Source organism: Nitrincola salilacus, from assembly GCF_046271865.1.
Lineage (GTDB): Bacteria > Pseudomonadota > Gammaproteobacteria > Pseudomonadales > Balneatricaceae > Nitrincola > Nitrincola salilacus.
In genome coordinates this window covers 4,717,078-4,772,170 of record NZ_CP176580.1, presented here as the reverse complement: position 1 = coordinate 4,772,170, position 55,093 = coordinate 4,717,078, and the positions used below count along the sequence as shown (strand labels likewise).

General features: G+C 53.1%; 61 protein-coding genes (2 of these 61 running past the window's edge). 40 read left to right on the top strand and 21 right to left on the bottom strand.

Annotation, left to right across the window (positions count from 1 at the left end; translation table 11 throughout):
* The 11 genes from ACK3CJ_RS21985 to ACK3CJ_RS21935 all read left to right on the top strand — a co-directional run.
* Positions 1-801 carry the 3' portion of a ParA family protein gene (locus ACK3CJ_RS21985; protein ID WP_409524329.1) on the top strand. It extends 12 nt beyond the left edge of the window, so the window shows 801 of its 813 coding nt (coding positions 13-813); its start codon lies off the left edge, out of view; it ends in the stop codon at positions 799-801.
* Positions 801-1,736 carry a ParB/RepB/Spo0J family partition protein gene (locus tag ACK3CJ_RS21980; protein ID WP_409524328.1) on the top strand — a complete coding sequence of 312 codons (936 nt, stop codon included), beginning with the start codon at positions 801-803 and terminating at the stop codon, positions 1,734-1,736. Before ACK3CJ_RS21985 ends, ACK3CJ_RS21980 begins: the two co-directional genes overlap by 1 nt.
* 222 nt (positions 1,737-1,958) lie before the next feature.
* Complete coding sequence (locus ACK3CJ_RS21975) at positions 1,959-2,366, top strand: ATP synthase subunit I (protein WP_409524327.1); 408 nt, start codon at positions 1,959-1,961, stop codon at positions 2,364-2,366.
* 16 nt (positions 2,367-2,382) lie between these two features.
* Positions 2,383-3,207, top strand: a complete 825-nt coding sequence (atpB, locus tag ACK3CJ_RS21970; protein ID WP_409524326.1) for a F0F1 ATP synthase subunit A — start codon at positions 2,383-2,385, stop codon at positions 3,205-3,207.
* A gap of 74 nt (positions 3,208-3,281) precedes the next feature.
* On the top strand, positions 3,282-3,506 hold the full coding sequence (gene atpE, locus ACK3CJ_RS21965; RefSeq protein WP_151704782.1) for a F0F1 ATP synthase subunit C: 225 nt from the start codon (positions 3,282-3,284) through the stop codon (positions 3,504-3,506).
* A 75-nt stretch (positions 3,507-3,581) separates the two neighbouring features.
* On the top strand, positions 3,582-4,052 hold the full coding sequence (locus ACK3CJ_RS21960) for a F0F1 ATP synthase subunit B (protein ID WP_409524325.1): 471 nt from the start codon (positions 3,582-3,584) through the stop codon (positions 4,050-4,052).
* A 12-nt stretch (positions 4,053-4,064) separates the two neighbouring features.
* Complete coding sequence (locus ACK3CJ_RS21955) at positions 4,065-4,601, top strand: F0F1 ATP synthase subunit delta (protein WP_409524324.1); 537 nt, start codon at positions 4,065-4,067, stop codon at positions 4,599-4,601.
* A 16-nt stretch (positions 4,602-4,617) separates the two neighbouring features.
* Positions 4,618-6,162: a F0F1 ATP synthase subunit alpha gene (atpA, locus tag ACK3CJ_RS21950; protein WP_151704779.1), complete on the top strand. Its 1,545-nt coding sequence runs from the start codon at positions 4,618-4,620 to the stop codon at positions 6,160-6,162.
* 74 nt (positions 6,163-6,236) lie between these two features.
* Positions 6,237-7,100, top strand: a complete 864-nt coding sequence (atpG, locus tag ACK3CJ_RS21945; protein ID WP_409524323.1) for a F0F1 ATP synthase subunit gamma — start codon at positions 6,237-6,239, stop codon at positions 7,098-7,100.
* A 37-nt stretch (positions 7,101-7,137) separates the two neighbouring features.
* Positions 7,138-8,517 (top strand): F0F1 ATP synthase subunit beta, encoded by a 1,380-nt coding sequence (gene atpD, locus ACK3CJ_RS21940; RefSeq protein WP_409524322.1) that lies wholly within the window; start codon positions 7,138-7,140, stop codon positions 8,515-8,517.
* 32 nt (positions 8,518-8,549) lie between these two features.
* Positions 8,550-8,975, top strand: a complete 426-nt coding sequence (locus tag ACK3CJ_RS21935) for a F0F1 ATP synthase subunit epsilon (RefSeq protein ID WP_151704776.1) — start codon at positions 8,550-8,552, stop codon at positions 8,973-8,975.
* Between the two features lie 76 nt (positions 8,976-9,051).
* On the opposite strand, the gene ACK3CJ_RS21930 is transcribed toward ACK3CJ_RS21935, so the two are convergent.
* Positions 9,052-10,008, bottom strand: coding sequence for an alpha/beta hydrolase (locus ACK3CJ_RS21930; RefSeq protein ID WP_409524321.1), 957 nt, complete (start codon positions 10,006-10,008; stop codon positions 9,052-9,054).
* 31 nt (positions 10,009-10,039) lie between these two features.
* Positions 10,040-10,780, bottom strand: a complete 741-nt coding sequence (locus ACK3CJ_RS21925) for a TrmB family transcriptional regulator (protein ID WP_409524320.1) — start codon at positions 10,778-10,780, stop codon at positions 10,040-10,042.
* 150 nt (positions 10,781-10,930) lie between these two features.
* Here ACK3CJ_RS21925 and glmU point away from each other — a divergent pair, with 150 nt between their 5' ends.
* From glmU to ACK3CJ_RS21890, 7 genes are all read left to right on the top strand, one after another.
* Positions 10,931-12,253 (top strand): bifunctional UDP-N-acetylglucosamine diphosphorylase/glucosamine-1-phosphate N-acetyltransferase GlmU, encoded by a 1,323-nt coding sequence (gene glmU / locus ACK3CJ_RS21920; RefSeq protein WP_409526639.1) that lies wholly within the window; start codon positions 10,931-10,933, stop codon positions 12,251-12,253.
* An 11-nt stretch (positions 12,254-12,264) separates the two neighbouring features.
* Positions 12,265-14,091 carry a glutamine--fructose-6-phosphate transaminase (isomerizing) gene (gene glmS / locus ACK3CJ_RS21915; RefSeq protein ID WP_409524319.1) on the top strand — a complete coding sequence of 609 codons (1,827 nt, stop codon included), beginning with the start codon at positions 12,265-12,267 and terminating at the stop codon, positions 14,089-14,091.
* Between the two features lie 81 nt (positions 14,092-14,172).
* Positions 14,173-14,433 carry a type II toxin-antitoxin system Phd/YefM family antitoxin gene (locus ACK3CJ_RS21910; RefSeq protein WP_409524318.1) on the top strand — a complete coding sequence of 87 codons (261 nt, stop codon included), beginning with the start codon at positions 14,173-14,175 and terminating at the stop codon, positions 14,431-14,433.
* On the top strand, positions 14,433-14,744 hold the full coding sequence (locus ACK3CJ_RS21905; protein ID WP_409524317.1) for a type II toxin-antitoxin system RelE/ParE family toxin: 312 nt from the start codon (positions 14,433-14,435) through the stop codon (positions 14,742-14,744). Before ACK3CJ_RS21910 ends, ACK3CJ_RS21905 begins: the two co-directional genes overlap by 1 nt.
* 233 nt (positions 14,745-14,977) lie before the next feature.
* Positions 14,978-15,928: a dihydrodipicolinate synthase family protein gene (locus tag ACK3CJ_RS21900; protein WP_409524316.1), complete on the top strand. Its 951-nt coding sequence runs from the start codon at positions 14,978-14,980 to the stop codon at positions 15,926-15,928.
* A 222-nt stretch (positions 15,929-16,150) separates the two neighbouring features.
* Positions 16,151-17,152, top strand: a complete 1,002-nt coding sequence (locus tag ACK3CJ_RS21895) for a proline racemase family protein (protein WP_409524315.1) — start codon at positions 16,151-16,153, stop codon at positions 17,150-17,152.
* Positions 17,153-17,226: 74 nt separating this feature from the next.
* Positions 17,227-18,222, top strand: a complete 996-nt coding sequence (locus ACK3CJ_RS21890; RefSeq protein ID WP_409524314.1) for an Ldh family oxidoreductase — start codon at positions 17,227-17,229, stop codon at positions 18,220-18,222.
* A gap of 105 nt (positions 18,223-18,327) precedes the next feature.
* On the opposite strand, the gene ACK3CJ_RS21885 is transcribed toward ACK3CJ_RS21890, so the two are convergent.
* The 6 genes from ACK3CJ_RS21885 to ACK3CJ_RS21860 form a co-directional block, all read right to left on the bottom strand.
* The gene (locus ACK3CJ_RS21885; RefSeq protein WP_409524313.1) at positions 18,328-19,284 is read right to left on the bottom strand and encodes a GlxA family transcriptional regulator; all 957 of its coding nucleotides are present in this window, start codon (positions 19,282-19,284) and stop codon (positions 18,328-18,330) included.
* Complete coding sequence (locus ACK3CJ_RS21880; RefSeq protein ID WP_409524312.1) at positions 19,281-20,627, bottom strand: NAD(P)/FAD-dependent oxidoreductase; 1,347 nt, start codon at positions 20,625-20,627, stop codon at positions 19,281-19,283. The genes ACK3CJ_RS21885 and ACK3CJ_RS21880 overlap by 4 nt, the downstream gene beginning before the upstream one ends.
* A 126-nt stretch (positions 20,628-20,753) precedes the next feature.
* On the bottom strand, positions 20,754-22,271 hold the full coding sequence (locus ACK3CJ_RS21875; protein WP_409524311.1) for an aldehyde dehydrogenase: 1,518 nt from the start codon (positions 22,269-22,271) through the stop codon (positions 20,754-20,756).
* A 3-nt stretch (positions 22,272-22,274) separates the two neighbouring features.
* Positions 22,275-23,252, bottom strand: coding sequence for a dihydrodipicolinate synthase family protein (locus tag ACK3CJ_RS21870; protein ID WP_409524310.1), 978 nt, complete (start codon positions 23,250-23,252; stop codon positions 22,275-22,277).
* A 240-nt stretch (positions 23,253-23,492) separates the two neighbouring features.
* Positions 23,493-24,482: a LysR family transcriptional regulator gene (locus tag ACK3CJ_RS21865; RefSeq protein ID WP_409524309.1), complete on the bottom strand. Its 990-nt coding sequence runs from the start codon at positions 24,480-24,482 to the stop codon at positions 23,493-23,495.
* Positions 24,483-24,765: 283 nt separating this feature from the next.
* Complete coding sequence (locus ACK3CJ_RS21860) at positions 24,766-24,930, bottom strand: hypothetical protein (RefSeq protein ID WP_409526644.1); 165 nt, start codon at positions 24,928-24,930, stop codon at positions 24,766-24,768.
* Here ACK3CJ_RS21860 and dctP point away from each other — a divergent pair.
* The 9 genes from dctP (at position 24,917) to ACK3CJ_RS21815 (ending at position 33,992) form a co-directional block, all read left to right on the top strand.
* Positions 24,917-25,843, top strand: a complete 927-nt coding sequence (gene dctP / locus ACK3CJ_RS21855) for a TRAP transporter substrate-binding protein DctP (protein WP_409526638.1) — start codon at positions 24,917-24,919, stop codon at positions 25,841-25,843. The genes ACK3CJ_RS21860 and dctP overlap by 14 nt on opposite strands.
* A gap of 73 nt (positions 25,844-25,916) precedes the next feature.
* Entirely contained in the window at positions 25,917-26,432 is a 516-nt protein-coding gene (locus tag ACK3CJ_RS21850; protein ID WP_409524308.1) for a TRAP transporter small permease, read from the top strand.
* Positions 26,433-26,475: 43 nt separating this feature from the next.
* Positions 26,476-27,774, top strand: coding sequence for a TRAP transporter large permease (locus tag ACK3CJ_RS21845; protein WP_409524307.1), 1,299 nt, complete (start codon positions 26,476-26,478; stop codon positions 27,772-27,774).
* A gap of 395 nt (positions 27,775-28,169) precedes the next feature.
* Complete coding sequence (locus ACK3CJ_RS21840; protein ID WP_409526637.1) at positions 28,170-28,793, top strand: ABC transporter permease; 624 nt, start codon at positions 28,170-28,172, stop codon at positions 28,791-28,793.
* A gap of 29 nt (positions 28,794-28,822) precedes the next feature.
* Positions 28,823-29,986 (top strand): ABC transporter ATP-binding protein, encoded by a 1,164-nt coding sequence (locus ACK3CJ_RS21835; protein ID WP_409524306.1) that lies wholly within the window; start codon positions 28,823-28,825, stop codon positions 29,984-29,986.
* Between the two features lie 12 nt (positions 29,987-29,998).
* Positions 29,999-30,730 (top strand): ABC transporter permease, encoded by a 732-nt coding sequence (locus tag ACK3CJ_RS21830; RefSeq protein WP_409524305.1) that lies wholly within the window; start codon positions 29,999-30,001, stop codon positions 30,728-30,730.
* A 112-nt stretch (positions 30,731-30,842) separates the two neighbouring features.
* Positions 30,843-31,754: a glycine betaine ABC transporter substrate-binding protein gene (locus ACK3CJ_RS21825; RefSeq protein WP_409524304.1), complete on the top strand. Its 912-nt coding sequence runs from the start codon at positions 30,843-30,845 to the stop codon at positions 31,752-31,754.
* Positions 31,755-31,817: 63 nt separating this feature from the next.
* A complete protein-coding gene (locus ACK3CJ_RS21820) occupies positions 31,818-32,651 on the top strand; it encodes a nitrilase-related carbon-nitrogen hydrolase (RefSeq protein WP_409524303.1) in 834 nt (277 codons plus the stop codon).
* A 9-nt stretch (positions 32,652-32,660) separates the two neighbouring features.
* A complete protein-coding gene (locus ACK3CJ_RS21815) occupies positions 32,661-33,992 on the top strand; it encodes an MmgE/PrpD family protein (RefSeq protein ID WP_409524302.1) in 1,332 nt (443 codons plus the stop codon).
* Positions 33,993-34,057: 65 nt separating this feature from the next.
* Here ACK3CJ_RS21815 and ACK3CJ_RS21810 read toward each other — a convergent pair whose 3' ends face one another.
* Complete coding sequence (locus ACK3CJ_RS21810; RefSeq protein WP_409524301.1) at positions 34,058-34,951, bottom strand: amidohydrolase family protein; 894 nt, start codon at positions 34,949-34,951, stop codon at positions 34,058-34,060.
* Between the two features lie 98 nt (positions 34,952-35,049).
* Positions 35,050-35,940 carry an alpha/beta hydrolase gene (locus ACK3CJ_RS21805; RefSeq protein ID WP_409524300.1) on the bottom strand — a complete coding sequence of 297 codons (891 nt, stop codon included), beginning with the start codon at positions 35,938-35,940 and terminating at the stop codon, positions 35,050-35,052.
* 124 nt (positions 35,941-36,064) lie between these two features.
* Here ACK3CJ_RS21805 and ACK3CJ_RS21800 point away from each other — a divergent pair, with 124 nt between their 5' ends.
* The 7 genes from ACK3CJ_RS21800 (at position 36,065) to arsB (ending at position 42,183) form a co-directional block, all read left to right on the top strand.
* The gene (locus ACK3CJ_RS21800; protein ID WP_409524299.1) at positions 36,065-37,030 is read left to right on the top strand and encodes a GlxA family transcriptional regulator; all 966 of its coding nucleotides are present in this window, start codon (positions 36,065-36,067) and stop codon (positions 37,028-37,030) included.
* A 259-nt stretch (positions 37,031-37,289) separates the two neighbouring features.
* Positions 37,290-38,093, top strand: a complete 804-nt coding sequence (locus ACK3CJ_RS21795) for a transporter substrate-binding domain-containing protein (protein WP_409524298.1) — start codon at positions 37,290-37,292, stop codon at positions 38,091-38,093.
* Between the two features lie 8 nt (positions 38,094-38,101).
* Complete coding sequence (locus ACK3CJ_RS21790) at positions 38,102-38,767, top strand: amino acid ABC transporter permease (protein WP_409524297.1); 666 nt, start codon at positions 38,102-38,104, stop codon at positions 38,765-38,767.
* Positions 38,764-39,414, top strand: a complete 651-nt coding sequence (locus ACK3CJ_RS21785; RefSeq protein WP_409524296.1) for an amino acid ABC transporter permease — start codon at positions 38,764-38,766, stop codon at positions 39,412-39,414. The genes ACK3CJ_RS21790 and ACK3CJ_RS21785 overlap by 4 nt, the downstream gene beginning before the upstream one ends.
* Positions 39,401-40,129 carry an amino acid ABC transporter ATP-binding protein gene (locus tag ACK3CJ_RS21780; protein WP_409524295.1) on the top strand — a complete coding sequence of 243 codons (729 nt, stop codon included), beginning with the start codon at positions 39,401-39,403 and terminating at the stop codon, positions 40,127-40,129. The genes ACK3CJ_RS21785 and ACK3CJ_RS21780 overlap by 14 nt, the downstream gene beginning before the upstream one ends.
* A 46-nt stretch (positions 40,130-40,175) precedes the next feature.
* On the top strand, positions 40,176-41,015 hold the full coding sequence (locus ACK3CJ_RS21775) for a MurR/RpiR family transcriptional regulator (protein ID WP_409524294.1): 840 nt from the start codon (positions 40,176-40,178) through the stop codon (positions 41,013-41,015).
* Positions 41,016-41,145: 130 nt separating this feature from the next.
* Complete coding sequence (arsB, locus tag ACK3CJ_RS21770) at positions 41,146-42,183, top strand: ACR3 family arsenite efflux transporter (protein ID WP_409524293.1); 1,038 nt, start codon at positions 41,146-41,148, stop codon at positions 42,181-42,183.
* A 53-nt stretch (positions 42,184-42,236) separates the two neighbouring features.
* On the opposite strand, the gene chrA is transcribed toward arsB, so the two are convergent.
* Complete coding sequence (gene chrA, locus ACK3CJ_RS21765; RefSeq protein ID WP_409524292.1) at positions 42,237-43,592, bottom strand: chromate efflux transporter; 1,356 nt, start codon at positions 43,590-43,592, stop codon at positions 42,237-42,239.
* A 206-nt stretch (positions 43,593-43,798) separates the two neighbouring features.
* Between chrA and ACK3CJ_RS21760 the strand changes: the two genes are divergently transcribed.
* Together ACK3CJ_RS21760 and ACK3CJ_RS21755 are read left to right on the top strand one after the other, a co-directional pair.
* Entirely contained in the window at positions 43,799-44,014 is a 216-nt protein-coding gene (locus ACK3CJ_RS21760; protein WP_409524291.1) for a glycine zipper 2TM domain-containing protein, read from the top strand.
* Between the two features lie 11 nt (positions 44,015-44,025).
* Entirely contained in the window at positions 44,026-44,178 is a 153-nt protein-coding gene (locus ACK3CJ_RS21755; RefSeq protein WP_409524290.1) for a hypothetical protein, read from the top strand.
* Between the two features lie 67 nt (positions 44,179-44,245).
* Here ACK3CJ_RS21755 and ACK3CJ_RS21750 read toward each other — a convergent pair whose 3' ends face one another.
* The 3 genes from ACK3CJ_RS21750 to hexR form a co-directional block, all read right to left on the bottom strand.
* Positions 44,246-44,974, bottom strand: a complete 729-nt coding sequence (locus ACK3CJ_RS21750) for a pseudouridine synthase (protein WP_409524289.1) — start codon at positions 44,972-44,974, stop codon at positions 44,246-44,248.
* Between the two features lie 112 nt (positions 44,975-45,086).
* Entirely contained in the window at positions 45,087-45,296 is a 210-nt protein-coding gene (locus ACK3CJ_RS21745) for a PA3496 family putative envelope integrity protein (RefSeq protein ID WP_409524288.1), read from the bottom strand.
* 217 nt (positions 45,297-45,513) lie between these two features.
* Positions 45,514-46,404, bottom strand: coding sequence for a transcriptional regulator HexR (hexR, locus tag ACK3CJ_RS21740; RefSeq protein ID WP_409524287.1), 891 nt, complete (start codon positions 46,402-46,404; stop codon positions 45,514-45,516).
* Positions 46,405-46,579: 175 nt separating this feature from the next.
* Here hexR and ACK3CJ_RS21735 point away from each other — a divergent pair, with 175 nt between their 5' ends.
* The 3 genes from ACK3CJ_RS21735 to ACK3CJ_RS21725 are packed head-to-tail and all read left to right on the top strand — an operon-like array spanning position 46,580 to position 47,912.
* Entirely contained in the window at positions 46,580-47,185 is a 606-nt protein-coding gene (locus ACK3CJ_RS21735; RefSeq protein WP_409524286.1) for a YjaG family protein, read from the top strand.
* 2 nt (positions 47,186-47,187) lie between these two features.
* Positions 47,188-47,442: a hypothetical protein gene (locus ACK3CJ_RS21730; RefSeq protein WP_409524285.1), complete on the top strand. Its 255-nt coding sequence runs from the start codon at positions 47,188-47,190 to the stop codon at positions 47,440-47,442.
* A 38-nt stretch (positions 47,443-47,480) separates the two neighbouring features.
* A complete protein-coding gene (locus tag ACK3CJ_RS21725) occupies positions 47,481-47,912 on the top strand; it encodes a hypothetical protein (RefSeq protein ID WP_409524284.1) in 432 nt (143 codons plus the stop codon).
* On the opposite strand, the gene phoR is transcribed toward ACK3CJ_RS21725, so the two are convergent.
* The 4 genes from phoR to ACK3CJ_RS21705 form a co-directional block, all read right to left on the bottom strand.
* On the bottom strand, positions 47,904-49,229 hold the full coding sequence (phoR, locus tag ACK3CJ_RS21720; protein WP_409524283.1) for a phosphate regulon sensor histidine kinase PhoR: 1,326 nt from the start codon (positions 49,227-49,229) through the stop codon (positions 47,904-47,906). The genes ACK3CJ_RS21725 and phoR overlap by 9 nt on opposite strands.
* A gap of 61 nt (positions 49,230-49,290) precedes the next feature.
* On the bottom strand, positions 49,291-49,986 hold the full coding sequence (phoB, locus tag ACK3CJ_RS21715; RefSeq protein WP_409524282.1) for a phosphate regulon transcriptional regulator PhoB: 696 nt from the start codon (positions 49,984-49,986) through the stop codon (positions 49,291-49,293).
* Between the two features lie 130 nt (positions 49,987-50,116).
* Positions 50,117-50,995 (bottom strand): 4-hydroxybenzoate octaprenyltransferase, encoded by an 879-nt coding sequence (ubiA, locus tag ACK3CJ_RS21710; protein WP_409524281.1) that lies wholly within the window; start codon positions 50,993-50,995, stop codon positions 50,117-50,119.
* 20 nt (positions 50,996-51,015) lie between these two features.
* Complete coding sequence (locus tag ACK3CJ_RS21705; RefSeq protein ID WP_409524280.1) at positions 51,016-51,561, bottom strand: chorismate--pyruvate lyase family protein; 546 nt, start codon at positions 51,559-51,561, stop codon at positions 51,016-51,018.
* A gap of 256 nt (positions 51,562-51,817) precedes the next feature.
* Between ACK3CJ_RS21705 and ACK3CJ_RS21700 the strand changes: the two genes are divergently transcribed.
* Positions 51,818-52,804, top strand: a complete 987-nt coding sequence (locus ACK3CJ_RS21700; protein ID WP_409524279.1) for a GGDEF domain-containing protein — start codon at positions 51,818-51,820, stop codon at positions 52,802-52,804.
* 106 nt (positions 52,805-52,910) lie between these two features.
* Here ACK3CJ_RS21700 and phoU read toward each other — a convergent pair whose 3' ends face one another.
* From phoU to pstA, 3 genes are all read right to left on the bottom strand, one after another.
* Positions 52,911-53,669 (bottom strand): phosphate signaling complex protein PhoU, encoded by a 759-nt coding sequence (gene phoU, locus ACK3CJ_RS21695; RefSeq protein WP_409524278.1) that lies wholly within the window; start codon positions 53,667-53,669, stop codon positions 52,911-52,913.
* Between the two features lie 28 nt (positions 53,670-53,697).
* On the bottom strand, positions 53,698-54,468 hold the full coding sequence (pstB, locus tag ACK3CJ_RS21690; protein WP_409526636.1) for a phosphate ABC transporter ATP-binding protein PstB: 771 nt from the start codon (positions 54,466-54,468) through the stop codon (positions 53,698-53,700).
* A gap of 114 nt (positions 54,469-54,582) precedes the next feature.
* On the bottom strand, positions 54,583-55,093 hold the final stretch of the coding sequence (pstA, locus tag ACK3CJ_RS21685; protein ID WP_409524277.1) for a phosphate ABC transporter permease PstA. The gene runs 1,157 nt beyond the window's last position; only the last 511 of its 1,668 coding nucleotides appear in the window; its start codon lies off the right edge, out of view — the gene reads right to left on this strand; its stop codon occupies positions 54,583-54,585.

Sequence of the window (55,093 nt, the reverse complement as noted above, 5' to 3'; positions counted from 1 at the left end):
CTCACGATCACCAACCAGAAGGGTGGTGTTGGCAAGACCACAACCTGTGTCAATCTTTCGGCCTCACTCGCTGCCACACGTAAGCGGGTGTTGATGATCGATCTTGATCCTCAGGGTAATGCCACTATGGGAAGCGGCATAGACAAGCACCAGATCGAAAGCTCCTCCTATGAAGTGCTGATGGGCGAAAAAACCGCCGAGGAAAGCATTATCAAGACCGAGTGTGGCTATGATCTGATCGGTGCCAACGGTGATCTGACGGCTGCCGAAGTGGAGTTGCTGCAACTGCCCCGACGTGAGTTTCGCCTGAAAATGGCGCTGCTGCCGATACAGGATCGCTATGATTTCATTCTGATCGACAACCCGCCTTCGCTGAACCTGCTGACGGTGAATGCCCTGTCGGCATCGGCGGGCGTGATCATACCCATGCAGTGCGAATATTATGCATTGGAGGGGATCAGCTCCCTGGTCGGTACCATCGAAAAGATCAATAAGCGCCTGAATCCGATGCTGAGGATTGAGGGAATATTGCGCACCATGTTTGATCCGCGCATGAGTCTGACCAAGGATGTGTCTACCCATCTGGTTGAATATTTCGGTGACAAGGTCTATCGCACCGTGATTCCTCGAAATGTTCGTCTGGCAGAAGCGCCCAGTCATGGTTTGCCGGCGCTGCAGTACGATAAAAGCTCCCGTGGATCTCTGGCTTACCTTGCATTGGCAGGTGAACTGATCAGACGCACCGAGCAGGAGCAGCGCGACAGGAAGAATGATCAGAAAACGGAACAGGAATCAGTGTGATGGTAGTAAAAAAACGTGGTCTCGGCCGAGGCCTGGATGCCTTGTTATCTGGTATGAACGAAGATACCGAGAGCAGTGTTCCTGTTGTTGCGCCTGATATTGTTGCACCTGAAATTGCAGAACCTGTATCCGAAAAAACTCACACTGACGGGCAGCTCAGTTATCTGGATCTTGATCAGATTGTCAGTGGCCGTTTTCAGCCACGTCGAGATATCGAACCTCAGGCACTGGAAGAGCTGGCCGAATCGATCCGCTCTCAGGGGGTGATGCAGCCGATAGTCGTGCGCCTGATCGAATCCGGTCAGTTTGAGATCATCGCCGGTGAAAGGCGCTGGCGTGCGTCCCGCATGGCGGGGCTACAGCAGATTCCTGCAATCATTCGTGATGTGCCCGATGAAGCGGCGATTGCGATGGCGCTGATAGAGAATATTCAGCGCGAAAACCTCAATCCGATTGAGGAAGCTTTTGCACTGCATCGTCTGCAGAACGAATTTCATCTGACTCAGCAACAGGTCGCTGATGCTGTGGGCAAATCACGCTCCACCATCACCAACCTGCTGCGCCTGATGAATCTGACTGATGAGGTCAAGCGGATGCTGGAGTATGGTGATATCGAGATGGGCCATGCGCGTGCCTTGCTGGCGCTGAGCGACGAGTTGCAGATCCAGGCGGCGTCAGAAGTGGTTGCCGCCGGGCTCTCGGTGCGTCAGACCGAGCAACTGGTCAAAAAGCTGCAGGAGGGAGAACCACTACCCAGGCCGCGTCCGGAAAAACATGAAGCACTGGCAGCAATCTCAACAAGATTGACCCAGAAATTTTCCATGCCAGTGAATGTGACCGGAAATCCTCAAGGCAAAGGAAAAATCAGTATCGCTTTCAGCTCACCCGAACAGCTTGAAAATCTGCTCAATCTACTGGAACAGACATCTAACTGATTGTTTTGTCGGTGTTGCAGTGCACTATAATGGGTCATACATTAGTATTAGGCCCATCTTGTCCGGTCATACAATAGTGCTAAATATAGACGGATTGTGTTGAGTAACGGGGGTTAAGCCCCTATAATCCCACGCTGTTTAGCGTTGTGAGATTGGGAAGCAGGCCGGAATTTGGAGAATCACGAAGAATCAAGGCAGGTTGTTCATGGAACTGTGCATGGTGTGCGATCCACATCGGCAGATAAACAGAACAAGCGACTGGCCCTGCAGTTCTTTCGCATACTCCTCATCCAGACAGCGATCGTATCACTGCTGTCGATTCTGGGATTGTTGAACAGTCTGGTAACAGCCTACTCCATCCTTCTCGGAGGTATGCTGTACCTGTTACCCAATACCTATTTCACGGCCAGAGCGTTGCTCGGAAAGCAGCTGCATGAGCCGAAACAGATATTGGCACGCATCTATGTAAGTGAACTAGGGAAAATGTTGCTGGCGGTTGCATTGTTCAGTGTAACCTTTATGCTGGTTCGTCCATTGAGCCCATTTTCCCTATTTGGCACATACATTCTGTTGCAGATCAGTGGTTGGTATCTGCAGTTCGGGCTGAATAACCGATTTCAAAAACTTTGACTGAGAGACGCTGAGAATGGCAAGCGAGAATCAAACATCCTCAGAATATATATCCCATCACCTCAGTAACCTGACGTTTGGCAATCATCCTGTTAATGGATGGTCGTTTGCCGGCGGTGAGAAGGCTGCTGAGATGGGATTCTGGGCGATCAATGTTGATACCATGTTCTTTTCTATCCTCACGGGTGTGTTTTTTCTGTGGCTGTTCAAAAAAGTCGCAGATAACGTCGTGGTGGGTGTTCCAAACAATCTGCAGAACTTCATTGAAGTCGTTGTGGAGTTTGTTCAGGACAACGTGAAGAGCATTTTCCATCACAACAATCCTACGATAGCGCCTTTGGCGCTGACAGTGTTTGTCTGGATATTCCTGATGAACCTGTTGAAACTGATTCCGGTGGATTTCATTCCTCGCATCGCGACGGAACTGGGTATTCCCTACTGGAAAATCGTACCCACTACAGATATCAATGCGACCCTGGGCATGAGTTTCAGCGTGTTTGCACTGATCATCTACTACAGTATCAAGGTCAAAGGCATCAAAGGTTTTGCTGCTGAACTGTCCCTGCAGCCGCTGGGCAAATTCTTTATTCCTTTCAACCTTTTCCTTGAGATTGTAAACCTGCTGGCAAAGCCGGTATCGCTTGGTCTGCGTCTGTTCGGAAACATGTATGCCGGTGAGATCATCTTTATCCTCATCGCACTGCTGCCGTTCTGGATTCAGTGGGTACTGTCTGTGCCCTGGGCGATCTTCCACATTCTGGTCATCGTACTGCAGGCGTTCATCTTCATGGTGCTGACAATTGTCTACATGGCAATGGCGCACGATGAGCATGATCACTGACGAAACCCGTGTGGTCGAGTGAAATAGTTTTCTTTAAAATTAACTTTAACCTTTAGAAATGTTGGAGAAAAAAAATGGCTGAACTGCTGTTTGTTGCTGTGGCGCTGTTGCTGGGTCTGTCTGCACTGGCTGGTGCTCTGGGCGTAAGTTTGCTGGGTGGTAAGTTCCTCGAAGGTGCTGCTCGTCAGCCTGAGCTGGTTCCTCTGCTGCGTAGCCAGTTCTTCATCGTGGTCGGTCTGGTTGACGCGATTCCGATGATCGGCGTAGGTATGGCTCTGTACATGCTGTTCGCAGGTTGATGGCGAGTTCTGGTAAACACTGGAACTGACCCGAGAGGGTTACAACCATATTAATCAACCGCGAGAGGTAATGGCGTGAATTTAAATCTCACCATCATTGGTCAGGCCATCGCATTCGCCATTTTTGTTGTTTTCTGCATGAAGTATGTATGGCCACCGATTACCGGTGCCATGGCAGAACGCAAGAAGAAGATTGCCGAAGGTTTGGATGCAGCCGATCGTGCTCAGCGTGATCTGAGGCTGGCTCAGGAAAAAGCCGCCGACGATATGCGTGAAAGTAAAGAGCAGGCTGCTGCCATCATTGAACAGGCCAACAAGCGGGCAAACCAGATAGTAGAAGAGGCAAAAGACCAGGCGCGTCAGGAAGCTGACCGCATCAAGGCTTCTGCCCATTCTGAAATTGATCAGGAAGTTAACCGGGCTAAGGAAGAACTCCGTGCTCAGGTGGCTGTGCTGGCATTTGCCGGTGCTGAGAAAATTCTGGAAGCCTCTGTTGACCAAAAAGCACATGCCAAGCTGGTTGATAAACTGGCAGCTGAGCTTTAAGCGAGGTTTATGATGGCTGAACTCAACACAGTAGCTCGACCTTACACTAAAGCAGCGTTCGAATTTGCGCTGGGCAAAGACGCCCTCGAGCAATGGTCAGATATGCTGGCTGCTGCTTCCTTGGTCGTAAAAGACAGTGAAATGGTACGAGTACTTGGTAGCCTGTCTTTGACCTGGAAGCAAAAAGCAGAGTTGTTGATATCCGTCTGCGAGAAACAGATGGATGATGCCCGCAGTAATTTTATTTACCTGCTGGCGGAAAAACAGCGATTGCCTCTGTTGCCTGAAATTGCACTGCAGTTTGCACAGCTGAAAGCGAATCATGAGAAGTCTGTCGATATCACCATCACGACAGCTTTCGCACTTGAAGACGCACAGCAGGAGCAACTGGTTCAGGCATTACGTTCCAGACTCGGGCGGGAAGTGAAAATGACATCAACAGTGGATCAGTCCATTATTGGTGGCGTTGTCATCCGCTCAAACGACCTTGTGATCGACGGTTCCGTTCGTGCTCGACTGGCGAAACTGGCCGAAGCGATGAATTCCTGAGTAATGGGGAATAACAATGCAGCAACTGAATCCATCTGAGATCAGCGAGATTCTCAAGAAGCGCATCGAAAAACTTGATGTGTCTTCTGAAGCCCGTAATGAGGGCACAATCGTAAGCGTATCCGATGGTATCATCCTGATTCACGGTCTTGCCGATGTTATGTACGGCGAAATGATCGAGCTTCCTGGTGGTATCTACGGAATGGCATTGAACCTTGAGCGCGACTCTGTCGGCGCTGTGGTTCTGGGTGACTACAAGGACCTGGTAGAGGGCATGACTGCTCGTTGTACCGGTCGTATTCTTGAAGTTCCTGTGGGTCCTGAACTCCTCGGGCGTGTTGTTGACGCTCTGGGTAATCCGATTGACGGTAAAGGCCCAATCACTACATCCATCACTGAGCCGCTTGAAAAAGTGGCACCTGGTGTAATTGAACGTAAATCGGTTGATCAGCCTGTGCAGACAGGTCTGAAAGCGATTGATGCGATGGTTCCAATCGGACGTGGCCAGCGTGAGCTGATCATCGGTGACCGTCAGGTTGGTAAATCAGCTATCGCTATCGATGCGATCATCAACCAGAAAGGTACTGGCATCAAGTGTATCTATGTTGCGATCGGACAGAAACAGTCCACCATCGCCAACGTCGTACGCAAGCTGGAAGAACATGGCGCGATGGATCACACCATCGTTGTGGCAGCCGGCGCGTCCGATCCTGCTCCCATGCTGTTCCTGGCACCTTATGCTGGCTGCACCATGGGTGAATACTTCCGCGACCGCGGTGAAGACGCTCTGATCATCTATGATGATTTGACCAAGCAGGCCTGGGCTTATCGCCAGATCTCCCTGCTGTTGCGTCGTCCACCAGGACGTGAAGCCTACCCAGGCGACGTATTCTATCTGCACTCCCGTCTGCTTGAGCGTGCGGCGCGTGTTAACGCTGAATATGTTGAAAAATTCACCAATGGTGAAGTGAAAGGTAAAACCGGTTCTCTGACAGCTCTGCCTATCATTGAAACCCAGGGTGGCGACGTATCTGCGTTCGTACCTACCAACGTGATTTCGATTACCGATGGTCAGATCTTCCTTGAATCAGATCTGTTCAACTCCGGTATCCGTCCTGCGATCAACGCAGGTCTGTCGGTTTCTCGTGTCGGTGGTGCAGCTCAGACCAAGATCGTCAAGAAACTGGGTGGTGGTGTACGTCTGGCACTGGCACAGTATCGTGAACTTGCTGCTTTCGCACAGTTTGCTTCTGATCTTGATGAAGCGACCCGTTCCCAGCTGGAGCATGGACAGCGTGTAACTGAGCTGATGAAACAGCACCAGTACTCACCGATGTCTGTCGCAGAAATGGGTCTGAGTCTTTACGCTGCCAACGAAGGCTACCTGAAAGATGTAGAGCTGAACAAAATTGGTGCCTTCGAGGCTGCTCTGATCTCTTACTTCAACAGCGAGTGTGCTGATCTGATGAAGAAGATCAACGATTCCGGCGACTATAACGACGAAATCGCAGCACAGCTCAAGGCTGGCATCGAGAAGTTCAAATCTACCCAGACTTGGTAATTACTCGTCAGAGTACAGGGTCTGCGGACATTGTCCGGCAGACCATGCACTGAGTTAGGAATAGAGGCGAAACTATGGCAGTCGGAAAAGAGATTAAGACAAAGATTGCGAGTATCGGCAGCACGCGCAAGATCACCAGTGCCATGGAAATGGTTGCTGCGTCGAAAATGCGTAAAGCTCAGGATCGCATGAGGTCCTCACGTCCATATGCCAACGGCATCCGTGGAGTTATTCAGCATCTGGCCAAGGCCAACCCTGAATACAACCACCTTTACATGCAGGAACGGGAAGTCAAACGCGTCGGTTTCATTATCGTCGCTACTGACCGTGGCCTGTGTGGCGGTCTGAACGTTAACCTGTTCAAGGCGGCTGTTGGAAGAATGAAGGAATTCCACGACCAGAATGTCGAGATAGACATCTGTGCGCTGGGTTCCAAGGCGATCAGTTTCTTCAAGAGCTTTGGCGGCAATGTTGTTGCTGCACGCGGTGGTCTGGGCGATCAGCCTGAACTCGCCGACCTGATAGGCTCTGTCAAGACGATGCTGACTGCCTTCGAAGAGGGCCGTGTGGACAAGGTATTTGTCGTTTCGAATGAATTCGTCAATACCATGACACAGCAACCTAATGTAGAGCAGCTGTTGCCATTGCGCGCAGTCGAAAGCGATGACACTCCCACTCATAACTGGGACTACATCTATGAACCGGATGCCAGACAGGTGCTTGAAGCCCTGCTGATCCGTTACATAGAGTCGATAGTCTACCAGGCTGTGATTGAGAATCTTGCCTGTGAACAGGCAGCAAGAATGCTGGCGATGAAAAACGCGTCTGATAACGCTGCTGACCTCATCGATGAGCTTCAGATGGTTTATAACAAGGCTCGTCAGGCGGCAATCACTCAGGAAATTTCTGAAATTGTCAGTGGTGCTGCTGCTGTTTAATGCAGTGAACAGGTTTAAATGTTAAGAGGATCCGAACATGAGTAGCGGACGTATTGTTCAGATTATCGGCGCGGTTGTTGACGTGGAATTCCCACGTGACGCCATTCCGAAAATTTACGACGCTTTGCACGTCGCAAAAACAGGCCTGACACTGGAAGTTCAGCAGCAGCTGGGCGATGGTGTTGTAAGGGCTATTGCTATGGGTCAGACCGAAGGCGTCAGCCGTGGTCTGGAAGTATCCAACACCGGTTCACCTATCTCTGTACCTGTCGGTACGGCGACTCTGGGTCGAATCATGGATGTACTGGGTAACCCAATTGATGAAGCGGGCCCAATTGGTGAAGAAGAGCGTATGCCTATTCACCGTGCGGCGCCAAGCTTTGCTGATCAGTCAGCTTCCAACGAACTGCTCGAAACCGGCATCAAGGTCATCGACCTGGTTTGTCCGTTTGCCAAGGGTGGTAAGGTTGGTCTTTTCGGTGGTGCGGGTGTTGGTAAAACCGTCAACATGATGGAACTGATCCGTAACATCGCTATCGAGCACTCTGGTTTCTCGGTTTTCGCTGGTGTAGGTGAGCGTACTCGTGAGGGTAACGACTTCTACCACGAAATGAAGGACTCCAACGTACTGGATAAAGTGTCCCTGGTTTACGGACAGATGAACGAACCGCCGGGTAACCGTCTGCGCGTTGCTCTGACCGGTCTGACCATGGCTGAGAAATTCCGTGATGAAGGTCGTGACGTACTGCTGTTCGTCGACAACATCTACCGCTACACCCTGGCGGGTACTGAAGTATCTGCTCTGCTGGGTCGTATGCCTTCTGCAGTAGGTTATCAGCCTACACTGGCAGAAGAGATGGGTGTTCTGCAGGAGCGTATCACCTCCACTAAAGTGGGCTCCATCACGTCTATCCAGGCCGTATACGTACCAGCGGATGACTTGACTGATCCATCACCTGCAACCACCTTCTCGCATCTTGATGCGACAGTCGTACTGTCTCGTCAGATCGCGGAGCTGGGTATCTATCCTGCGGTTGACCCTCTGGATTCGACTTCACGTCAGCTGGATCCTCTGGTTATCGGTCAGGAACACTATGATGTTGCGCGTAATGTTCAGGGTGTACTGCAGCGCTACAAAGAGCTGAAGGACATCATTGCGATTCTGGGTATGGACGAGCTGTCTGAAGAAGACAAGCAGACTGTATCCCGTGCGCGTAAGATTCAGCGTTTCCTGTCGCAGCCGTTCTTCGTTGCGGAAGTCTTCACCGGTTCACCGGGCAAGTACGTTCCGCTGAAGGATACGATCAGCAGCTTTAAAGGCATCTTGGAAGGTGAGTATGATCATCTGCCGGAGCAGGCCTTCTATATGGTTGGTGGTATCGAGGAAGCGATTGAAAAAGCCAAGGGCATGAAATAAGTTCTGGCTAAACCTTCCAAGAGGTAATCAGCATGGCTGTAACTGTACAATGTGAAATCGTCAGCGCCGAAGAGCAGATCTTCAGCGGTCTGGTCGAGTTCATTTCAGTGACAGGTAGCATGGGTGACCTGGGCATACTGCCCGGTCACACTCCGCTGTTGACGGAACTGAAACCCGGCCCTGTCGAGCTGCGCAAGGCAGGTGGTGAGGATGACGTATTTTACGTCTCCGGTGGATTTATCGAAATCCAGCCAAACAAGGTCATCGTACTGGCAGACACCGCTCTGCGTGCGAAGGATCTTGATGAAGCTGCAGCTGTAGAAGCTCAGAAACACGCGTCGCACGCACTCTCAGACAAGAGTGCAGAATTTGAATATTCACGTGCTGCCGGACAACTGGCTGAAGCCGCTGCGCAACTTCGTACCTTGCAGCAGATCAGGAAAAAACTCGGCAAGTAACCCCTTCGGGATGTTACTTTCCAGCAGAAAACAGCCTTCGGGCTGTTTTTTTTGGATGTTTTTTCTGCTGCCTCTATCAGAAGCACTTCAGATTAAGGAACCCTGTCATCGCCTGATAGCTTTCGGCACAGGCATCGGGTACCAGATCTTCCATATTCAGAAAGGCATGCAGCAGGCTATCGAAGTTAAGATGCTCGTTGTAGACCCCCAGCGCCTCGAGTCGCTGCAGGTAGACTGAGGCTTCATCCTTTAACGGACAGTATCCGGCTGTGATGATAAAAGTGGGCGGCAGTTGTGCGGTCATGGGCATATGCAGAGGTGAAGCGGCGACACGGTCCTCGTTATGCTGAAAATACTGCTCGTAGTACCAGAGGATACGGTCTTTCTCGAGCAGATAGCCTTCACTGAGTTGCTCAACCGATGGATGCTGCAGCGTGTAATCCAGATTGGGGTAGATCAGCAACTGACGGCTGATCGGGTGCGGCTGTTCGGATTGTAGCGTAGCACAGACGGACGCAGCCAATGCACCACCGCCGGAGTCGCCAGCGATATTGAGCTGATCTGTGATGAGACGCTGTTTCTCTTCCAGTACCGGCCAGATATGTCTGACAACACTGATGGCATCATTCAGAGCACAGGGATAGGGGCACTCTGGTGCCAGACGGTATTCGACCGACACAACCAACTGTCCACTGGCTGCAGCCAGCTTGCGGCAGACAGGGTCATAGACACTGACGCTGCCGGCGAGATGTCCACCACCATGCAGGTACAGACAGACAGGCTTGGCCTGTGTCGGGTCAGGGTCGAAGATACGCACCGGTACGGTGTATTCACCACCCGACACCATCGCATCCCCGATCCAGGGCAGAGATGGCTTGCTCGTGACCAGAGAAGCAGTCAGATAGGCCAGCCCTTCACGCACCGCAATCGGTGTCAGACTGGTGCCTGAAGCTCTCTGCTGTGCCAGGGCGCGATTGAAGGTTGCCAGCCATTCGGCAAGCCCGGGATCCAAGGGTGTTGTGTTGCTATTCATAAAACATATCCCTTCATAAAACACATTCCTTTTAAATATAGCCCCACAGCGTATCAAAAATAATTTTCTGGGCCATCGCCACCTCCTGAGAGTCGATCACGACAGCGGTCGGATAGTTGTCCGATGCCAGGGAGATGATGGCGCAGCGGGGTGGATAGATGGCGATATAGGCGGCATCGACCGGCCCTTCTGTCTTGATCCATTTACGCTCAGATAATTCGGCACTCTCACCACCATCCCCGATGGCGATCACTCGCACATGGATACCGCGCTGGACACGTTGCGCTGTGAAGGTCGGGAAGGGACGATACAATAGAGGGCGGATCGGTTTGGAGGAGAAAACCCGATACTGCTTGTCATCCTGTTGTGATACCTGAGATAGAATATCCCGCAGTACCTGCTCGATCCCGGCATCGCCTTCATAAAACTGGACATTAGCGGCACTGAAATCGGGTTTGAGATGATGTAGCTCGGGAATGATCCGGGTTTTTAACTGACTAATGGTCTGGTCGAGCTGGACCTTGCGCTCTTCAGCCAGTTGCAACAGCACCTCTGGCTCTCGGGCAGAGAAATAGCGGCGCTTGCCTTTTGGCAGATAAGCCACGATGCCCTGCTGCTGCATCTGCTTCAGCAGATCATAGGTTGTGCCGCGATTGACACCGGATCGCTCAGCAATGGTGCGTATTGGACTCGGCCCGAGAGACAGCAGGCTGCGATAGATACTGACGGCGCGGGTATCAAGGCCGAGTTGTGCAAAGATCTGGTCATCCATTTGTCAATTTTTCTCTGACAAAACATATTGATTGATTCTGACAATCCTGTAAATTCAGGTCAACACTTGGACAAACTATTTATTTCAGGGATTTTTTGCTTGGATACGAACATTGAAGTTGTGATTCTGGCGGCCGGTCAGGGTACGCGGATGAAATCCTCACTGCCGAAGGTGATGCACCCGTTGGCAGGCAAACCAATGCTGCAGCATGTAATCGACAGTGCATCATTACTACCGGATGCTGGGATTCAGGTTGTCATAGGGCATGGCGCCGATCAGATCAGACAGTCTATGGTGGATCAACCGCTGCGCTTTACACTGCAGGAACAGCAACTGGGTACCGGACATGCCGTGTTGCAGACCCTGCCACACAGTGCCGATGATGCGATCATGCTGATTCTCTATGGCGACGTGCCGCTGATTCAGCACAAGACTCTGGCGCAGATGGTCGAGCTTGCCAGCCATCAACAGCTGGCCCTGTTGACGGTTAATCTGGCTGATCCGACTGGTTATGGTCGCATTATTCGCAATAGTGCCGGGGAAGTGGTGGCTATTGTCGAGCAGAAGGACGCCAATGCAGAGCAGCTCAAAGTCACGGAAGTGAATACCGGTATTATGGCGCTGCAGGTGTCGAAGCTGCGTGAGTGGTTACCGCAGCTGTCATCTGCCAATGCGCAGGGAGAATATTATCTGACCGATATCATCGCCATGGCCGCCAATGCCGGAGTACCGATTGCCACACTGCAACCGAATGCCGAGCAGGAGGTGCAGGGCGTCAACAATCGGCAGCAACTGGCTTTGCTGGAACGCTGGTATCAACTGCAGCAGGCGCAGCAACTGATGGCCGATGGCGTCACCCTGCCCGACCCGCAACGGATCGATATCCGTGGCCGCCTGCAGACTGGGCGTGATCTGTTCATCGATGTGAACTGTGTGTTTGAAGGTGAGGTGGAGCTGGGCGATGGCGTGGTGATCGGGCCTAACTGTGTGATCCGCAACAGCCGTGTCGGTGCAAATACCCGAATTGAAGCTAACTCCATGCTGGATGGTGTGATCGTCGCTGACAACGCCAGTATCGGCCCCTTTGCGCGCCTGCGACCCGGTACTGAGCTGGCGACAGGTGCACGTATCGGCAACTTTGTTGAAACCAAAAAGGCGCAGATCGGTGCCGGCAGCAAGGTTAATCATCTGAGTTACATTGGTGATGCCGAGGTGGGCGAACAGGTTAACATTGGTGCCGGAACGATTACCTGCAACTACGATGGCGTGAATAAATTCAAGACAGAGATCGGCAACGGAGCCTTTATCGGCTCCAACACCTCACTGGTTGCCCCGGTCAGTGTCGGCGAGGGTGCCACGATTGGTGCCGGCTCTACGATCACCAAAACGGTTGGCGAGCAGCAGTTGGCAGTCGCGCGCGGTAAACAGATCAATCTGGATGGCTGGAAGCGTCCGACCAAAACCCGGTCCTGAGGAGAAGTATTATGTGTGGAATAGTAGGAGCAGTTTCAGTCAGACCGGTATCGGGTATTTTGCTGGAAGGTCTGCATCGTCTGGAATATCGTGGCTATGACTCAGCTGGTATGGCGGTGATGGTAGATCAGCAGATAGGTCGTTTGCGCCGTGCCGGTAAGGTTCAGGCGCTGCAGGATGCACATGATAGCCAGCCTCTCACCGGTACCCTGGGAATCGCACATACGCGCTGGGCGACACACGGCAAGCCGACCGAAGACAACGCTCATCCGCATATGTCTGGCGACAAACTGGCGCTGGTACATAACGGTATTGTCGAGAATTTCGAATCGATCAAGGAGGAACTGATCGCGGCAGGTTACCGCTTCAGTTCCGATACCGATACCGAAGTGGTGGCGCACCTGATCGATCAGGCTGTACAACAGGGCCAGAACCTGCTGCAAGCGTTCAAGAGCTCTGTTGCCCGGCTTAAAGGTGCTTTTTCGCTTGGAGTGATCCATGCCGATTACCCGGATCAACTGCTGGCGGCGCGTAAGGGCAGCCCTCTGGTGATCGGCGTGGGGATCGGTGAGCACTTTATCGCCTCGGATCAACTGGCGCTGCTGCCGGTAACCGATCGCTTCATCTTTATGGAAGAGGATGATATCGCCTGCATCACTACTGCCAGTGTCACCATTTACAATGCTGCGGATGAACAGGTTGAGCGTCCATCCCATGTTTTTGAACATGGCATCAGCTCGGCGGAGAAAGGCAACTTCAAGCATTTCATGCTCAAGGAGATCTACGAGCAGCCAGCCGTCATGCAGCAGGTGCTGGAAGGACGCATCAGCGGCGATCATCTGCTGGAGCAGGCGTTCGGGATCGAAGCCGGAGCAGTCTTTGATCAGGTACGCCAGGTGCAGATCGTCGCCTGCGGAACCAGTTTCCATGCAGGTTTAGTGGCGCGCTACTGGATCGAAGAGCTGGTTGGTATCCCCTGTTCGGTCGAAGTGGCCAGCGAGTTCCGCTACCGTCAGGTGGTGATACCCGAAGGCACGCTGCTGATCACCCTGTCGCAGTCGGGCGAAACGGCCGATACTCTGGCCGCGCTGCGTGACGTCAAATCACGTGTGCTGGCAAGCCTTGCCATCTGCAACGTGCCTGGCAGCTCACTGGTGCGCGAGTCTGATCTGTGCCTGATGACCAACGCCGGACCAGAGATAGGCGTCGCTTCAACCAAAGCGTTCACCTCACAGCTGGTGGCACTGATCTTGACGACTATTGCACTGGGCCGTCGCTATGGAGTGACAACAGAACAAGAAGCAGAGATGATCACTCAGTTGAAGCAGCTGCCGGATCTGCTGCGTGATCTGCTGGCACTCGACAAGCCGGTGGCGCTGATGGCTGAAGCCTTCAACGAGAAGCACCATGCGCTGTTCCTGGGCCGCGGGCCGCTCTGCCCGATCGCCATGGAGGGTGCGCTGAAGCTCAAGGAGATCTCTTATATCCATGCCGAAGCCTATCCTGCCGGTGAACTCAAGCACGGCCCACTGGCACTGGTCGACAAGGATATGCCGGTGGTCACCATCGCCCCGCGTAACGAGATGCTGGATAAGCTCAAGGCCAACCTGCAGGAGGTGCGTGCCCGTGGCGGAGAGCTGTTTGTATTCTCTGGCTGCGAGCAGAGCATTCGCCCGGAAGATGGCGTGCATGTGATCAGTCTGCCGGAAGTACCGCGCTTGTTGGAACCAATCGCCTACACCCTGCCTTTGCAGTTACTGTCTTATCATGTTGCAGTGCTGAAAGGTACGGATGTGGATCAGCCCAGGAATCTGGCGAAGTCGGTGACGGTGGAGTAGCGGGGAACCCATTTAGCTTGACATGTTGCGCCCTTCATCGTTTACTTTGAACGAATCGAACGATTTTTTCAGGAGTATGATATGGATAATCTATCTGCCAATGAAGCCAAAACACATTTTGGCAGTATGCTGATGAGGGCGCAAAAAGCACCGGTGCAAATCAACAAAAATGGTAAGCCTGTGGCTGTAGTCATGTCGGCAGAAGATTATCAGAGTATTGAGTCCATGAAGCTGGAACTGCTGAAAATAAGATCCGACAGGGCCAGGCTGGATGTAGCTGCGGCAAGACTCATCGATGGCGAGGCGTTTTTCGATGAGTTGGATGCTGGTGATCACGATTAATGTCGTCTACATATCGAATTACTGCCGATGCGAAATCGGATCTGATAGATATTCGCCGTTTTACGGTGCAGCAATGGGGTCTGGAAAAGTCCCGTCAGTATCTGTCAGGGGTGCGAACCACTTTACAGCTACTTGCTGAAACGCCAAGCATGGGCCAGCGAAGACCTGAACTCGGTGCTGATGTGTCAAGCTTTCCTCATGTCAGCCATGTTATCTACTTCTTAGTACATAATGACCAAGTGATAGTGTTTGCTGTATTGCACAAGCGCATGGTGCCCTCTGAGCACCTGGCCTGTCGTAATATGATTTAGCGCATAGAGCTTTTATAAATAGAGCTCTTATACCTCTTCACTTCTTGAGCGGCAGCGCGTAACTGCTGCCGCCATCTCTGAAAAATCAATGTTGCCCCTTTTTACTGTATCTGGAGTTCAATCCAGACAGATCACTTTACAAGCGATTCTATAAATTGTATAAAATATACAAAATACAATTGCGATCAAGTAAACACGATCACGACTCCGGCCCAACACTCAAAGGTATTGCTATGAAAGACACGATTTTTAACGGATGCATCCCCGCCCTGATGACGCCTTGTACGCCAACGCGCAAACCCGACTTTGATGCATTGGTAGCCAAAGGCCGTGAGCTGATTGATATAGGCATGAGTGCAGTTGTGTACTGCGGCTCTATGGGAGACTGGCCGTTACTGACCGAAGGGGAACGACAGGAAGGCGTCGCTCGGCTGGTGGAGGCCGGTGTTCCGACGATTGTGGGCACAGGGGCCGTGAACAGCCGTGAGGCTGTCTCTCACGCTGCCCATGCCGCAGCGGTAGGCGCACAGGGTTTGATGGTGATTCCGCGTGTATTGTCGCGGGGCACGTCAGTGGCTGCGCAGAAAGCGCATTTCTCGGCCATTCTGAATGCGGCACCCGCTCTGCCAGCCGTGATCTATAACAGCCCCTACTATGGCTTTGCTACCCGCGCCGATCTGTTCTTTGAGTTGCGTGAGCAGCATCCAAACCTGATTGGATTCAAGGAGTTCGGTGGGGCTGCGGATCTGCGTTATGCAGCGGAGCATATCACTTCACAGGATGAGGCGGTGACGCTGATGGTCGGTGTGGATACCACCGTGTTTCATGGCTTCGTCAATTGCGGTGCAACTGGAGCCATCACAGGTATTGGCAATGCCTTGCCACGTGAGGTGTTGCAGTTGGTTGCTCTGTGCAGGAAGGCCGCTAAGGGAGATGTACAGGCACGTCGTCTGGCTCTGGAACTGGAGTCCGCGCTGGGGGTGCTCTCCTCCTTTGATGAGGGTGCTGATCTGGTGCTCTACTACAAATACCTGATGGTGTTGAACGGCGATGAGGAATATACCCTGCATTTCAACGAGACGGATGCGTTGAGCCAGTCGCAGCGCCACTATGCTGAAAACCAGTACCGCCTGTTCCGCAGTTGGTATGAGCAGTGGTCGGCTGAGCTGATGTCATCTCAGTGATAACCTCAGGTTGTGATTTGCACAGAGGAAAAGTCGTTTTTATTAGCTTCGCGACTGTAATAGCTTAGGTTACACGTTCGGCAGTGGCTGAGTGTACTGATTCCTAAACGATAATCAGGGCTCAACCACTGCTTTCACTCGTGTTGTCAAGAGTATTTACAGGGGTCAGAAATGTCATTTAAAAGAACAATTCATGCTATCGACACACACGCAGGTGAACCTATGCGCGTTATCACTGGTGGTGTTCCAAACATCCCGGGAAAGACAGTGTACGAGAAAATGGTATGGCTGAGAGAGAATGACGACCAGTTGCGTAAGCTGATGCTACGTGAGCCTCGTGGTTATCCACCCCTGTGTTGCAATATTATTGTTCCGCCCTGTCATCCTGATGCTGATGCCGGTTACGTCATCATGGAGCAGGTTGAGTATCCTGTCATGTCCGGTGGTAACACCATATCCGTGGCGACCGTACTGCTTGAAATGGGCATGCTGCCGATGCATGAACCTGTTACCGAGCTTATTCTGGAAGCCCCCGCTGGACTGATACGTATCAGGGCTGAGTGCAAAGATGGCAAGGTGAAAAACGTTACATTCAAGAATGTTCCGGCATTTGCCGCCTATCTGGATGCAGAAATAGAGGTTCCTCATCTCGGCAAGGTGACAGTGGATGTGGGATGGGGAGGCATGTTTTATGTCATTGCTGATGTCCGGCAGTTTCCCGGAGTGGAACTGATACCTGAGCATGGAGCGGAGATCGCACGGATTTCAGCGATGATCAGGCAGGCCGCTATTGAGCAGTTACCCGTTGAACATCCTGATTACCCGGGGGTTGGGATTACGATATCGCAGCTATCCGGGCCGGCAAGTAGCCCGGATGCGGATTGGAAAAACGCGGTGACCGTGGCGTCCGGCGACTTTGACTGGGACAAACCCAGTACCTGGACAGGCGCGATAGATCGGTGCCCATGCGGTACGGGAACCTGCGCCAAAATGGCGGTGCTTCATGCCAAGGGGGAACTGCCATTGAATAAGGATTTCCGCCACCAGGGTATTCTTGGCAACGTGTTTACCGGCAGGCTTGTCGAGGAAACAAAAGTGGGTGAAAAAACTTCGGTCATACCGACGATTACCGGAACCAGTTGGATCTATGGGATCAATACCTATGTGTTGGATAATGATGACCCTTTCACAGAAGGGTTTTGCGTGCAGGACATCTGGGCTTGATAACAGGGGGACACTCCGTTCATTCCGGGAACGGTCGCGAAAAACAACATCAAGAACATGAGAGGTATCTTTCCTTGAGTCAGCAGACACTTTCCGCACACGATGCACAGGCTTTGGCTGAACAGGCCTGTCTCGCTGCGGGTGCTAACCCTGCCACCGCACACTCCTTGGCAAAGGCGACGGTTTCGGCGGCGCTTTTTGGGCATCCCGGTGTCGGGTTCCCGCATCTTCTGGATTACCTTTCCAGTTTCAGAGAGGGACGCATCAACACAGAAGCAGAGCCGAAAATCACATCGCCCCTGGCCGCTATCATCCACTCGGATGCGGATGGAGGCATCGCGCAGCTCGGTTTCGATCGGGCAATGCCGACGCTTGTCGAAAAAACCCGGGAACTGGGTGTGACGATCTTCATCCAAGGCAACAGCTATACCACTGGTGAGCTGGGTTATTATGTGCGCCGTCTTGCCCTGGAAGGTGTGATCGCCTTTGCCGTGTCCAACAGTCCAGCCGTGGTGGCGGGTTCGCCCAGTGGCAAGATAGTTTTCGGTACCAACCCGATGGCGTTCGCCGCGCCCCTGGCCGATATCAACGCGCCGCTGGTCATTGACCAGGCGTCCAGTGCGACGGCCTTCGTCAATCTGGTAAAGGCGGCGGAAGAGGGACGTAAGATTCCCGAAGGTTGGGCCATCGACGAGAAGGGCAACGCGACCACCGATGCGGCGGCTGGCCTGCGCGGTGCGCTGTTGGCATTCGGCGGAACGAAAGGCTCAAACGTGGCGCTGATGGTCGAGAGCCTTGCGGCTGGATTGTCCGGTGCCTCATGGTCGCTCGACATGCCAGATTTCCAGGGCGGAGATCAGGTGATCGACGCAGGGTTGACGATCATTGCGATCCTGCCCACCGTTATTGACGAAGACTTTTCCACCCGCCTGAGCCAGCATCTGGATCGAGTCGCCGAACGGGGTGGTACCTACGCGCCTAACCGCCGCCCGGTACGAAGCAATCGTTCAGAAGAGGACTGCATTGCAATCGACACGGTGGTGCTTGAAAAAATCCGTCATTCATTGTGAATGGTGGATTTTCCAAGGCATCCACCGCAAAAAATCACTTCAAATATTACAACGACGCTGGATGGAGGATGATGATACTCAATCAGTATCATCATCAGGCATAGGTTATTCAGCTGTGCTTTGTTGGAAGCGCAGCTTGTTTGGTGAAATTCCAAACAACTTGCGAAAGGTATTGCTGAAGTGTGCAGAGCTGACAAAGCCACAGGCAACTGCAACTTGAATCACCGGTATACTGCTTTGCAGTAACAAGCGTTTAGCTTGCTTCAGGCGCAGCTCAATATAGTACTTTGATGGCGTTACCATCAGATAGCGATTGAATTGCCGCTCCAGTTGGCGACGGGATAAGTTGGCATAACAGGCTATCTCCTCCAGTGATAAAGGCTCTTCAATGTTGTTACGCATCAACTCCACTGCAAGCCGAAGGCTGTAGGGTAATCGGGTTTCTTCCTCACGTCTGACCAGACTGGGCCCTTCTGACTGCGGCATGTCACAGGCCAGAATGACCTGTATTCCACGTTGAACAGTATTTCCGAAAATTTGACCACATACCTCGATCATCACCTGCATGGCGCTGCTTGGGCCAGCGCAACTGAAAAAATGATTATGAATCACATATGCTCGATCACTCGGGTGAGTCATTGGAAAGCTCTCTGCCAGGAGCGCCATACTATCCGGGTGGATACTGACTTCGCTGCCGCGAAGTAATCCATCCTCGGCCATGTAGTAACTGCCATTCCAGAGTCCTCCAACCCAGATATTTCGCTGTACAGAGGATCGCATCAGAGCCTGTATGCGTGGATCCGGTGAGAGAGGCGTTCGGTAACCACCACAGATCACCAGCATGTCAAACTGAAAGTCGTCCATGGTTCGTGGTAGAGGTTCCACCATCACCTCGATCCCGAGATCACATACCACCCGTTCACCATCAGTCCCGCAAGATAGGGCCTCAATCTCAATTTCGGGATTGACCAGGCGTACCGTCACAAGTGCATCCATTGCATTTGTGAATGAGGCCATCGAGAAGTGCTTCAATAGCACAAATACCACTCTGAATTTCTTCAAATCTCGATACCTGCCATCCACTCTTTCCAGCGCATGACCGCATTCGCTCCAACCGACAGAAAAGGTTCAGGCGGCAGGCGGCGTGGCTGATAAGATGATTGAAACTGATCCTGTAATGGTGAACGACCATTCACGGAAAGTTCCGCTGCCAGCATGCCCGATAGTGTTCCTTTCACGGTTCCGAGGCCGTTCTGGCAGGCTGCTGAGAACACACGCTCTTCAACCTCTCCAAAAGCAGGCACTGAGTTCCACGACAGGCAGAGCCTGCCACCCCAGCGGTGCTCCATCGGGACATCCTTGAGCATTGGAAAGCGTGTGGCAAAGGCACGGTCATGCAGTCGGGCCGCCTGCTGGATCTCCTTCTTGCCGATCTCCATTGACTGATTCAGAGTGAAATGGTTACGTACGGTAAGACGCGAACCACTGCCATCATAATCAGAAATACGCCTTACGGTTGTTCCCATGGGATCTGCGGGCAGTATGCCCCAGTCGGTTGCGCCGCCCAGCCGTGCCAGCTCTTGTGGTGCGAGAGATCGAGTCATTGATGCGTAGGTGAACACATGTAGCAGTTGGTTGGGGAAGTAGCCAAACGACTGGATATGACCGTTGACAGCAAGAATCAGGTTTCGTGCTCGTACTTTACCTTTGGGTGTATGCAGCAGGTGTTGTGCTCCAGGATCCATGGACAGCACAGGGCTGTTCTCACAGATCGAGACACGCGAGCTTATTTCAGCTGCAGCCATCCGGATAAAAGCTGCCGGTTGTATCAAGACGGCACCGGGCGTGAACAGTCCTTTGCGGTAATAGTCGATGCCGGTCAATGCTTTCATTTCAGCCGCACTCATAAGGCGAAACTCTTCGCCGAGAGCCTGTAAATGGCGGCTGTAACTGAGAATATGTTGTTCACCCCTTTCAGATGCGGCACCAGTAACTTTGCCGCAGGGGTTGAATACGGCACGACTCATGCCAGCCGCTTCGGCTGTTTGTCTGGCGAAATCGATTGCCAACCGGTTCAAATGGATCTGAGTGTGATCCTCCTCCGGTGAGCCTGCGTAGGTTTGTGAGTTCAGTTCGTGAGGCAGGTCGATCATAAAGCCGCTGTTGCGCCCCGACGGACCTTCGGCCAGCCGTCGTGCCTCCAGCAGGACAATACGTGCTCCATCAACAAGCTGGCTCAGTCTGCGGGCTGCAGCGATCCCGGCAAAGCCTCCTCCTACGACAACCCAGTCTGCCTCAATATCGCCATCAAGCTCTGGATAGTCTTGTGCAGGTGACAGTATTTCGTTCCATGCGGCTGGTCCAGAGTCTTTTGGCAGGCGTTTTACATTAATTATTTTAGTCATATTCCCTCTCCATTCAGGAGACAGAGTAAAAAGAGGGGCGTCAAGGCAATATCATTGTCAGCATTTTCATCAAGGGTAGAGACTGCAGAGCAGTTCACTACCCAGGCAATACTTACTGGGGGTGCATCAGTCGATAGCACCATCCACGGCATCATCAGTAAGGTCTATCCAGATTGTCTTAAGCTCTGTGTACTGATCGTGGGCATGGATAGAGTTGTCGCGCCCTCCGAAGCCGGATTGCTTATAGCCGCCGAATGGAGTGGTGATATCTCCTTCACCGAAGCAGTTCACAGTGACGGTGCCAGCGCGAATGGATTGAGCCGCACGCAGGGCTTTTTTGCCGTTGGCAGTGAAAACGGATGCAGCGAGCCCATAGTCACTGTCGTTGGCCACGTTGATTGCCTCGTCGTAGCTGGCAACAGTAATGACCGACAATACAGGGCCGAAAATTTCCTCTCGGGCCAGTTGATCGGTGCTTGCAACACCATCAAAAATTGTCGGCAGGATGAAAACACCCTCTTGTGATTCGCCACCGAGCAGCAACGAGTGGCCCGCATCCTTACCCATCTGAAGATAACTGGAGACCTTGTTAAAGTGGCCTTTATCGATCAGTGCACCCAGGTGATTCGCAGGATCCAGAGGATCACCGGTACGCCATTCACGTGCATGAGCCTGGATACGCTCAAGCAGTGCTTCTTTAACCTTTTCATGTACGATCAGTCGTGAGCCGGCTGAGCAGTTCTCACCCATGTTCCAGAAGGCTGCCTGAACCACCTGTGCTGCAACCTTGTCCAGATTTTCGGCATCATCGAGCACGATACAGGGGTTTTTGCCGCCACATTCGAGTACTACCTTCTTCAGATTGGAGTCGGCAGCATAATGCAGAAAACGACGTCCTGTGGCAGTGGAGCCTGTGAATGTCACCATATCGACACCCTTATGACGGCCCAGTGGCTCACCCACCTCAACACCGGTACCGGTCACTATATTCAGCACACCTCTGGGCAGGCCAGCATCCAATGCCAGTTCCGCTATTCTGAGCGCAGTCAATGACGTTTGTTCGGCTGGTTTTACCACCATGGAACAGCCCGCTGCCAGTGCCGGGCCGATCTTCCATGCCAGCATCAGCAGAGGAAAATTCCAGGGCAGCACGGCACCAACCACTCCGATTGGCTCGCGAACCACCATCGCTATGGCATCAGGACCAACGGGTGCGGTCTGGTCATAAATTTTATCGATTGCCTCGGCATGCCACTTGATGACATGGATCAGCTCGGGAATATCGATCAACTCACAATCACGAATCGGCTTGCCGGAGTCGAGACTCTCCAGTACGGCCAGCTCACGGCGGTTTTGATGAATCAGCTTACACAGCTTGATCAATACTTCCTTACGGGCGTTCGGATGCAGGCTGCTCCAGCGTCCGTCATCGAACGATTCACGTGCTTTCTGTACCGCAAAATCGACATCTTCCGCAGCACATGCGGCGATCTCGGTAAGGGTTTCTCCAGTGGCCGGGTTTACTGTAGGCAAGGTTTTGCCGGAGAGTGCCGGCCGGAAACTGCCATCAATAAAGCTCATCGCAGCTGGATTCAGTTCGGCAGCGATCGCTCTGTATTCTTCGTGGGTCAACAGGTCGCTCATGATTTACTCTCCTTTCTCTGTAATGGCTTTATTGCTGCTGATATTGGCCTTGAGTGATTTGACAAACCGGGACGGTTGCTCATTTTCAATATGGGCAATGGTGGTTTTCAATGTGCGGATGACCTGTTCCAGCTCGCGTTTCTCATCTTTATTGAGGCCCCGCAGAGGCTTGCGGGTGACGCCGGCAAAACGCCCCGACAGCGTGACGCCATATTTCACGCTCTGAATGAACTTTCCACCCTGCTCCAATACGCGCATCAGCGGCATCATGGCCGACATGATGCGACGGCCCTTATCGAAATTGCCTTCAACCACGCAGGCGTTATAGAGTGCGAGATGCTCGCTGGCGAGGAAGTTGGAGCCGGCACAGACCCAACTTCTGGCTCCCCAAGCGAAATATTCAAGTGCCTGATCATCCATACCACAGGAGAGCTGGATATGTGGATAGTCGCGTGCCAGCAGATGCAGGCGGTTGATATCGCCGGAGCTCTCTTTGATCGCGCAGAAGTTGTTGGAGCGACCGACACGGTCGAGAAACTCCTCACCCATCATGACACCCATCCGGCTGGGATAGTTGTAGAGCATCACCGGCAGATTGGCAGCGCGGTCCACTGCCAGGGCATGCAGTGCCAGTTCTCGCTCGGTCGGCAGTGAGTAAGGGGGAGAAGCCACAAGAAGGGCATCGGCATTGAGTTTGGCAGCGGCTTCCGCCAGCGCGACGGATTCATCCGGGTTTATTGAGCCGGTACCGAAAATGACCGGAAGATGGCCCTTGCAGCGCTCAAGGGCAAGTTCCAGCAAGCGAACCCGTTCTTCATGGCTTTCAACATAGTATTCGCCGGTCGTGCCACCAACGATGATTCCGTGTACGCCAGCTTCGGCAAGATAGTCGACACTGGCCACATAGGCATCATAGTCGATGCTGTAATCCTCTCGGAATGGGGTGGTTACCGGGGTATATATCCCTTCAAAATGCATCATGCTGTTTACCTGCTTAAATCGGTTGAATTATCAGATTGGACTATCTGACTGCATGGATACAGATTAACGATCAGGTGCAAAGTGGCACAATCGACATTTACTGCAGTAAAAGCATAACTCTGAGTTATGGGATTGAGTATGAGTATTCAGAACAAGGGTTTGAGCTGGACAGCCATAGCAAAAAAAGATCAAACAGCTGGCACGTGATCATACTGAGTCTCTGCCAGCTATTGCTGTGAGCTATTCGGTTATTTCCTGAAGGGCGTTTGTGGTTTCACATCTGATGCAGTCAACTACCCAGTCGCGAAACCGACAGAAAACATCGTTGTTGATCTTATTTTCGGCATAGGTGAGGTAGTGAAGCTTCTCTTTGAGTTCAAGGGACTCAGTGACTGGTTTTACCAGTTTTCCCTCTGTGACAAGCGGGGCTACCAGATGATGCCAGCCAAGGGAAACACCCTGATTATTAAGCACCATCTGTATCAGCATGTTGTAATCATTCGCGTTGAACAGATGTGCACTGTCAGCGCCTCGCACTCCAAGCTCAAGATCAAAAAATGAGAACCAGACGTCCCAGTCAAGATGCTCGGCGATCTGAGCTCGACCGTAGGGGCTCAGATTGAGCAACACGGTATCGCACAACCCTTCGAGGGTGGCGATATCGGGATGGGCTTCCAGATAGGCTGGCGTACAGACCGGGTAGATCAGGTCATGAAACAGTGGGACAGAGTGGTAGCCCGCGCGTGGGTCGGTGACTTTGTTAATGAACACATCCGGATAAATACCGGGCTCCATCTGTAGAAAGCTTTCTGTTGTCACAACATTAAGGTCAATATCGGGATTGGCGGCAAAGAAAGAGGGTAGGCGACGAGAAAGCCATAATGCCGAAAATGCTGGTGTACAGCAGATGGTCAACAACTGTTTGCTGTTACTGGATCCCTTGATGCGCTCAGCTGCCTGAGCAATATTGACGAACGAAAGGTAGGCAGCATCAAAGAAAATGCTGCCTGCTTCTGTCAGTTCGACTGCCCGCCCTGACCGGTTGAACAGCTCGACCCCAAGATAGGCCTCCAGCTCACGGATCTGCCGGCTGATCGCGGCCTGAGTCACACACAGTGCTTCAGCGGCACGCGTGAAGCTCTGATACTTTGCCGCAGCCACGAAAGACTTCACAGCTCTCAGTGATGGCATTTTGACCAGTACTTTGTCGGGCTTTACGTGTTTTACCATAGCCAGTTATACACAGCGTTCCATATGAAGGATGTTGTCCCGTTGAGGCTCAGCCTGCTCTTGCATCAAGATTGCCACAAAAAAATCAGTCACGCGACTGTTGCCCTGCTTTAAATCCGGAATTCTAAGCGCAACACAAGTTACTTGCAGCCAATGAGTTGCCCCCATGGGCAGCAACCTCAACCGCTATGGCAGCGATAACCTCAGGTTGTGATTTGTATAGAGTAAAAGTCGTTTTTATTAACTTCGCCACTGTAATAGCTTAAATAAAGGCCTGCGGTGGTCAGGCAAGAGAAAATCCCAACAAAAATAACTCTCCTGGAGAAGGTAGTATGAACTTTAAAAGCTCACTAAGAATCAGTACTGGGCTGGCTGCAGCAGTGGCTATTACTGTTATTGGTTTCTCAGCACCCACATGGGCAAGTGATAAAAAGCTGAAACTGTCCATAGCAACAGAATCCGGTGACCGGGAATCGCCTCATGGTCAGGCTGTAAAAAGAATCTCAGATATTGTTGCAGAGCAATCCGACGGTAGAATCAGCATGAATGTATTCTATCAGGGAGAGCTTGGCGGGCCTCAGGAGCTTTTCGACCAATTAGCCAGAGGTAACATCGATCTATTTCTAGGTTGGCCTCAAACATCCTATGATGAGCGACTGGGTGTACTCACACTGCCGTACCTGACTCTGGGTTGGGAAGAGGCTTTGGAAGCTTATGGCAAGGATGGCTGGATCTCAGAGGTCATAAACCCGATCCTGTCGGATATGGGGCTGGAATATCTGGGACCCTTTCCGGAAGGCTTTGGTGGTATAGCGACGGCGAAGAGCTATGCAACTAACTTTGAAGATGCTCGCGGGATCAAACTCCGCTCACAACCCATATTCCCCCTTCCACAAACGATACAGGCCATGGGGTTCCAAGCTGTACCTATTGACTGGTCAGAAGTCTATACATCGATCCAGACCGGGGTTGTCGATGGCGATTCGAGTAATGTGATCTACTGGGACTATACCTATTTTAACGATCTGCTCGATTATTTTGTCCACTCAAAGCACAACTTTTCCTTCTACACCTTCCTGATGAATCAGAACTCCTGGGATGCGCTTGACGACGAAGATCGAAAGATCATTGCTGATGCGGTGGAGGTCGTGATCAATCAGCAGTTTGAGAATGCCAGGGCCGAGGATGAAAAGTGGATTCAAAAGGCTCAGGAAGATGGAATGGAGTACATCGTGCCTACTGATGAGGAGATGTCGGCCTGGGTCGAGCGTGTCCGTCGGGATGTCTGGGTACAGGCTGAGCAGTCTCTGGGAGAGGATATCATGACTGCCGTGCGTGCTAATGCATCGGTACCCAAGTAACGGCTTGTCGAGTGACATGGAGTGGCACCATTGATCAGGCCGCTCCATGTTCAACAACTCAAGGAGCTACATCATGAAAATTATTTTCGAGTACTGCCTCCGAATTGATAAGGTGTTGGCATTTATTTTGAATGCTGTCGTTACCTTACTGGGTCTGTTCATCTCTTTTGCATTGTTTGTCGGCATAGTCTCCCGATCGGTACTTGGTATACAGGTATTTGGGCTTGAAGAGCTGGTACTGATGGCTGCCATGTGGGTGTACATGCTCGGTGCGGCCCTGGCATCAAGAGAGAGATCTCATCTCAGTGCTGATTTTTTTCAGGCCTTTACTGACAATGAGTGCTTGCATGACTCAATGAGGATAGTTGCCACTGTTGTGTCACTGGTGATGGCAGCCTTTTTCGTGTCCTGGAGTTATAGCCTTTTCTCCTGGGGATTCGAAAAGGGGCAGACCACGCCAGTATTCAGTATTCCACAATATATTTCGCAGGGGAGTCTCCTCGTTGCGAGCATTCTGCTGTTGCTCTACACGCTCAGGGACCTCATTGGTGATATTGGCAAGCTATTCATAAAACCTCTAGCCCAATAGACGTCTTCCCTCAGAAATGTCCTAATAATAACAGGAGAAGCATATGGGTGCCTTGTTAGCGATAGGTGCAGTCATAATATTAATGATCATTGGTGTGCCGGTCGTATTCTCGTTTGCCGCCATGACTCTCGTACTCTCGTTCGCCTATGATGTCGATATCTCATCACTGATGACAACGGGATTCTGGTCCATCAACTCCATCATCCTGCTGGCGTTGCCGCTGTTTATCATGACGGGATACCTGATGCAGTCCGGTGGGATTGCAGTGCGACTCATCCGCTTTGTCGAGGCCATAGTCGGTTCGTCTCGCAGTGGAATGGGGACCTCAATGGTGGTTGGTTGTGGTGTCTTCGGAGCCATTTCGGGAACGGCCTCGGCTGCAGTGGCAGCGATCGGCACCATCATGATCGATCCGATGGAAAAACACGGCTACAGTCGTCCATATTCGACTGCTCTGGTCGGTATCTCCTCGCTGCTGGGCTTGTTGATTCCACCCAGTATCACCATGATCCTGTATGCCGTGGTAACCCGGCAATCCGTTGCGGCTGTATTTCTGGCGACCATCGGACCGGGTATTTTGCTGATGATATTCCTGTGCGTTATCAACGCCATAAAAATGCGCAGGAATCCTCGCCATACTCCTGAGGTTCTGACGCTGAGCAAGCGCTTTCAGAATATTGGAAGCACCGGGTTTAAGGCTTTTCCGGCATTGATGCTACCGGTCATCATTCTGGGTGGGATCTATGGAGGTGTTTTCACGCCTACAGAGGCGGCTGCTGTTGCTGTTGTATATGCTATTCCCGTCGGATTATTCATTTATCGTGATCTCAGTTTGAGGACTCTGGCACGATGTTTTATCCAGGCTGCCACGACCACTGGCGTGATCATGATCATTCTGCTGTTTTCTTTTGTTGCCAGCCGTATCTTCACCTTTGAACGAGTGCCACAGCAACTGACTGAACTGTTACTTGACGTGTTTCAGAACAAGCTGCTGATTCTCCTGATGGTCAATATCTTCCTGATTTTGATGGGGATGATCATGGATGATGTCAGCGTTGTTGCTATTCTCAGTCCACTGCTGCTTCCCGTCATGGAGAGCATTGGCATCCATCCGGTACATTTTGCGGCTATTGTTGGAACCAGTGTTGTCATTGGATGTAATAGCCCACCCATGGCTCCCATCCTGTTCATGAGCTGTCGAATCGGAAAGGTCGGGATGTCGCAGGTCATGCGGCCCGCTTTCAGCTTCATGCTCTTTGCCGCACTGCCCGTGATGTTGATCACAACTTACTGGCCGGGGTTGTCGCTCTTTCTTCCCCGACTGCTCGGGTATGTGCATTAATCAGATCCCATTGCTGAAACAGCTTCGAAGCGTATTCGGAGCTGTTTGTATTCTAACATCCATTCCAGCGAACAGCTGATCTCAACGACGCTCAGGTCTAACATCTGATAGCTAGTCCATCCTCAGATGTCGCTTTTTCCTCCCTTTACAAGACTCTCCAGCCATACGATATATGTTGTCCCAGACAGTAATTATCGGATTCTGATACTCTGATGCTGATATATCAGCGTCGTATATTTATCTATTTATGTCGCATATTTTCGGTTTCCCCTGGCTCCCTGAGAGTACTTTAATCAAACACCTTTCGGGCGGTGCAGAGGGAGCTGACAGTCCTGTGATAACAATAATGAAACCGGGTAGTAAGAGGTGTTCCCTTGGACATTTTCAACTTTGTGATGCAGAACATCGATCTGCTGTTGAAGCTGACGCTCGAGCATATCTCTCTGGTGGCAGTGGCTGTCGGTCTGGCAACGCTGACGGGCGTCCCGATCGGGATAGCGATCACGCAGAACGAGCAGGTTGCCAGAGTGGTGCTCTATATCGCATCGATCATCATCACCATTCCATCGATTGCCCTGTTCGGCATCATGATTCCGGTGCTCTCTATTATCGGTCATGGCATCGGCTATCTGCCTGCGGTGATCGCGGTGCTGCTCTATTCCCAGTTGCCGATCATTCGTAATACCTATACCGCTATCAACAATGTCAGCCCGGCACTGCGTGAGGCCGCGCGAGGCATTGGCATGAGTCCGGTGCAGCGCCTGCGCATGGTTGAGATCCCGTTGGCGATTCCGGTCATCATGGCTGGTGTCAGAACCGCTGTGGTGATGAATATCGGTGTCATGGCGATTGCCGCTTATATCGGTGCGGGTGGTCTGGGTGTGCTGATCAGTCGCGGTATTACCCAGAGTGATCCACGGCAACTGATTGTCGGTGCGATCGCCGTCAGTATTCTCGCAATTATTGCCGACTATGCGCTGCTCTGGCTGCAGCGTCGCCTGACCCCTCGGGGCATCTGATACCGTATTCATGTGTGCAGGAAAGAAAAATGATAACCATCGATAACCTGACAAAAATTTTTGAAACAGATAATGGGCCTGTCACGGCGGCTGATCATATCAGCATGGAAGTTCCGGAGGGTGAGATCTGCGTACTGCTTGGCCCATCAGGCTGCGGCAAGACCACCACGCTGAAGATGGTGAACCGGATTGTCCCGCCGACATCAGGGCGCGTATTGATCAACGGCGAGGATACGACGGGACTGAACACGGTCGATCTGCGGCGTCAGATAGGCTATGTGATTCAGCAGATAGGACTCTTCCCGAACATGACCATCGAAGAGAACATCAGCGTGGTGCCACGTCTGCTGGGTTGGGATAAATCGCGCTATAAAGCGCGGGCGGTAGAGTTGTTGGATATGGTTGCGCTGGACCCGTCGATCTTCCTCAAGCGCTATCCGCGTGAGTTGTCGGGTGGACAGCAGCAACGGGTGGGGGTGATCCGTGCTCTGGCGGCTGATCCGCCGGTGATGCTGATGGATGAGCCCTTCGGTGCGATAGATCCAATCAACCGCGAGATTATTCAGGATGAGTTCTTGAAGATGCAGAAGGAGTTGCGCAAGACGATCATGTTCGTCAGTCACGATATTGATGAAGCGGTGAAGATGGCCAACCGGATTGCGATCTTCCGCACCGGCAAGCTGGTGCAGTACGACACGCCGGATAATCTGCTGGCGCATCCGATCGATGATTTTGTCGAGAGCTTTGTCGGTGATGACCGAGCCCTTAAGCGGCTGCGGCTGGTGCGGGTCGGTCAGGTGATCGAGCAGTCGGCACCCTCTGTGCGCATGGGGGATTCACTGGAGCATGCACTGCATCTGATGGAGCAGCATGGCTATACCCAGGCGATCGTGCTGGTGAACGAACAGCAGCAACTGATCGGTTATGTCTCACGAGCGGTGGCACAGACCACTCAAGGGTTCTGCGGTGAGCACTATTTCGGTTTGAAGGCAACGGCCTATATTGAAGATGATCTGCGCAAGGTGGCATCTCTGATGTTCAATCACGATACCACCTGGTTGCCCTGTACCGATTCTAGCGGCCGTTTTGTCGGGCAGGTGACTCAGCGTGGTGTCACTCACTATCTGGGTGCGACCTACCATGCACAGTCTGATTCGGCTGCTCTGAAACACGCATCTGCACAGGCAGAATAAGGGAGACGACTCATGTATTTCCCAGGTTTCAAGCCTCTGTTTTTGCTTGCACTGATGATTTTGGTGTTCCTGTCCGGCGTGACCATCGAGCGCAACAATTGGCTGGAGCAGTTTCTGTTTTACTCGGAAGACATCGTGTATCTGACCGGCCAGCATATTGAGCTGGTGACGATCTCGGGTGGTCTGGCGATTCTGATCGGGGTGCCGCTGGGCATAATCTTGAGCCGCCCGAGTGTGCGGCATCTGGCGGAGTCGGCGATGCAGGTGCTGAATATCGGCACCACGATCCCGACGCTGGCAATTCTGGCGCTGTCGATGAGTTTTCTCGGTATCGGCATGGTGCCGGCGGTATTTGGGTTAACTATTGCGTCACTGCTGCCGATCGTGCGCAACAGTTACACCGGGCTGCTTGAGGTGCCCGCCCATCTCAAGGAGGCGGCTGCAGGCATCGGCATGACACCGGTGCAGATGCTGCTCCGGGTTGAGATTCCGAATGCGTTGTATGTGATGTTTGCCGGTATCCGCACTGCACTGGCGATCAATGTTGGCACTGTGCCGTTGGCCTTCCTGATCGGTGGCGGTGGGCTGGGTGAGTTGATCTTTACCGGTATTGATCTGAATCGACCGATCATGATGCTGGCGGGTGCGATTCCCACCGCCTTGCTGGCCATCCTGGTCGATATGCTCGTCGCCATCTGTGCCTGGATGATTGTACCCAAAGGGGTCAATCCGCTACGCAACTGAGGCTGTAACAGAAATCGGTGAGTCGCTGAATATTTCAGATATCCACTGGATAGAAACAAGATAGTAAGACGAAAACAACAAGATAAAAACAAGTTATCAACAGGAGATTCACATGCACAAACTGATCAAGCCTTTCATTAAACCTCTCATTAAGCCTCTGGGTATAACTCTTGCTGCCATGAGCATGAGCTTCGGTGCTATGGCGTCAAGTCTGGTGGTGGGTGGCAAAAACTTTACCGAACAGCAGATCCTGACCGAAATGACGGCACAGTATCTGGACCATCTGGGTTATCAGGTGGAACGGCGTGGTGGTATGGGGAGTGCCGTGCTGCGTGCGGCGCAGGAGAATGGCCAGATTGATCTCTACTGGGAATATACCGGTACCTCGCTGCTGAACTACAACCAGGTGGAAGAGAAGCTGGATACGCCTGAGGCCGTGTATGAAAAGGTGCGTGAGTTGGATGCACAGAAAGGGCTGGTCTGGTTGAACCCGTCACGGGCGAACAACACTTATGCACTGGCGGTGCGTCAGGTGGATTCGGTGATAAAAAACCTGCATACGCTGAGTGATCTGGCTGCTGCAATCAACAGTGGTGAAAAACTGGTGCTGGCATCCAATGCCGAGTGGTATGCGCGTGATGATGGTCTGCGACCACTGCAGGAAACCTACGGTTTTGAACTGCCGCGCAGCCAGGTCAAGCGCATGGATTCGGGCCTGACCTATGTCGCACTGCGTGAACAGCAGGTGGATGTGGCACTGGTGTTTGCCACCGATGGTCGTATCCCCGCATTCGACTTCGTGATCCTTGAGGATGACAAGGGCTTCTTCCCGGACTATGCCATCACGCCTGTGGTGCGACAGGATACGCTGGATAAGAACCCCGAACTGGCTGGCCAGTTGAACGCTCTGTCGGCAAAAATAGATAACGACATCATGGCAACTTTGAATGCCCGTGTTGATGTTGAGCGGCAGACGATTGAGGAGGTATCGGAAAACTTCCTGCGCGAAGCAGGATTGCTCTGAAGGATCATCAGGTGCGCCGGGCTTATGCCCGGTTTTTTGTTTATGATTTTATGAGGAGGTTTCATGGGCCAATTGAATGTCGCTGTTGCCCAGATTAATCCGCAGCTATGTGAACTGGACACGAATCTGTCCATGCACCGGCACTGGATCCAACAGGCTCGCGATCAGCAGGCTGATCTGCTGCTGTTTCCCGAGCTATCGCTGACGGGTTATCAAGTTGGGCGAAGGACACCTGAGATGGCGATGAAGCGAGATGATTCCAGGTTGCAGGCGCTGGCTAAGGAAAGCGGTGATATGATCAGTTGGGTTGGTTTTATTGAATCGGCCGGTCCGGGTGAGTATTACAACGCCATGGCTGGTTTACAGCATGGGCGAGTGGTTGGGGTACATCGCAAGCTGAACCTGCCAACCTATGGTGGTCTGGAGGAGGGCAAGTGGTTTCATGCCGGGCAGGATCTCGATATCCATGCCTGTGCGCCTGACTGGCAGGCCGCCTGTATGATTTGCGCGGATATGTGGAATCCGGCGCTGGTGCACTGTGCCATGCTGAAGCGCCCTGATCTGTTACTCTCTCCTGCCAACTCAGCCTCAGCCATAGTGAGTGATCACTTTTCCAATGAGAACAACTGGACCGTCAATCTGCAGTTCTATGCCATGATCTATGGTATGCCAGTGCTGATGGCCAATCGCTATGGGCCGGAAGGCGGGGCGCATTTCTGGGGAGGCAGTCGTATTCTCGGCCCTCGTGGTGAGACGTTGGCTCTGGCGGAAGATCGGGAATGCCTGATCCAGGCACAACTGGATGCTGATGCGACTGCCGCAGCCCGCTTTGATCATCCGGCAATACGCGATGCTAATACCACGCTGGTACAGCGCCTGCTGAAAGCGATCGACTGAGGAGAGAGCATGACCCCGGTTGTTAGTTTCATTCATCAGTTGGATTTCGAGCATCTACCTCCTTCAGTGGTGGAGCAAGCCGGGGTATGTCTGATGGATCTGTTGGGTGTGGCAGTGGCGGGTCATGACACTCGCCTGAGCCAGATAATGGAGGCGTTTGTCTGCAATCAGTATCCCGGTGATCTACCGCTGCTGTTCAGTAGCCAGCGCGCCAGTGCCTGTGGTGCAGCGCTGTTTGGAGGTACGTTGATCGATAGTATCGATGCACATGACGGCCAGGTGCTGACTAAAGGGCATGCCGGTGTCGCGCTGCTACCTGCACTGCTGGCCTGTGCGCATGAGCGCAAATTGACGGGCAAGGCGTTCTTGACCGCGCTGGTGTTGGGTTACGAGATCGCTACCCGTGCCGGTATCGCCCTGCACGCGATGGCCAGTGATTACCATACCTCAGGAGCCTGGAATGCGCTGGGTGTGGCAGCGGTGGCTGCAAGGTTGCTTGATCTTGATCCAGCACAGACATATGAGGCGTTGGGAATTGCCGAGTTTCATGGCCCGCGCAGTCAGATGATGCGCTGTATCGAACATCCGACCATGCTCAAGGATGGATCGGGCTGGGGAGCTCTGGCGGGTATGAGCGCGGCGCTACTGGCTCAGTCCGGATTTACCGGATCACCGGCCGTGACCCTGATGAGGCATGAAGTGGCGCCGATCTGGCAGGATCTTGGACAACGTTGGTATATCCTCGAGCAGTACTTCAAGCCCTATCCAGTCTGTCGCTGGGCACAGCCTGCCGTGGAGGCGGTGCGCGCATTGCGATCTGCTCATGGGTTTGACCCGGCCGATATCGTTCAGGTCCATATCCATACCTTTCACGAAGCGGCATCACTGCACACACGTTTGCCTGCAACCACTGAGCAGGCTCAGTATAGCCTGCCCTTTTCGGTCGCCTGTGCGTTAATGGACGACACCATTACCATGCAAGCGATCGCAGAAACTGCTTATGGCCTGCAAGATCCGCTGCGTCGGCAGTTAAGCCAATGCGTTGTCATGCATGAGGTGGACGGCTATAGCGCTCGTTTTCCGGCCGAGAGATGGGCTCATGCCAGTATTTTTCTCAAGAATGGCCGGGAGTTGAGCTCTAAACCCTGTACTGCACGAGGTAATCCAGAAAATCCTCTACCTCGGCATGAGTTGATCGACAAGTTCAGATCACTTCTGGCAACGAGTGCCTTGGCTGATCTTTCAGATACATTGCAGATAAAATGTTTAAATATGGCGAACCTTGATGCGGACCAGTTGCGTGCATTTCTGCAGTTGCTGCAACAGCCTGCCCGTCTCTGAGCATAAAAAAGCCCGCACAAGGGCGGGCAAAGGCAGATAATATCCAGGACTGGGCTGAACAACACTCAGAAGTCATAAAGCAGGGCCGGGTTATCCACAAGGATCTTTTGCTGCAGATCACTATCCGGCGCCCAGTCCAGTAAGGCATCCATCAGATCAGCATCGTTCGGCATCGCTTTGTTGAGGGGAGGATGGCTGAAGTGTGGATGCGGCCAGTCCGAGCCCCACAGACATCGGTCCGCATTGGCTGAGATCAGTGCCTGAGCAAAGGCTTTTACATCACGATAAGGTGGCAAGGCTTCAGCGCTGATGCGATATGCGCCTGAAAGCTTGACCCAGGTATTCCCCTGTTGCAGCAAACGCAGCAGGCTCTGAAAACCCGGATGATCAATACCCTTGCTGCAGGGCATATGCCCCATATGATCGATCACGACAGGTACCGGTAACGCAGCGATGCGCTGTTCCAGGTCGGGGTAGTCAGACACATCTATCAGAAACTGCAGATGCCACCGACGCTCAGCCAGTCGTTGTGCCAACGCCTCGACATCCGTCCAGGCAATGCCTCCCTTGAACAGGAGGTTCATCCGTATGCCACAATGTCCACTCTGTTGCAGCAGGTCCAGCTCCTGCTCGCTGACATCAGCATTCACTACGGCAACCCCTTTATATTGCTTACCCATCTGTCGCAGATAGTTCAGCGTGTCACTTTGCAGGCGGTTGTCGGTTCCATATACACTGGGTTGAACCAGCACACCACGTTCTATCCCCAACTGTTGGTGCAGGTGCAGATAGGCACCCACTGTTGCATCGGGTGGAGTATAGGTCCGCTGCGACATATAGGGATAACGACTGGCCGGCCCGAAAACATGGGCATGGGTGTCCGTGGCACTGGGTGGCAGTCGCCTTTGAGGTTGCTTCGGGAAAGGGTCAGCGGCTTCACAGACAGGGATGCCGGTCATCTTGTAAACTCCTCAGACAGTCCAGTGGTTCAGAAACAGTGGTTCAGACAAGCCGGTGGTGACTGCCAATGACAGGCAGCACCCCCGGAGAGACATAATCAGACGTTAGCGCTGACCCAACTGGCAATATGGCCGGAGAAGCGGATAAAGCGGGGATCTTCATCCAACATCCACTCGGTATGACCGCCGCCTTCGAGCAGGAACAACTCTTTAGGGCCCGGGTAGCTGGCATAGAGGGATTTGGCCTCAGTGACCGGGTGCAGATCATTCTCGGCACCATGTGCGATCAGCAGCGGGACGCTGGCATAACGCTCATCCAGATGTTTCTCAGGACAGAAGCTGATCAGCGAATCGGCAAAATCGAAGGTGGATGTCACACCGTAGCCAGGTGCCTTGACCAGCTCGGTGAAGACATATTCACGGCTGACGGGGTCCAGTGGATAGATATCAAAAGGATCAATACCCTTGGGCTCACCACCCTTGGACAGGCGCAGCCGCTCTTTGGCCATGAACTGCTTGAAGGCTTTCCAGCCATGTTCACCACGCAGCGCTTTCTGAACACGTACGGCATCAAAGAAACCATTCATGCTGACCAGCGCATCGATCTGATCTTCGCACAGACGGAAGGCATCCAGAATCAGACCACCGGCCATACCCCAGCCAGCCAGTACCACCTTGCGACCCTCTGCCTGAGCGCGTTCATGCACAATGGAGACGGCGCTGGCGATGTCGCGGACCTGTTCTTCGATCAGTACACGCTCACGTACCCCTTCAGACTCGCCGAAACCACGATAATCGAAACCGAAAACAGTGTAACCCTTAGGTGTGAAGGCCCGGGCATAGCGCTCCGGATGGATATTTTTCTGGCCGGTGAAACCACTGCATACGATGATGATCGGCAGGCTCGGCTGGCTGTTCTGCTCGTCGGTAAAGAAAGCGCCATCGAGTTTCAAGCCGTCGCTGATGAAGCTGATTTTTTGTTCTTTCATGGTAATTACTGTCCTGAATGCGGAGTTGTGTTGTCGTTTCTGATACCTATAATGGCGGATATGGGCGGGTTTATTTTTTAATAATCCGACATTATTGATCAAATTGCCGACGTCAGGAGCGCCTGTGAGCAGTCTAGCTTCTGCAGATGAAACTGAACATTTCGGTTTCTTTCTGTTACCTGAATTTTCCATGATCTCCTTCGCTGCTGCGGTGGATCCTTTGCGCATGGCCAATCGCATGAGCGGGCGTCCACTTTATGCCTGGCACTTTTATGGCCTGAATGATAAGCCTGTGCGCTGCAGTAATGGCGTGGTGATTCCGCCTACGCGCAAGATGGAAGATCTGGAGGGGTTGGATTGCATGTTCGTGGTGGCAGGTATAGGTGCCCATCAGTTGGATCAGGAGCCGTTGTTCAAGTGGCTGCGCAGTCTGAAGCGCCGGGGCATGAGTCTCGGGGCTACCTCCACAGGTAGTTTGCTGCTGGCTCGCGCCGGTCTACTGAAAGGCAAGACCTGCACTATCCATTGGGAAAACCGCGACAGCCTGCAGGAGATGTTTCCCGACCTGATCGTGACGGAAGAGTTGTATGAGCTTGATGGAAAGGTGATGACCTGTTCCGGCGGTCTGGCTGGTCTGGATATGATGCTGCAACTGATCGGTCTGCGCCATGGCGAAGCGCTTGCACAGGATGTGGCGGAGCAGTGTATCCATCCTGATATACGCCCGGCGCATGATAAGCAGCGGATGAAACTGCAGTTGCGCTATCACGCCAACCATCCACGTCTGCTGAAGGCGCTGGAATTGATGCGGACGCATGTCGAAGAGGCGCTGACGATCGATCAGATCTGCAGCCGAATAGGCCTGTCATCGCGTCAGTTGGAACGTCTGTTCAGGCAATATCTGGAGGAGACACCAGCGCAATACTATATGGCCTTGCGGCTTGAGCGTGCTCGGCATCTGCTGCAGCAATCATCCCTGTCAGTTCTGCAGATCGCCGACGCCTGCGGTTTCAGCTCCACCTCCTATTTCTCACGCTGCTATCGGCAGCATTTCGGGAATACGCCACGCGAAGAACGTTCGGCTGGCTAGGCTCACCACTTTTGCCTGCTTCAGGTGCATCATGCCCTGAAGCAGTGCATTCTTTCTCCCCTCTGCGCTTCTGATAAAAAGCAGTCACTGCCTTCCTCCCATAAGCCGTTATCTATAAACCATTGCTTTATAAAAAGAATAAAAACACAGCTTTGCTATAGCCCAAGACTGGCCCTTTTATTGCAATGTTCAGGTCGATTGAATCAAAAGTTACAACTCTTGAACTGACAAGATCCTGAACCGATCAGAGGACTAAGTGATGAAGCGGACCCTTACCCGAATGAAGCGTGGCGTACTGACACTGGTAGCTGCGGCTGGCTTGAGCCTGACACTGGGCGCGCAGGCGAATCTGTTGAATGAGATTGAAGAGCGCGGTGTGTTGCGTGTTGCGGTACCACAGGATTTTCCGCCTTTCGGATCCGTGGGGTCCGATCTGCAGCCACGTGGCTATGATATTGATATGGCCAATTATATTGCTGAGCAGATGGGCGTGAAGGTTGAGTTGATTACTGTAACCAGTGCCAACCGTATTCCCTATCTGCAGACTGGTCGTGCGGATCTGGTGATCTCCAGCCTGGGTAAGAATGAGGAGCGCGAGAAGGCGATCGATTTCAGCGATGCTTATGCACCCTTCTTTCTTGGTGTGTTCGGTAATGCCGATATTGCCGTGACCTCGCCGGAGGATCTGGCGGATAAAGTGGTGGGTGTGACGCGCGGCGCGGTTGAGGATATGGAGCTGGAGAAGGTGATGCCGACCTCTACTACCCTGCAGCGTTTCGAAGATAACAACACGACGCTGTCGGCTTATCTGTCCGGTCAGGTGCAGTTGATCGCAACCGGTAATCTGGTGGCTGCCGAGATCGCTGAACGCCGTCCGAACCAGGCACCGGTGGCCAAGTTCATGCTGCGCGACTCTCCCTGCTACATTGGGTTGAAAAAGGGCGAAGCTGAGCTGCAGGCGAAAGTGAATGAGATCATTGCGCAGGCGAAGACGGACGGTTCATTGAATGCTATCTCTGAAACCTGGCTGAAAGCTCCGCTGCCGGCCGGTTTCGGAAGCTGAGGTAACAGATGCTGAGTTTTGGCGATCTGCTGCCCTACACGGATGTGCTGCTTAACGGCTTGTTGATAACCATTGAGCTGACGGTCTATGCCACGCTGGGTGGCGTGGCTATTGGGACTGCCTGTGCGGCGGGTCGCCATTATGGCGGCCTCTGGTTGCGTGCTCTGATCGGTGCCTATGTGGAGCTGATCAGAAACACGCCCTTTATCGTGCAGTTGTTCTTTATCTTCTTCGGGCTTCCGGCGGTCGGCATCATGCTGAGCGCCTGGCAGGCGGGTCTGCTGGCGATGCTGATCAATCTTGGTGCCTACAGTACCGAGATTATCCGCGCCGGGCTTGCCGTCACCCCAAAAGGCCAGATAGAAGCGGCCCGCGTGCTGGGTATGAGCCCGCGTCAGACCTTCTTTCGCGTGGTGCTGATTCCGGCATTCGAGAAGATCTACCCTGCCTTGACCAGCCAGTGCATCATCGTGATGCTAGGATCCGCGGTGGTGTCGCAGATCTCGGTGATGGATCTGACCTATGCCGCGAACCTGATCCAGTCACGCAACTTCCGCAGCTTTGAGGCCTATCTGGTCACGGCATTGATCTATCTCTGTTTTGCCGTGTTGATGCGCCAGGCGTTCAACCAGCTTGGCCGCTATCTGTTCAGACACAGGAGGGATGCATCATGATGGAGTTTTCCGACTGGGATATTCTGCGCAATCTGCTGCTGGCGGCGCGCTGGACCATCCTGCTGTCGCTGACGGCTTTCGTTGGAGGCATCAGTGTCGGTCTGTTGCTGACCTGCATGCGTCTGACCCGGCGTAAGCCCTTGCAGATTCTGGTGCGCGGCTATGTTGAGCTGTTTCAGGGTACGCCGCTGCTGATGCAGCTGTTTCTGGCCTTCTTCGGTTTATCACTGCTGGGTATCGATATCTCGGCCTGGGGGGCTGCCGCGCTGGCACTGACGCTTTTCACCAGTGCGTTTCTGACCGAGATCTGGCGGGGCTGTATCGATACCCTGCCTAAAGGGCAGTGGGAAGCCTGCCGCTGTCTGGGGCTCAATTTCAGACAGACGCTGACACATGTCGTGTTGCCTCAGGCGTTTCGCGTCGCGCTGGCACCGACGGTCGGCTTCTCGGTGCAGGTGATCAAGGGCACGGCGCTGGCATCGATCATCGGCTTTGTCGAACTGACGAAGGCGGGCACCATGCTCAATAACGCCACTTTCGAGCCGTTCAAAGTCTTTGCCCTGGTTGCGCTGATCTATTTTGCGCTCTGTTATCCCTTGTCACTGGCAAGTCAGCATCTGGAGAAAAAGCTCAATGGCACTCGTTAATATTGATCAGGTTCACAAGTATTACGGGGACCTGCATGTACTCAAGGGGATCGACCTGAAAATCACCGCCGGTGAAGTGGTGTCGATCATCGGCCGCAGCGGTTCGGGTAAAAGCACGCTGCTGCGCTGTATCAATGGGCTGGAAGGCTATCAGAAAGGTGGTATTACGCTGGATGGCAAGGAGGTCAGCAGTGATGAGCAACAGGTCAGGCTGTTGGCACGCAGTGTCGGCATGGTGTTTCAGAGTTTCAACCTGTTTCCGCATCTGACCGTGGGCGAGAACGTGATGCTGGCGCCGAGACTGGTGCTGAAGCTGGCAAAGGAGGAGGCGCGTGCGCTGGCGCTGGATAAACTGACGAAGGTGGGGCTGGCGGAGAAGATCGATCAATATCCGGAAAAACTCTCGGGAGGTCAGCAGCAGCGGGTCGCGATTGCGCGTGCCTTGGCGATGTCGCCCAAGGTGTTGCTCTGTGATGAGATCACCTCGGCGCTGGATCCTGAGCTGGTTGGTGAGGTGTTGAAGGTGCTGGAGCAGCTCGCGTCTGAGGGGATGACACTGGTGCTGGTCACGCATGAGATGAATTTTGCACGAGATGTCGGTGATCGAGTAGTGTTCATGCATGAGGGTAAAGTTTGGGAAAGCGGTCCGGCGAAAGCGGTGTTCAGTCAGCCGACGACACCGGAACTGCAAAGCTTTATCAATGCTGTATTATGACGTTGTGACTCTTAATAACTGACTGCTTAGGACAGAGAGTTGATTTATGCGCCAGATCACCGAGCTGATTCGCCAGCATTATGAGCATCTTTCGCCCAGTGAGCGGCGGGTTGCCGGATTCATCCTGGATCATCTGGATGATCTGGCCACCTATAATTCGGTGGAGCTGAGCGAGCAGTGCAACACCTCCAAAGCGACTGTCAGCCGTCTGTTTCGTCGCCTGGGCTATAACAGCTTCAAGGATATGCGAGAGGAGGTCAGAAAGCTGCGCCAGTCCGGTGTGCCACTGCCGGGTAATGTCGGGCAGCAGGGTGTGGGATTGATCGAGCGTCATCTCAAGTCTGAAGCAGACAACCTGCAACGCCTGTCGGTACTGTTTCAGAATGCACAGTTACAGGGCTTTATCGCGGCTCTTGCCGATGCTCGACAGGTGGGGGTGATCGGTTTTCGTAACAGCTATCCAGTGGCGATGCATCTGCGTCAGCAACTGATTCAGGTGCGCCCACAGGTTGCACTGTTGCCGCAACCGGGTCAGACCCTGGCCGAGGAACTGGTCGGTTACACCCCGCAGGATATGATCATTCTGGCTGGCTTTCATCGTCGGCCCCGCGCCTTCAGCCATATCATTGCCGGTATCAGGGAGCAGCAGGTGCCGCTGGCGCTACTGACTGAAACCGGTAGTGGCCTTGCCGACTGCCATCCGGACTGGTTGTTCGAGATCCCGCTGGACAGCATCTCCGCCTTCGACAGCTATGCCTTGCCGATGAGCCTGGTCAGTCTGATCAGCAATCTGCTGCTGCACCATCAATTGAGCCAGGGTCGCCTGCGGATCGAGCAGATCAATGCGCTGTATGAGGTAACTCAGGAGCTGGATCTGAATCTGTGAATCCAGCGCCTGCCGGATAGTCGACTAACCATTCATCCGAAGCCCTGCATCAGCACAAAGTGTTGTGTTGTATATATGCTTTTTCATATATAATCACCCCATTCTGATCGAATGGGTCTTTGGAGAAAGCATGGGTATTTTCGAACGCTATATGACCCTGTGGGTGGGCTTGTGTCTTCTGGCCGGGGTCGTGCTGGGTAATCTGATGCCGGGCGTATTTACGCTGGTGGCGGGTTTCGAGTTCTTCCATGTCAATCTGGTTGTGGCGGTGTTCATCTGGGTGATGATCTATCCGATGATGGTGCAGATCGATTTCAGTGCCATCAAGGATGTCGGCAGAAAGCCCAAAGGGCTGATACTGACGCTGGTGATCAACTGGCTGATCAAGCCATTCACCATGGCTGCACTGGGCTGGCTTTTCTTCCGTGTGATCTTTGCCGACTGGGTCGACCCGCAAAGTGCCGGTGAGTATATCGCGGGCATGATTTTGCTGGGTGTGGCGCCCTGCACGGCGATGGTGTTTGTCTGGAGCCAACTGACTAAAGGTGATCCCAACTACACACTGGTACAGGTGTCGGTCAACGATATCATCATGGTGTTTGCATTTGCACCGATTGCTGCCTTCCTGCTGGGGATCAGTGACATTATCGTGCCCTGGGAGACACTGCTGCTGTCGACAGTGCTCTATGTTGTACTGCCGCTGCTGGCGGGTATCTGGACGCGCCGGCATCTGGAGCGCAAGGGCGATGGTGTCCGGCTGGACAGTTTTTTACGCCAACTCAAGCCCTGGTCGATCCTCGGCCTGCTGGCCACGGTGGTGCTGCTGTTTGGTTTTCAGGCGCAGACCATCATCGAGCAACCTCTGACTATCGGTATGATTGCGATACCCCTTCTGATTCAGACTTATGGCATTTTCATTATTGCCTATGCCGCCGCTTATTGGTTGCGCCTGCCACACAATATTGCCGCACCCGCCTGCATGATCAGTACCTCCAACTTTTTCGAACTGGCCGTGGCTGTGGCGATCTCGCTGTTCGGGCTGCACTCGGGCGCTGCACTCGCGACAGTCGTTGGTGTTCTGGTGGAGGTACCGGTCATGCTGACGCTGGTTGCGGTCGCGAACCGCACCCGGCACTGGTTTGATCCCAGAAGTAGTGAACCAAAGTAGTGAGTCAAAGCAGTGAATCAAAGCAGTGATACAAGCGCCACCCTTTACCAACCTCAGATCAGCGAATAAGAAAGCCCCAGACAGGCGCAGGCGGCGATAACCGGAATCACGCCGACCTTGAAGCGGAACAGGGCGATAAAGGCCGCGCAGCCAAGCAGGGCAGAGAAGAGCTCAAATCTGCCCTCAAATCCATCTGGCCAGAGCACATGCCAGGCAAAAAACAACGCCAGATTCAGAATCACCCCGACCACGGCAGCGGTGATGCCGGTAAGGGGGGCCGTGAAGCCGATATTGTGCCGAGTCGCTTCCACTGAGGGGGCGCCGAGCAGGATAAACATGAAAGAGGGCAGGAAAGTGTAGTAGGTGACCACGGCGGCGGCCGTGAGTCCTGCCAATGCCAGTTGATCGGGTCCGAAGAGTGCAGATGTCCAGCCACCGACAAAACCGACAAAGGCCACAATCATGATCAGCGGGCCGGGAGTGGTTTCCCCCAGAGCCAGGCCATCAATCATCTGCGTTGCCGTGAGCCAACCATACTGCTCAACAGCACCCTGATAGACATAGGGTAGCACCGCATACGCGCCACCAAAGGTGACCAATGCTGCCTTGGTAAAGAACCAGCCCATAGTGGCCAGGGTTCCGTTCAGATCACTGACCAGCGCCAATACCAGCAGCGGCAACATAAACAGCGTCAGACCACTGAACAGTATGATCAGCATACGCTTCCAACTGAAGCGGGCATGTTCCGGCAGAGGGGTGTGCTCATCAATCAGGGCGGGGCCATAATCCATCTTCTCTCCCTGATGCCCACCGCCCAGCTGAAAAAACTGTGGAGCCAGGCGGGAGCCTATATAACCGATCCCTGCGGCAGCCAGCACAATCAACGGGAAGGGAACACTGAAAACAAAGATGGCGACAAAAGCCAGTGTCGAGATGATACGCAATGCCCAGTTGCGCAGCGCTCGCGACCCGATACGCCAGGCGGCAAACAGGACGATCGCCGTGACGGCCGGTTTGATACCGTAGAGGAGTCCTTGTACCAGCGGGACATCGCCGAAGGTGAGGTAGGTCCAGGTCAGAGCGGCCAGCAGGAAAAAAGAGGGGAGGATGAACAGAAGACCGGCAATCAGCCCGCCTTTTACTCCGTGCAGCAACCAGCCGATGTAGGTGGCGAGCTGTTGCGCTTCCGGCCCCGGCAACACCATGGTGTAGTTCAATGCATGCAGGTAACGCCGCTCTGAGATCCAGCGTCGATTTTCCACCAGATCCTGATGCATCATGCTGATCTGTCCGGCAGGGCCTCCGAAGCTGAGCAGACCCAGGCGCAGCCAGTACAGGGTTGCCTGCCACAGAGAAACAGGAGCAGGTGCCTCTTTATGGACCAGGACTTCAGGTGTGTTGGCTTGCATCGGGGCTCTCTGACTTGCTGGGGTGGTGTTGTCGTGATTGTTGGGTGTGCAGTGTAGCAATACACAGCCCCTCAGCAATAGACCAGACACACTGAAAGCAGCTTGCTGGAACCAGAACTGATTGTCAGGGGTCCAAGCTTTATGAGCGTGCATCATCAATTCAGTGTAAAGGACTATGCATGACTCTAAAACAAAGGAGCGTCATCATGAAAATATTACATAAATCTCTACTCAGTACCTTGATTCTTGTTCTGTTTCTTAGCTTGGCAGGCTGTAGTGGCATGTCGCAACGAGACAAAAATACCGCCATAGGTGCAGGTGTAGGTGCCGTTGGTGGGGCAGTGCTGACGGGTGGTAGCACATTGGGAACTGTCGGTGGTGCTGCAGTCGGTGGTTTTATTGGTCGAGAAATCAACAGGTAATCATGTGCAGAATGGCAACCTCAAGCCAGGCTCTGCTCAAATCGGGTAACCAGTTGTGCAAGCCCATCCTGATCAGTCTGATCGAAACGCGCCAGGATGGGACTGTCTATATCCAGAACCGTAATAACTCTTCCCTTGTGGCGCACCGGCAGGACTATTTCTGATTCACTGGCGGCATCGCAGGCAATATGACCAGGGAAAGCGTGTACATCCTCCCCCCGCTGTATCTCACTACCTGCGGGTTGGACGGCAATCCAGTGCGTCGATCTCTTCAACAGTGAGAAAACGCCACTCTCCCGGGTTGAGGTCAGGATCCAGTGCTACAGTTCCGATTTGCTCGCGATGCAGGGCTATGACTTTGTTATCCACAGCGGCAAACATGCGTCGGATCTGATGATAGCGTCCCTCATGGATGGTAAGGCGCGCCTCGTGAGAGGCCAGTAACTCCAGTTGTGCGGGCCGGGTTGTGAGATCTTCGAAGGCAAAGTAGATCCCTCTGGCAAAAATCTCTTTGGTTGCGGGCGAAATAGAATCTCGCGTAGTGACGTGATAGGTTTTCGCCAAACCAGTATCCGGTAATGAAAGGTGTCGTGACCAGTGTCCGTCATTGGTCAGCAGCAGTAATCCGGTGGTATTGAAGTCCAGTCGACCCGGCAGATGCAGCTGATCTTTCCAGGGCTGATCGAGATAATCCATCACTGTCGGATGTTCGGGGTCGGTTGTAGCGCTGACGCAGCCGGCAGGTTTGTGCAGCATGACATGATAGCGAGGCTGGCCGGGTTGCAGTGTTTCAGCTTCGCCTGCTGTGGATAACAATGCGATATGGCTGAAAATATCCACAGGATACAAGGCATCGATGACAACACAGCCATTCACGCATACACGCTCCTCGCGCAACAACTGGCGTGCTGATTTGCGGCTGAGGTGGGGTTGGTTACTCAGGAATCTATCGAGGCGCATGCCGGTATTATAAGGCAAGCAAGGCTTAGGGGCAGAGATTAATGCCCTGTTATCTGTTGCGATACGCTTTGTTCAGAAGAAAACGTATCGCTCAGAGGAAGCGCATGACCGACTAGTCGTCGGTTTCGAACCAGCAATCTTCATCAATGAAGGTGGCCAGCTGTTTCTCCTCGCGCCTTCGCTCTATGGCGCGACGGGCTTCCAGCAGGCGTCGTGATGCGTGCTGTTTGCGTTTGTTCTGCTCCTCTATTTCGAATCCAACCATGATGTCGAAAACTTCGGTCTGAAGTGGATCCAGATCCTGCTCTTTCCGTATCAGCATAGCACTCGCTCCGATCAACTGTTCGCAGACGTTGATTGCGATCGCATCAATAGTGATCGCTTACCTGCGATACTTGCGTTAGACCATTTTTTAACCTATTCGAGATTAAAAATCAAATTCAGCTATATCCTGCGACTGAATATGAGAGCAAGGGTAGCGCTCAAATGTTGCACAATGATGAAAGGGGCATGATGAAAGGGATAGTGACGAACAGAGGTCAGTCGTTAGATTCCTGGCCGCGTCTGACCGGAAGCAGACGATCGTTCTGACGCAGACTGCGCAGGCTACGCTTGATCGTCTTCAGATGGTCGAACAATGCCGGCCCCAGCTTCATCGCGACACCAACTGCGAGAATGTCGATTACCACCAGATGCACGACGCGTGAGGACATCAGCGTGCTGAGGTCTTTGTCTTCTTCAACATCGACATGGATCGGGATGGTGGCGAGTTCAGCCAGGGGGGTAGTGCCAGGGCATAGGGTAATAACCGTGGCTCCTGCTTCCTTGACCAGCTTGACCGTGTGAAGCAGATCTTTGGTGCGTCCAGTCTGAGAGATGGCAACGACAACATCACCCTGAGTCAGCGTCAGAGCCGAGATGGTCTGCATGTGCGGGTCGGAATAGGCAGCAGCGGAGATCATCAGGCGATAGAACTTGTGCTGAGCGTCGGCACAGACGGGAGCCGATGCACCGAACCCATAGAACTCAACACGGTTGGCCTTGGCCAGCACATCGATCGCTTCTTCGAGCGTTTCCGGATCGAGCTGTTCACGGATATTGATCAGGTTGCCGATCATCGAATCAAAGATCTTCTGCTTGAACTCAATGACGGTGTCTTTAGTATCGAGCGAGAACTTCTCAAAGCTGGTGTTACTGGCCAGGCCCTGTGCCAGGGTCAGCTTGAAATCCTGAAAACCGTCGTAGTTCAGCGCGCGGCAGAAACGGACGACAGTCGGCTCGCTGACGTTGGCTTCGGAGGCCAGATCGACGATACGCATATGGATCACTTCATGAGGATTGGCGAGTACGTAATCAGCCACTTTTTGCTCTGATTTACGCAGCTTGTCCTTGGAATCGGCAATCGACTTGAGAAGATTGAAGGAGTTCAACTCTAATACCCGTAAGATCAATCTGTTATCAAACAGCCAGTATAGCAATGAAATCGGGTTGCGCATAATCCGAAAAAGCATCGGAATTTCAGCTGTTTTAGGTTTGTGGCTATGGATTATGCAGGTAAATCCGTACAATAGCGCTTAAACCCAAGGATACACATCGGAGAACCTGATGAAAGAGTGGCAGGAACTGGAACACCAACTCGAACAATTCAAGCCCTGGCAACTGACTGCCTGTGCGGTGGCGTTCACTGAGCGGATGTTTCCCAATTTTTCGCTCTTCTCCAAACTGTTGTCATTTGGTGACAGCGACAAGCTCCGTCAGGTTCTGAATGCCTTGTGGGATCAGTTTACCGGCTCCGGTGCGCGTATGAATTTCGAGGTGCAACTGGATCATGTCGAAGCCAATATGCCGTCACTGGAAGAGTACGACATGTATGGTGCAATGCCTGCACTGGATGCCGTGGTGGCGCTCTATTCCACGCTGGTGACGGTACTGGAAGAGGACCCGCAGGAGGTGCTCAGTATTATCCAGCTATCACAAGAATCGGTGGCAACTTTCATTGAAGTCAATCACACCGATCCACAGATGTCTGATATCGAACTGGTACGCTTTATCTCCACTCATGAGCTGATGCTGGATGAAGAGGCTTTCCGTGAAGAGGTGTTGGAGCGTGTGTCTCGTCAGGTTAATCCAGATAAAGCCTTTATCAGCCAACTGCGTGAGCTGGCCGAGAATCAGGGCATCAGCAATATCGGTATAAGCGACGACGAGTGATGATGCGTATTGGTCTGCTTCTGCTGGTAGTGCCGGGTTTGCTGTTGATGCTGGTATTTTTCCAGGAGCATACGGCAGTGACAGCCTGTGTAGAGTCCGGTGGTTCCTTTGATTATATCGAGCGTCTTTGTGATAGCGAGCGCTCACATTCTTTTGTTCCGATGCTGGTGCGCAGGCCCTTGCTGGTGAATGGATCGATGCTGCTGTGTTGTGCTGGCCTTATGATGACGCTGGTGGCGCTGTACCGTCGCCGCTGATCTCCTGAAATTATTTTGAATATCTAAGAAGATGATACATGCGTAAAAAAATCTGGATTGGTATTGCTCTCCTGGTGCTGCTATTGGTTGTTTTGGCCAAACTCTTGGGGCCAGGATGGTTGGAGCATTTCAACACTGAGCGTCAGCAGGAGGCCCAGGAAGCACGGCAATCAGGTTTGGTGTTTGGTCAGCAGTCGGATCAGATGCAGTGTCTGGATCAGGCGTTGGCCGACTTCACCACCTGTAGTGGTTCAGGCTGCACCATTAAACAGGGTGTGTTTCTGAAAGCCTGCTGGGAAAATGCCAGCCAGACGGAAGGTTTCTGTGAGGATGTTCCGGCTTTTGAAGATAAACCCAATGAGGAGGCCAAGGCGTGGGCCAAGCAAAGCTGTTGGGCGCGCGATATTCCCGGTGAAGGGTGTCGTCTGCTGATGCGCCAGCGTCAGCAACTGTGTACCCAGTCAGACTGACTCATCTACCTCTTCTCTATCGAGCATTTCGCTGGCAATCAGCATATCTGAGGGGAAGTGGCAGCAGAAAGTGCTGCCCTTACCCACTTTGCTCTTGATACTGAGCTTCGCGCCATGCCGAACCAGCACATGCTTGACGATAGACAAGCCCAGCCCGGTGCCGCCACTTTCACTTGAGCGACCTTCATCGACACGATAGAAGCGCTCGGTCAATCGCGGGATGTGGATTGACTCGATCCCCAGACCATTATCTTCGACGCAGAGTTTGCCACCCTTATTGTCCACCTGCCAGCTGATCACAATCCTGCTGCCAGAGGGTGTATAGCGTACAGCGTTGAATACCAGGTTGGAAAAGGCACTGTGCAGCTCCAACTCCTGACCCAGCAGGTCATATCCAGGTTCCAGCTTCAGCTCGATCTGATGTGCATTTTCGCCACTGATAACCTGTGCATCGCGCTGAATCTGCTGCAGCATATGATGGATATCCACAGGATGTTCATCACTGACGTGTTGACTCGATTCAAGGCGTGACAACAACAATAGATCCCTGACCAGCCCTTCCATGCGCTGTGTCTGTTTTTCCATCTGGCTCAGGCCGCGCAGTATCGGTGGTGGTAATTCCTGATCAAGGAAGGTCTCAATATACCCGCGCATCACTGTCAGTGGCGTTCTCAGTTCATGAGAGGCGTTGGCGACAAACGTCTGGCGGGTCTGTTCCAGGCGTTTCAGGCGAGTAATGTCTCTCGCCACCAGCAGCCGATCCCCTTCACCAAAAAGTGTGATGGTATACAGCAGATCCATCTGTTGATTTCGCGGAGATGACAGCTCCAGAGACTCGCTATAGTCTCCTTTGCGGTAGTAACGGATAAAACGAGGGTCCCGCAGCAGGTTAAGGACTGATTTACCTCGATCAGCGCGGGCCTTGAAGCCCAACAGGCGCTCGGCTGAGCGGTTCCACCACTCCAGATTGTTGCGCTTGTCTATGATCACCACAGCATCGCTGAGGGCCGCGGATGAGTGCTGGAAGCGCTTGATCACCTGCTGCAAAGCATGTTCCTTATTTCTGGCGGTGCGCTGCATCCGGTACAGGCCATCCAGCAAGTCTCCCCAGGTACCCTTGGCCAATGGGGGTTCGGAGCCATCCTCGCGTTTCAGCCAGGCCATCACCTTGCTGAGTTGCCAGATCTGAAATCCGGCCCAGCCAAGGACTGCCAGCAGGGCGAAGGTGCTTGGATAGCCCAGTAACCAGCCTGACAGCAGTGCGACACCGAGTGTCGTCAGCAGGCTGTAGAGCATCAAATGCCTGGATTGGTACATGCTACACAGTTCCCGATGTCAGTGGCGTGGCGACAGTCTGGTTGCTTCAGTGAGAGCTACTTCAACTGGTCTGGGAAGAGAAACGGTAACCTGTGCCTCGAACGGTCTGTACAAGGTAGTCGTGACGCTCGCCCAGCGCTTTACGAAGTCGTCTGATATGAACGTCAACCGTGCGCTCTTCGACGTATACGTTACCGCCCCAGACCATATCCAGCAACTGACTTCTGGAATAAGCACGATCCTGATGTGTCATGAAGAACTGCAGCAGGCGGAATTCGGTGGGGCCGAGGTCCACGGCCTTGCCATCTGCCATGACACGATGTGAGCCAGGATCCAGTGTCAGCTCATCCACGCTGACTGGTTCCTCTATCCCCTTGGGGGTGGCTCTGCGCAGCACAGCCTTGAGGCGAGCCACCAGCTCGCGGGGTGAAAAGGGTTTGGTGATATAGTCATCCACACCTATCTCCAATCCCTGAATCTTGTTGTCCTCTTCTGCCTTGGCGGTGAGCATGATGATCGGGATATCGGCGGTGGTTTCATCCTTGCGCAGCCGTCTCGCAAACTCGATACCACTGCTCCCGGGCATCATCCAGTCCAGCAACACCATATCGGGTTTGTTATCCACAATCAGGGCGTGTGCCTCCTGACTGTTGCTGGCTTCCATGCAGTCATAGCCTGCCATTTCCAGGGCTACAGCGATCATCTCTCTGATAGGCGCTTCGTCGTCAACGATCAGGACTCTTTTTGCAACAGACATCGGTTAAGCCTCATACCTGAATAGTAACGCACTCTATTACAAGACGTTTCTGTTACATAAATATGACAGCTGATACAAAAGAAGCCACTTCTTTTATATTTGATGTGTTTAAATGCCGGTTAATGCGGGTTTACACAAGGGCATAATGCAGCACGATACCGATCAGAACAGCCAGTTCTGCCAGGTGATTGTTGAGGAAGGCCTTGAAGCAGGGATCGCGCTCCCGGTGATGGATCAGATACTGCTGATAAACAAAAAAGCCAGATGCAGCAATCAACCCGGCATAAAACCAGATGCTCATCTCAAGATGCAGTCCGGTCAGAATCAATACCACCAGGGCAGCCAGTTGCAGCAGGCCGATGATCAGCTTGTCGGCCCGGCCGAACAGAACCGCCGTGGATTTTACACCGATCTTGAGGTCATCATCCCGATCCACCATCGCGTATTGGGTGTCGTAGGCAACGGTCCAGAAAATTTTCGCCAGATACAAAAGCCAGGCGGCCAGCGGCAGGGATTCACCGGCTGCCGTAAAGGACATCGGTATCGCCCAGCCGAAGGCGGCGCCAAGTACTACCTGTGGCCAGTGGGTATAGCGCTTCATGAACGGATAGGTGAACGCCAGTGCGAGGCCAACCAGCGACATCAACAGCGTCATGGTGTTGGTGAAGAGCACCAGCACGAAGGCCAGCAGCATCAACCCTGCAAATAGCAGCAAGGCCTCACGCTCGCTGACCTGTCCGGTGGCAAGTGGGCGCTGCGCGGTACGTTTGACATGTCCATCGATATGTCGATCGGCATAATCGTTGATCACACAACCGGCCGAGCGGGTCAGGAACACTCCGAGAGTGAATATCAACAGCAACTTCAGACTGGGTAGACCATCGGACGCGATCCACAGTGCCCATAGCGTTGGCCACAGCAGCAGCCAGGTGCCGATCGGTCGGTCAGCCCGCATCAGACGGATGTAGATGGAAAGTTTCTGACGAAGTGGTGAGGTTGCGTGATCCATTCTTTCGCGCCGGTTCAGGTTCAGAGGGGGTATTGTACGCGTTGCAGCGCCGGCAGAAAAACTTCGCACACCAGCAGCGGTTTTTCGCTCAGGTAAAACAGCGAACGTCGTGCCCAGAGTTCACCCAGTTCAGGGCTGTGAAGGCGGCAGACTTGCAACGGGCCGCGGCGCATATCAGGATCCTTGAACAGCACAGCCCCCAGAGAAGTGGCACCAAGATGACGCAGTTGCCGATGTCGGCCAGTGAGTGTTTCCTCAGGGATAACGGAGCGGGCATAGACCCAGGGCTCGCCCTGGCCGAGCAGCTCCACTTCGCGGATGAGTGCCACCTGACGGCCGGACATTCCCAGCACACAACTTTCGCTTGCGCTGGGGCGTCCCCAGCCCTGCTCCAGCAGCCGCACACTGAAGTGGTTATGGCTGGCACGTGTCAGCCGCAGCGTCAGCGAGCCGCGATCACAGAGCCAGTTACGCCATTGCCAGGGCACCAGATTGCGTCGGGCAGCGGTAATCCAGTGCTGGCCGGCCAGATTGTGTGTCAGAAGATGTCGAATCGATGAGGTCATGAACAGGTCGCCCAACAAGATGCGGGCGAGTGTAGCATTTTGAGTGTAGCGACGGTAAGAGCCGGGGGTCTGCCGCGTTCGCCTAAGTACTCTTTCTGGCGGAGATAGTCTGATACAGGTCAAGGCTGAGTCAGTAGATACAGGTATCTGTCCTGAAATCGATTTTGTTCTCTGCATTGTTCATGATAAGTTGGATTAGTCTCACCTTGTTCAGTAATGTCGCGCATGCGCCATGCATGGGAATAATAAAAGACGTATGAACCTGCTCAAATCTCGCCATACTCAGTTACCTGATGTCATGAATCGTCTATTGATGAGGTTATCGCTGGTTTGCATAGTCCTCCTGACACCGCTTGTCATCAATAACTTCGTTCAGGGGCGGATTTTGCTGGGAGGCGTTTCGCTGGTCACCGTGGTTATCTTCTGTTTCACCAGCTACAGTATCTATCGCTACAAGAAGTACCATACCGCACTCGTTCTCTTGCTGGTGCCCGCTATTCTGCTTTTTTTGTTCCTTTCCATTACACGTCAGGGAACGATAGGTGTGCTGTGGAGTTTCCCGGCCATCGTCTCTTTTTATCTCATGCTGCCGGAGCGCCAGGCCTGGTGTGCGAATGTGCTCCTTCTTGCTATTGTGCTGTCGTTGTCGTGGCTGGTATTTGACCACAGCCTGGCCCTCAGGATTACCGTAACACTCTGTCTGATCAGTCTTTTTGCAGCAATATTCATTAATGTGATCTCTGCCCAGAGCGAAAAGCTGCATCGGCTGGCGGTGACGGATGCCTTGACAGACGCCTTGAATCGCTCGCTTCTGGAAGAGGTTATGAGTCTGGCTGTTTCCCAGAAAGAACGTTCTGGCATGCCGATGACGTTGATCGTATTTGACCTCGATTATTTCAAGTCAATCAATGACGAGTTGGGGCACGATGCTGGTGATCAGGTGCTGAAACAGGTCTCTTCCCTGCTGCGCAAGCGATGTCGCAGTGTTGATCGACTGTTTCGTCTCGGCGGTGAGGAGTTTCTACTGTATCTCCATGACACAAATCTGGAAGGGGGCAAGTGTGTGGCGGAAGAGCTGCGGCAGATGCTGGAGGCCAGTGATCTGCTGCCAGGGCGACAGATTACGATGAGCGCAGGGGTAGCAGAGCTTCACTCAGGCGAGTCGTGGAGCGACTGGCTCAAACGAGGAGACAGTAAGTTGTATGACGCTAAGCAGAAAGGACGCAATATTGTTGTCGCATGATAGGGCGTGCTTTTTCACTCTGTTTTGCATATTCGGGTAAGGAGTTATCTGAGGGTATGCCGCCCGGTATTGAAAAAAATATACCGGGCGGCAAGGCGGTACGTGATCAACTGCCTTCAGACAGATCTGTCTCATCATCCGGAGACTCATCACGCACTGTATGCTTGAGCTCCTTGAGGCTGGTGTGGCGCACATCGGTTCCGCTCACCTGGTAAACCAGATGCTCAGCCAGATTGCGAGCGTGATCGCCTATCCGTTCGAGGCTGCGCAGCACCCAGATCACGTTCAGTACCAGTGAAACAGATCGTGGATCTTCCATCATGTAGGTCACCAGCGAGCGCAGCGCTGTGCGATACTCCTGATCTACATTCTTATCCTGCTTGGCAACTTTGTAAGCCATCTCCAGATCGCTGCGGGCGAAGGCGGTCAGTACATCCTTGACCATGCTGGAGACGAGCGAACCGACATGACGCACTTCCTGATAGCCGCGAGGTGAGGTGCCGTTCTCGACGATCTCGATTGCATGCTTGCAGATGCGGCTGGCTTCATCACCCATTCTCTCCAGGTCATGTACGGAGCGGCTGATGGATACAATCAGGCGCAGATCGCTGGCCGTCGGCTGACGGATCGCTATCATCTTGGTGCACTGCTCGTCGATGGTCAGTTCCATCTCGTTGGTCTGCTTGTCGACGCGGATCGACTTTTCGGCCAGTTCAGCGTTGTTGGTCACCAGTGCTTCAACGGCATCGCTGACCTGGCGCTCAACCACGCCGCCCATTGCCAGCATCTGAGTGCGGATCTGCTCCAGCTCCTCATTGAAGCGGCGGGAGATATGGCGTGAATAGTTGTCTTTTCCGGGTTCCATACTCTGATTCCCCTGTTGAATAATTTAATTAACCGTAACGACCGGTGATGTAGTCTTCGGTCTGCTTTTTGTCCGGATTGGTGAACAGGGTATCGGTATCACCATATTCGATCAGATCGCCCATATACATGAAAGCTGTGTAATCCGATACACGTGCCGCCTGCTGCATGTTATGCGTGACGATCACGATGGTGTAATCGTTCTTCAGATCGTTGATCAGCTCTTCAATCTTCAGTGTCGAGATAGGATCCAATGCCGATGCCGGTTCATCCAGCAGGATCACTTCAGGCTCAATGGCGATGGCGCGTGCAATCACCAGCCTTTGCTGCTGACCACCGGACATGCCGAAAGCGTTGTCCTGCAGGCGATCCTTAACCTCGTCCCACAGGGCGGCAGAGCGCAGTGAGCGCTCAACTACCTCATCCAGCACGCGTTTTGAGTTGACGCCCTGCAGGCGCAGGCCATAGGCGACGTTCTCATAGATCGATTTAGGGAAGGGGTTCGGCTTCTGGAACACCATACCGACATTACGACGCAGCTCAGCCACATCGACATTACGGTCATAGATGTTCTGGCCATCCATCAGTATTTCACCTTCGATGCGGCAGATATCAACCAGATCGTTCATACGGTTGAAGCAACGCAGCAGCGTGGATTTACCACAGCCGGACGGGCCGATAAAGGCAGTTACGCGCTTCTCGGGAATGGTCAGATTGATATTCTTCAGAGCCTGATCATTACCGTAATAAAGATTGAGGTTCTTCACTTCGACCTTGGTGCTTTCGTCTGCCAGGGACATCGCTTCACGTTCGACACCTCCGCGCGCCTGTGCTGCGGAAATGGATACTGAATGGGTACCGGCTGTCTGTGTGTTCATATTAGTACGCTCATTATTCATGTCATTACCTGTTGTTTAGTCCGAGGCACTGCGATAGCGCTCACGCAGACGGTTACGGATGCTGATGGCCGAGAGGTTAAGTATCACTATCAGCAGCACCAGCACCAGGGCCGTGGCATACACCAGTGGTCGGGCTGCTTCTGCGCTCGGGCTCTGGAAGCCGACGTCGTAGATATGAAAGCCCAGGTGCATGATTTTACGATCCAGATGGATAAACGGGAAGTGACCATCAACCGGAAGGGTCGGGGCCAGTTTGACTACACCCACCAGCATCAAGGGTGCCACCTCACCGGCAGCACGGGCAATCGCCAGGATCAACCCGGTCATCATCGCCGGAGTGGCCAGCGGCACGATTACCTTCCACAAGGTTTCCGATTTAGTTGCACCCAGCGCCAGACTACCTTGGCGGATGGTGCTTGGAATGCGTGCCAGGCCCTCTTCGGTAGAGACGATAACGATCGGCAGTGTCAGCAATGCCAGAGTCAGCGAGGCCCAGAACAGACCGGGTGTTCCGAAAGTTGGCGTT

What these genes read in the sequence shown, in the direction of transcription:
- ubiA (WP_409524281.1), bottom strand. Translation starts at nt 50,995, where the DNA reads ATGGATCACGCAACCTCACCACTTCGTCAGAAACTTTCCATCTACATC.
- ACK3CJ_RS21775 (WP_409524294.1), top strand. Translation starts at nt 40,176, where the DNA reads ATGCGCCAGATCACCGAGCTGATTCGCCAGCATTATGAGCATCTTTCG.
- atpG (WP_409524323.1), top strand. Translation starts at nt 6,237, where the DNA reads ATGGCAGTCGGAAAAGAGATTAAGACAAAGATTGCGAGTATCGGCAGC.
- ACK3CJ_RS21865 (WP_409524309.1), bottom strand. Translation starts at nt 24,482, where the DNA reads ATGGTAAAACACGTAAAGCCCGACAAAGTACTGGTCAAAATGCCATCA.
- ACK3CJ_RS21850 (WP_409524308.1), top strand. Translation starts at nt 25,917, where the DNA reads ATGAAAATTATTTTCGAGTACTGCCTCCGAATTGATAAGGTGTTGGCA.
- ACK3CJ_RS21955 (WP_409524324.1), top strand. Translation starts at nt 4,065, where the DNA reads ATGGCTGAACTCAACACAGTAGCTCGACCTTACACTAAAGCAGCGTTC.
- ACK3CJ_RS21840 (WP_409526637.1), top strand. Translation starts at nt 28,170, where the DNA reads ATGCAGAACATCGATCTGCTGTTGAAGCTGACGCTCGAGCATATCTCT.
- ACK3CJ_RS21730 (WP_409524285.1), top strand. Translation starts at nt 47,188, where the DNA reads ATGCGTATTGGTCTGCTTCTGCTGGTAGTGCCGGGTTTGCTGTTGATG.
- ACK3CJ_RS21705 (WP_409524280.1), bottom strand. Translation starts at nt 51,561, where the DNA reads ATGACCTCATCGATTCGACATCTTCTGACACACAATCTGGCCGGCCAG.
- arsB (WP_409524293.1), top strand. Translation starts at nt 41,146, where the DNA reads ATGGGTATTTTCGAACGCTATATGACCCTGTGGGTGGGCTTGTGTCTT.
- ACK3CJ_RS21860 (WP_409526644.1), bottom strand. Translation starts at nt 24,930, where the DNA reads ATGGACAGTTTCAGCTTTTTATCACTTGCCCATGTGGGTGCTGAGAAA.
- ACK3CJ_RS21900 (WP_409524316.1), top strand. Translation starts at nt 14,978, where the DNA reads ATGAAAGACACGATTTTTAACGGATGCATCCCCGCCCTGATGACGCCT.
- atpE (WP_151704782.1), top strand. Translation starts at nt 3,282, where the DNA reads ATGGCTGAACTGCTGTTTGTTGCTGTGGCGCTGTTGCTGGGTCTGTCT.
- ACK3CJ_RS21790 (WP_409524297.1), top strand. Translation starts at nt 38,102, where the DNA reads ATGCTGAGTTTTGGCGATCTGCTGCCCTACACGGATGTGCTGCTTAAC.
- ACK3CJ_RS21815 (WP_409524302.1), top strand. Translation starts at nt 32,661, where the DNA reads ATGACCCCGGTTGTTAGTTTCATTCATCAGTTGGATTTCGAGCATCTA.
- ACK3CJ_RS21980 (WP_409524328.1), top strand. Translation starts at nt 801, where the DNA reads ATGGTAGTAAAAAAACGTGGTCTCGGCCGAGGCCTGGATGCCTTGTTA.
- ACK3CJ_RS21795 (WP_409524298.1), top strand. Translation starts at nt 37,290, where the DNA reads ATGAAGCGGACCCTTACCCGAATGAAGCGTGGCGTACTGACACTGGTA.
- ACK3CJ_RS21875 (WP_409524311.1), bottom strand. Translation starts at nt 22,271, where the DNA reads ATGAGCGACCTGTTGACCCACGAAGAATACAGAGCGATCGCTGCCGAA.
- ACK3CJ_RS21880 (WP_409524312.1), bottom strand. Translation starts at nt 20,627, where the DNA reads ATGACTAAAATAATTAATGTAAAACGCCTGCCAAAAGACTCTGGACCA.
- pstB (WP_409526636.1), bottom strand. Translation starts at nt 54,468, where the DNA reads ATGTCCCTGGCAGACGAAAGCACCAAGGTCGAAGTGAAGAACCTCAAT.
- ACK3CJ_RS21935 (WP_151704776.1), top strand. Translation starts at nt 8,550, where the DNA reads ATGGCTGTAACTGTACAATGTGAAATCGTCAGCGCCGAAGAGCAGATC.
- phoU (WP_409524278.1), bottom strand. Translation starts at nt 53,669, where the DNA reads ATGGAACCCGGAAAAGACAACTATTCACGCCATATCTCCCGCCGCTTC.
- ACK3CJ_RS21700 (WP_409524279.1), top strand. Translation starts at nt 51,818, where the DNA reads ATGAACCTGCTCAAATCTCGCCATACTCAGTTACCTGATGTCATGAAT.
- atpD (WP_409524322.1), top strand. Translation starts at nt 7,138, where the DNA reads ATGAGTAGCGGACGTATTGTTCAGATTATCGGCGCGGTTGTTGACGTG.
- ACK3CJ_RS21805 (WP_409524300.1), bottom strand. Translation starts at nt 35,940, where the DNA reads ATGAAAGAACAAAAAATCAGCTTCATCAGCGACGGCTTGAAACTCGAT.
- ACK3CJ_RS21780 (WP_409524295.1), top strand. Translation starts at nt 39,401, where the DNA reads ATGGCACTCGTTAATATTGATCAGGTTCACAAGTATTACGGGGACCTG.
- ACK3CJ_RS21755 (WP_409524290.1), top strand. Translation starts at nt 44,026, where the DNA reads ATGGCAACCTCAAGCCAGGCTCTGCTCAAATCGGGTAACCAGTTGTGC.
- ACK3CJ_RS21845 (WP_409524307.1), top strand. Translation starts at nt 26,476, where the DNA reads ATGGGTGCCTTGTTAGCGATAGGTGCAGTCATAATATTAATGATCATT.
- chrA (WP_409524292.1), bottom strand. Translation starts at nt 43,592, where the DNA reads ATGCAAGCCAACACACCTGAAGTCCTGGTCCATAAAGAGGCACCTGCT.
- ACK3CJ_RS21870 (WP_409524310.1), bottom strand. Translation starts at nt 23,252, where the DNA reads ATGATGCATTTTGAAGGGATATATACCCCGGTAACCACCCCATTCCGA.
- ACK3CJ_RS21735 (WP_409524286.1), top strand. Translation starts at nt 46,580, where the DNA reads ATGAAAGAGTGGCAGGAACTGGAACACCAACTCGAACAATTCAAGCCC.
- glmS (WP_409524319.1), top strand. Translation starts at nt 12,265, where the DNA reads ATGTGTGGAATAGTAGGAGCAGTTTCAGTCAGACCGGTATCGGGTATT.
- ACK3CJ_RS21830 (WP_409524305.1), top strand. Translation starts at nt 29,999, where the DNA reads ATGTATTTCCCAGGTTTCAAGCCTCTGTTTTTGCTTGCACTGATGATT.
- ACK3CJ_RS21745 (WP_409524288.1), bottom strand. Translation starts at nt 45,296, where the DNA reads ATGCTGATACGGAAAGAGCAGGATCTGGATCCACTTCAGACCGAAGTT.
- ACK3CJ_RS21750 (WP_409524289.1), bottom strand. Translation starts at nt 44,974, where the DNA reads ATGCGCCTCGATAGATTCCTGAGTAACCAACCCCACCTCAGCCGCAAA.
- glmU (WP_409526639.1), top strand. Translation starts at nt 10,931, where the DNA reads ATGAAATCCTCACTGCCGAAGGTGATGCACCCGTTGGCAGGCAAACCA.
- phoR (WP_409524283.1), bottom strand. Translation starts at nt 49,229, where the DNA reads ATGTACCAATCCAGGCATTTGATGCTCTACAGCCTGCTGACGACACTC.
- ACK3CJ_RS21825 (WP_409524304.1), top strand. Translation starts at nt 30,843, where the DNA reads ATGCACAAACTGATCAAGCCTTTCATTAAACCTCTCATTAAGCCTCTG.
- ACK3CJ_RS21895 (WP_409524315.1), top strand. Translation starts at nt 16,151, where the DNA reads ATGCGCGTTATCACTGGTGGTGTTCCAAACATCCCGGGAAAGACAGTG.
- ACK3CJ_RS21910 (WP_409524318.1), top strand. Translation starts at nt 14,173, where the DNA reads ATGGATAATCTATCTGCCAATGAAGCCAAAACACATTTTGGCAGTATG.
- ACK3CJ_RS21810 (WP_409524301.1), bottom strand. Translation starts at nt 34,951, where the DNA reads ATGACCGGCATCCCTGTCTGTGAAGCCGCTGACCCTTTCCCGAAGCAA.
- ACK3CJ_RS21905 (WP_409524317.1), top strand. Translation starts at nt 14,433, where the DNA reads ATGTCGTCTACATATCGAATTACTGCCGATGCGAAATCGGATCTGATA.
- ACK3CJ_RS21785 (WP_409524296.1), top strand. Translation starts at nt 38,764, where the DNA reads ATGATGGAGTTTTCCGACTGGGATATTCTGCGCAATCTGCTGCTGGCG.
- ACK3CJ_RS21835 (WP_409524306.1), top strand. Translation starts at nt 28,823, where the DNA reads ATGATAACCATCGATAACCTGACAAAAATTTTTGAAACAGATAATGGG.
- ACK3CJ_RS21820 (WP_409524303.1), top strand. Translation starts at nt 31,818, where the DNA reads ATGGGCCAATTGAATGTCGCTGTTGCCCAGATTAATCCGCAGCTATGT.
- phoB (WP_409524282.1), bottom strand. Translation starts at nt 49,986, where the DNA reads ATGTCTGTTGCAAAAAGAGTCCTGATCGTTGACGACGAAGCGCCTATC.
- ACK3CJ_RS21725 (WP_409524284.1), top strand. Translation starts at nt 47,481, where the DNA reads ATGCGTAAAAAAATCTGGATTGGTATTGCTCTCCTGGTGCTGCTATTG.
- ACK3CJ_RS21760 (WP_409524291.1), top strand. Translation starts at nt 43,799, where the DNA reads ATGAAAATATTACATAAATCTCTACTCAGTACCTTGATTCTTGTTCTG.
- ACK3CJ_RS21930 (WP_409524321.1), bottom strand. Translation starts at nt 10,008, where the DNA reads ATGAATAGCAACACAACACCCTTGGATCCCGGGCTTGCCGAATGGCTG.
- atpA (WP_151704779.1), top strand. Translation starts at nt 4,618, where the DNA reads ATGCAGCAACTGAATCCATCTGAGATCAGCGAGATTCTCAAGAAGCGC.
- ACK3CJ_RS21925 (WP_409524320.1), bottom strand. Translation starts at nt 10,780, where the DNA reads ATGGATGACCAGATCTTTGCACAACTCGGCCTTGATACCCGCGCCGTC.
- atpB (WP_409524326.1), top strand. Translation starts at nt 2,383, where the DNA reads ATGGCAAGCGAGAATCAAACATCCTCAGAATATATATCCCATCACCTC.